This window comes from Isoptericola sp. NPDC057559 (assembly GCF_042801555.1).
In the GTDB taxonomy this organism is placed as follows: Bacteria; Actinomycetota; Actinomycetes; order Actinomycetales; family Cellulomonadaceae; genus Isoptericola.
Map to the genome: position 1 here is coordinate 1 of NZ_JBHVFQ010000009.1, position 57328 is coordinate 57328.

51 protein-coding genes, 5 tRNA genes and 1 pseudogene (1 of these 57 cut by a window edge) are annotated in these 57328 nt (G+C 74.8%); 38 read left to right on the forward strand and 19 right to left on the reverse strand.

The genetic code is table 11. The features are described 5' to 3' along the window. The 3 genes and pseudogenes from ACFU5J_RS10680 to ACFU5J_RS10690 form a co-directional block, all read left to right on the forward strand. Positions 1-95, forward strand: a pseudogene (locus tag ACFU5J_RS10680) (glucosamine-6-phosphate deaminase); the annotation flags it as partial. Between the two features lie 74 nt (positions 96-169). Continuing rightward, positions 170-487, forward strand: a complete 318-nt coding sequence (locus ACFU5J_RS10685) for a DUF3039 domain-containing protein (RefSeq protein WP_380244530.1) — start codon at positions 170-172, stop codon at positions 485-487. Between the two features lie 89 nt (positions 488-576). After that, positions 577-2358 carry a DEAD/DEAH box helicase gene (locus tag ACFU5J_RS10690; RefSeq protein WP_430575367.1) on the forward strand — a complete coding sequence of 594 codons (1782 nt, stop codon included), beginning with the start codon at positions 577-579 and terminating at the stop codon, positions 2356-2358. Between the two features lie 30 nt (positions 2359-2388). Here the strand turns inward: ACFU5J_RS10690 and ACFU5J_RS10695 are convergent, their stop codons facing one another. Next, a complete protein-coding gene (locus tag ACFU5J_RS10695) occupies positions 2389-3861 on the reverse strand; it encodes a nicotinate phosphoribosyltransferase (RefSeq protein ID WP_430574991.1) in 1473 nt (490 codons plus the stop codon). A 140-nt stretch (positions 3862-4001) separates the two neighbouring features. Here ACFU5J_RS10695 and clpS point away from each other — a divergent pair, with 140 nt between their 5' ends. The 5 genes from clpS (at position 4002) to ACFU5J_RS10720 (ending at position 7163) form a co-directional block, all read left to right on the forward strand. Then, positions 4002-4307: an ATP-dependent Clp protease adapter ClpS gene (clpS, locus tag ACFU5J_RS10700; RefSeq protein ID WP_430575368.1), complete on the forward strand. Its 306-nt coding sequence runs from the start codon at positions 4002-4004 to the stop codon at positions 4305-4307. Beyond that, on the forward strand, positions 4304-5032 hold the full coding sequence (locus ACFU5J_RS10705) for a DUF2017 family protein (RefSeq protein ID WP_430578707.1): 729 nt from the start codon (positions 4304-4306) through the stop codon (positions 5030-5032). The genes clpS and ACFU5J_RS10705 overlap by 4 nt, the downstream gene beginning before the upstream one ends. A 93-nt stretch (positions 5033-5125) precedes the next feature. Continuing rightward, complete coding sequence (gene murI, locus ACFU5J_RS10710; protein WP_430574993.1) at positions 5126-5929, forward strand: glutamate racemase; 804 nt, start codon at positions 5126-5128, stop codon at positions 5927-5929. Next, on the forward strand, positions 5926-6732 hold the full coding sequence (locus tag ACFU5J_RS10715) for an MBL fold metallo-hydrolase (protein WP_430574994.1): 807 nt from the start codon (positions 5926-5928) through the stop codon (positions 6730-6732). The genes murI and ACFU5J_RS10715 overlap by 4 nt, the downstream gene beginning before the upstream one ends. Positions 6733-6749: 17 nt before the next feature. Beyond that, positions 6750-7163 carry a DUF3054 domain-containing protein gene (locus ACFU5J_RS10720; RefSeq protein ID WP_430578708.1) on the forward strand — a complete coding sequence of 138 codons (414 nt, stop codon included), beginning with the start codon at positions 6750-6752 and terminating at the stop codon, positions 7161-7163. 65 nt (positions 7164-7228) lie between these two features. Here the strand turns inward: ACFU5J_RS10720 and rdgB are convergent, their stop codons facing one another. Then, positions 7229-7903 (reverse strand): RdgB/HAM1 family non-canonical purine NTP pyrophosphatase, encoded by a 675-nt coding sequence (gene rdgB, locus ACFU5J_RS10725; RefSeq protein WP_430574996.1) that lies wholly within the window; start codon positions 7901-7903, stop codon positions 7229-7231. A 2-nt stretch (positions 7904-7905) separates the two neighbouring features. Then, positions 7906-8661 carry a ribonuclease PH gene (gene rph, locus ACFU5J_RS10730; RefSeq protein WP_430574997.1) on the reverse strand — a complete coding sequence of 252 codons (756 nt, stop codon included), beginning with the start codon at positions 8659-8661 and terminating at the stop codon, positions 7906-7908. A 77-nt stretch (positions 8662-8738) separates the two neighbouring features. Here rph and ACFU5J_RS10735 point away from each other — a divergent pair, with 77 nt between their 5' ends. The 3 genes from ACFU5J_RS10735 to ACFU5J_RS10745 all read left to right on the forward strand — a co-directional run bounded on the left by ACFU5J_RS10735 (position 8739) and on the right by ACFU5J_RS10745 (position 14824). Then, a complete protein-coding gene (locus ACFU5J_RS10735; protein ID WP_430578709.1) occupies positions 8739-10421 on the forward strand; it encodes an ABC-F family ATP-binding cassette domain-containing protein in 1683 nt (560 codons plus the stop codon). Positions 10422-10529: 108 nt separating this feature from the next. Then, complete coding sequence (locus ACFU5J_RS10740; RefSeq protein WP_430578710.1) at positions 10530-12152, forward strand: glycoside hydrolase family 20 protein; 1623 nt, start codon at positions 10530-10532, stop codon at positions 12150-12152. A 404-nt stretch (positions 12153-12556) separates the two neighbouring features. Continuing rightward, complete coding sequence (locus ACFU5J_RS10745) at positions 12557-14824, forward strand: DEAD/DEAH box helicase (RefSeq protein WP_430578711.1); 2268 nt, start codon at positions 12557-12559, stop codon at positions 14822-14824. Positions 14825-14833: 9 nt separating this feature from the next. Here ACFU5J_RS10745 and ACFU5J_RS10750 read toward each other — a convergent pair whose 3' ends face one another. Both ACFU5J_RS10750 and ACFU5J_RS10755 read right to left on the reverse strand, forming a co-directional pair. Next, positions 14834-15484: a Pr6Pr family membrane protein gene (locus ACFU5J_RS10750; protein WP_430578712.1), complete on the reverse strand. Its 651-nt coding sequence runs from the start codon at positions 15482-15484 to the stop codon at positions 14834-14836. Continuing rightward, complete coding sequence (locus ACFU5J_RS10755) at positions 15481-16053, reverse strand: NUDIX hydrolase family protein (RefSeq protein ID WP_430575002.1); 573 nt, start codon at positions 16051-16053, stop codon at positions 15481-15483. Before ACFU5J_RS10755 ends, ACFU5J_RS10750 begins: the two co-directional genes overlap by 4 nt. A 123-nt stretch (positions 16054-16176) precedes the next feature. On the opposite strand from ACFU5J_RS10755, the gene trxA reads away from it, so the two are divergent. The 3 genes from trxA (at position 16177) to ACFU5J_RS10770 (ending at position 17448) form a co-directional block, all read left to right on the forward strand. Continuing rightward, entirely contained in the window at positions 16177-16554 is a 378-nt protein-coding gene (gene trxA / locus ACFU5J_RS10760) for a thioredoxin (RefSeq protein WP_430575003.1), read from the forward strand. Between the two features lie 103 nt (positions 16555-16657). Next, the gene (locus ACFU5J_RS10765) at positions 16658-17347 is read left to right on the forward strand and encodes an HNH endonuclease (protein WP_430578713.1); all 690 of its coding nucleotides are present in this window, start codon (positions 16658-16660) and stop codon (positions 17345-17347) included. 18 nt (positions 17348-17365) lie between these two features. After that, a tRNA-Leu gene (locus tag ACFU5J_RS10770) sits at positions 17366-17448 on the forward strand. Positions 17449-17463: 15 nt separating this feature from the next. Here ACFU5J_RS10770 and ACFU5J_RS10775 read toward each other — a convergent pair. Next, positions 17464-17970, reverse strand: coding sequence for a peroxiredoxin (locus tag ACFU5J_RS10775; protein ID WP_430578714.1), 507 nt, complete (start codon positions 17968-17970; stop codon positions 17464-17466). A 165-nt stretch (positions 17971-18135) separates the two neighbouring features. On the opposite strand from ACFU5J_RS10775, the gene ACFU5J_RS10780 reads away from it, so the two are divergent. The 10 genes from ACFU5J_RS10780 (at position 18136) to ACFU5J_RS10825 (ending at position 28944) form a co-directional block, all read left to right on the forward strand. Continuing rightward, positions 18136-18432 carry a GroES family chaperonin gene (locus ACFU5J_RS10780; RefSeq protein WP_380326038.1) on the forward strand — a complete coding sequence of 99 codons (297 nt, stop codon included), beginning with the start codon at positions 18136-18138 and terminating at the stop codon, positions 18430-18432. A 47-nt stretch (positions 18433-18479) separates the two neighbouring features. Next, positions 18480-19697, forward strand: a complete 1218-nt coding sequence (locus ACFU5J_RS10785; protein ID WP_430578715.1) for an acyl-CoA dehydrogenase family protein — start codon at positions 18480-18482, stop codon at positions 19695-19697. A gap of 103 nt (positions 19698-19800) precedes the next feature. Then, positions 19801-19876: transfer RNA gene (locus ACFU5J_RS10790), tRNA-Lys, on the forward strand. A 78-nt stretch (positions 19877-19954) separates the two neighbouring features. After that, positions 19955-20030: transfer RNA gene (locus tag ACFU5J_RS10795), tRNA-Lys, on the forward strand. 209 nt (positions 20031-20239) lie between these two features. Beyond that, positions 20240-24256 carry a metallophosphoesterase gene (locus ACFU5J_RS10800; RefSeq protein WP_430578716.1) on the forward strand — a complete coding sequence of 1339 codons (4017 nt, stop codon included), beginning with the start codon at positions 20240-20242 and terminating at the stop codon, positions 24254-24256. Next, entirely contained in the window at positions 24253-25497 is a 1245-nt protein-coding gene (locus ACFU5J_RS10805; protein ID WP_430578717.1) for a HupE/UreJ family protein, read from the forward strand. The genes ACFU5J_RS10800 and ACFU5J_RS10805 overlap by 4 nt, the downstream gene beginning before the upstream one ends. Positions 25498-25536: 39 nt before the next feature. Continuing rightward, positions 25537-25956 carry a pilus assembly protein CpaE gene (locus ACFU5J_RS10810; RefSeq protein WP_430575009.1) on the forward strand — a complete coding sequence of 140 codons (420 nt, stop codon included), beginning with the start codon at positions 25537-25539 and terminating at the stop codon, positions 25954-25956. 34 nt (positions 25957-25990) lie between these two features. Continuing rightward, complete coding sequence (gene trmB / locus ACFU5J_RS10815) at positions 25991-26791, forward strand: tRNA (guanosine(46)-N7)-methyltransferase TrmB (RefSeq protein WP_430578718.1); 801 nt, start codon at positions 25991-25993, stop codon at positions 26789-26791. A 147-nt stretch (positions 26792-26938) separates the two neighbouring features. Further along, positions 26939-27286 (forward strand): DUF485 domain-containing protein, encoded by a 348-nt coding sequence (locus tag ACFU5J_RS10820; RefSeq protein WP_430575011.1) that lies wholly within the window; start codon positions 26939-26941, stop codon positions 27284-27286. Between the two features lie 5 nt (positions 27287-27291). Continuing rightward, entirely contained in the window at positions 27292-28944 is a 1653-nt protein-coding gene (locus ACFU5J_RS10825; protein WP_430578793.1) for a cation acetate symporter, read from the forward strand. 87 nt (positions 28945-29031) lie between these two features. On the opposite strand, the gene ACFU5J_RS10830 is transcribed toward ACFU5J_RS10825, so the two are convergent. From ACFU5J_RS10830 to ACFU5J_RS10840, 3 genes are all read right to left on the reverse strand, one after another. Next, entirely contained in the window at positions 29032-30075 is a 1044-nt protein-coding gene (locus ACFU5J_RS10830; protein ID WP_430575012.1) for a glycine betaine ABC transporter substrate-binding protein, read from the reverse strand. 110 nt (positions 30076-30185) lie between these two features. After that, positions 30186-30899: an ABC transporter permease gene (locus ACFU5J_RS10835; protein ID WP_430575013.1), complete on the reverse strand. Its 714-nt coding sequence runs from the start codon at positions 30897-30899 to the stop codon at positions 30186-30188. Then, positions 30896-31579 (reverse strand): ABC transporter permease, encoded by a 684-nt coding sequence (locus ACFU5J_RS10840; protein ID WP_430575014.1) that lies wholly within the window; start codon positions 31577-31579, stop codon positions 30896-30898. Before ACFU5J_RS10840 ends, ACFU5J_RS10835 begins: the two co-directional genes overlap by 4 nt. A 96-nt stretch (positions 31580-31675) precedes the next feature. On the opposite strand from ACFU5J_RS10840, the gene ACFU5J_RS10845 reads away from it, so the two are divergent. Both ACFU5J_RS10845 and ACFU5J_RS10850 read left to right on the forward strand, forming a co-directional pair. Next, positions 31676-32749, forward strand: coding sequence for an ABC transporter ATP-binding protein (locus ACFU5J_RS10845; protein ID WP_430578719.1), 1074 nt, complete (start codon positions 31676-31678; stop codon positions 32747-32749). Positions 32750-32758: 9 nt separating this feature from the next. Continuing rightward, complete coding sequence (locus tag ACFU5J_RS10850) at positions 32759-33664, forward strand: RimK family alpha-L-glutamate ligase (protein WP_430578720.1); 906 nt, start codon at positions 32759-32761, stop codon at positions 33662-33664. A gap of 6 nt (positions 33665-33670) precedes the next feature. Here ACFU5J_RS10850 and ACFU5J_RS10855 read toward each other — a convergent pair whose 3' ends face one another. The 5 genes from ACFU5J_RS10855 to ACFU5J_RS10875 form a co-directional block, all read right to left on the reverse strand. Next, entirely contained in the window at positions 33671-34426 is a 756-nt protein-coding gene (locus ACFU5J_RS10855) for an ankyrin repeat domain-containing protein (RefSeq protein WP_430578721.1), read from the reverse strand. Further along, positions 34423-35721, reverse strand: a complete 1299-nt coding sequence (locus ACFU5J_RS10860; RefSeq protein ID WP_430578722.1) for an MFS transporter — start codon at positions 35719-35721, stop codon at positions 34423-34425. Before ACFU5J_RS10860 ends, ACFU5J_RS10855 begins: the two co-directional genes overlap by 4 nt. Positions 35722-35865: 144 nt before the next feature. Continuing rightward, positions 35866-35938, reverse strand: a tRNA-His gene (locus ACFU5J_RS10865). A gap of 56 nt (positions 35939-35994) precedes the next feature. After that, positions 35995-36633, reverse strand: a complete 639-nt coding sequence (gene orn / locus ACFU5J_RS10870) for an oligoribonuclease (protein ID WP_430575019.1) — start codon at positions 36631-36633, stop codon at positions 35995-35997. 157 nt (positions 36634-36790) lie between these two features. Further along, positions 36791-37126, reverse strand: a complete 336-nt coding sequence (locus tag ACFU5J_RS10875) for a hypothetical protein (protein ID WP_430575020.1) — start codon at positions 37124-37126, stop codon at positions 36791-36793. Between the two features lie 66 nt (positions 37127-37192). On the opposite strand from ACFU5J_RS10875, the gene ACFU5J_RS10880 reads away from it, so the two are divergent. From ACFU5J_RS10880 to ACFU5J_RS10920, 9 genes are all read left to right on the forward strand, one after another. Next, a tRNA-Arg gene (locus ACFU5J_RS10880) sits at positions 37193-37268 on the forward strand. Positions 37269-37374: 106 nt separating this feature from the next. Continuing rightward, positions 37375-39036 (forward strand): GTPase, encoded by a 1662-nt coding sequence (locus ACFU5J_RS10885; protein ID WP_430578723.1) that lies wholly within the window; start codon positions 37375-37377, stop codon positions 39034-39036. Then, positions 39033-40622, forward strand: coding sequence for a GTPase (locus tag ACFU5J_RS10890; RefSeq protein WP_430575022.1), 1590 nt, complete (start codon positions 39033-39035; stop codon positions 40620-40622). Before ACFU5J_RS10885 ends, ACFU5J_RS10890 begins: the two co-directional genes overlap by 4 nt. Positions 40623-40670: 48 nt before the next feature. After that, complete coding sequence (locus ACFU5J_RS10895) at positions 40671-41156, forward strand: single-stranded DNA-binding protein (RefSeq protein WP_430578724.1); 486 nt, start codon at positions 40671-40673, stop codon at positions 41154-41156. A gap of 129 nt (positions 41157-41285) precedes the next feature. Then, positions 41286-42968 (forward strand): energy-dependent translational throttle protein EttA, encoded by a 1683-nt coding sequence (ettA, locus tag ACFU5J_RS10900; RefSeq protein ID WP_430575024.1) that lies wholly within the window; start codon positions 41286-41288, stop codon positions 42966-42968. A 104-nt stretch (positions 42969-43072) separates the two neighbouring features. Next, entirely contained in the window at positions 43073-44041 is a 969-nt protein-coding gene (locus ACFU5J_RS10905) for a phosphotransferase (RefSeq protein ID WP_430578725.1), read from the forward strand. 101 nt (positions 44042-44142) lie between these two features. Then, on the forward strand, positions 44143-46152 hold the full coding sequence (locus ACFU5J_RS10910; RefSeq protein WP_430578726.1) for a dynamin family protein: 2010 nt from the start codon (positions 44143-44145) through the stop codon (positions 46150-46152). After that, positions 46149-47882: a GTPase gene (locus ACFU5J_RS10915; RefSeq protein ID WP_430578727.1), complete on the forward strand. Its 1734-nt coding sequence runs from the start codon at positions 46149-46151 to the stop codon at positions 47880-47882. The genes ACFU5J_RS10910 and ACFU5J_RS10915 overlap by 4 nt, the downstream gene beginning before the upstream one ends. Positions 47883-47932: 50 nt before the next feature. After that, positions 47933-48436, forward strand: a complete 504-nt coding sequence (locus tag ACFU5J_RS10920; protein WP_430578728.1) for an acyl-CoA thioesterase — start codon at positions 47933-47935, stop codon at positions 48434-48436. A gap of 15 nt (positions 48437-48451) precedes the next feature. Here the strand turns inward: ACFU5J_RS10920 and ACFU5J_RS10925 are convergent, their stop codons facing one another. The 3 genes from ACFU5J_RS10925 to ACFU5J_RS10935 form a co-directional block, all read right to left on the reverse strand. Continuing rightward, complete coding sequence (locus tag ACFU5J_RS10925) at positions 48452-49426, reverse strand: DNA topoisomerase IB (protein WP_430578729.1); 975 nt, start codon at positions 49424-49426, stop codon at positions 48452-48454. Positions 49427-49503: 77 nt separating this feature from the next. Beyond that, positions 49504-50427 carry an acyl-CoA thioesterase gene (locus ACFU5J_RS10930; protein ID WP_430575030.1) on the reverse strand — a complete coding sequence of 308 codons (924 nt, stop codon included), beginning with the start codon at positions 50425-50427 and terminating at the stop codon, positions 49504-49506. A gap of 13 nt (positions 50428-50440) precedes the next feature. Then, complete coding sequence (locus ACFU5J_RS10935; protein ID WP_430575031.1) at positions 50441-50848, reverse strand: globin; 408 nt, start codon at positions 50846-50848, stop codon at positions 50441-50443. Between the two features lie 103 nt (positions 50849-50951). Here ACFU5J_RS10935 and ACFU5J_RS10940 point away from each other — a divergent pair, with 103 nt between their 5' ends. After that, positions 50952-51200 carry a glucose PTS transporter subunit EIIB gene (locus tag ACFU5J_RS10940; protein ID WP_430575032.1) on the forward strand — a complete coding sequence of 83 codons (249 nt, stop codon included), beginning with the start codon at positions 50952-50954 and terminating at the stop codon, positions 51198-51200. Positions 51201-51241: 41 nt separating this feature from the next. On the opposite strand, the gene ACFU5J_RS10945 is transcribed toward ACFU5J_RS10940, so the two are convergent. Next, on the reverse strand, positions 51242-52303 hold the full coding sequence (locus tag ACFU5J_RS10945; RefSeq protein WP_430575033.1) for a mechanosensitive ion channel family protein: 1062 nt from the start codon (positions 52301-52303) through the stop codon (positions 51242-51244). A 255-nt stretch (positions 52304-52558) separates the two neighbouring features. Between ACFU5J_RS10945 and ACFU5J_RS10950 the strand changes: the two genes are divergently transcribed. Together ACFU5J_RS10950 and malQ are read left to right on the forward strand one after the other, a co-directional pair. Then, the gene (locus ACFU5J_RS10950; RefSeq protein WP_430578794.1) at positions 52559-52825 is read left to right on the forward strand and encodes a PT domain-containing protein; all 267 of its coding nucleotides are present in this window, start codon (positions 52559-52561) and stop codon (positions 52823-52825) included. Next, complete coding sequence (malQ, locus tag ACFU5J_RS10955; protein WP_430578795.1) at positions 52738-54858, forward strand: 4-alpha-glucanotransferase; 2121 nt, start codon at positions 52738-52740, stop codon at positions 54856-54858. Before ACFU5J_RS10950 ends, malQ begins: the two co-directional genes overlap by 88 nt. 68 nt (positions 54859-54926) lie before the next feature. Here malQ and pepN read toward each other — a convergent pair whose 3' ends face one another. Further along, on the reverse strand, positions 54927-57328 hold the 3' portion of the coding sequence (gene pepN, locus ACFU5J_RS10960; protein WP_430578730.1) for an aminopeptidase N. The gene runs 166 nt beyond the window's last position; 2402 of the gene's 2568 nt are visible here — the last part of the coding sequence; the start codon falls outside the window, past its right edge — the gene reads right to left on this strand; it ends in the stop codon at positions 54927-54929.

Consider the following 57328-nt stretch of genomic DNA (forward strand, 5'->3'; position numbering starts at 1 on the left):
CGGTGCTGGTCGACGACGCGGCGGCCTCGCGGCTGCAGCTGGGCGACTACTACCGCCAGACCTTCGCCTCCAAGCCGGACTGGCAGGGCCTGTGATCCGTACCCGGATCCGGGGCACGGGGGCGGTGGAGGACCGGGAGCGTCGGGGGGTGCGTCGTAGACTTCCCGGCATGAGCGATCCCCTCTCCACCCCGCCCGCCGACCCCTCGCAGGACACCGGGGCCGGCACCAGCGTGCTGGAGCGCCCGGACACCCGCGAGCAGGCGGCGGAGCCGGGCGACCACGAGCGCTTCGCGCACTACGTGCGCAAGGAGAAGATCATGGAGTCGGCCCTGTCGGGCAAGCCCGTGATCGCGCTCTGCGGCAAGGTGTGGGTGCCGGGCCGCGACCCGTCGAAGTTCCCGGTGTGCCCGGTCTGCAAGGAGATCTACGACGGTCTCCGCGACCCTCAGGACGGCGAGGGCGGCGAGGGCGACTCCGGCAAGTGAGCGCGCAGCCGCTGAACGAGCCCGAGTCCACCCCCGACCCCGACGGCTTCGACCTCTTCGCCGCCGCGGCGGAGCCGGCCGCGAAGCCGCTGCCGCAGTCGCCGTCGTCGGTCGCGGCCTCCCACCTCAGCCCGGCGTTCCCGCGCCGCGCCCCGTGGGGCACCGCGTCCAACCTCCGTGCCTGGCAGGCGGAGGCGCTGGAGCTGTACCGGCAGCGCGACCCGCGCGACTTCCTCGCGGTCGCGACGCCGGGCGCCGGCAAGACGACGTTCGCGCTGCGCATCGCCACCGAGATGCTCGAGGCGGGCCTGGTCCGTCGCGTGACGGTCGTCGCGCCCACCGAGCACCTCAAGCACCAGTGGGCGGACGCCGCCGCACGCGTGGGCATCCGGATCGACCCGTCGTTCAAGAACAGCCAGGGCCGGCACGGCTCGCACTATGACGGCGTCGCCCTCACGTACGCGCAGGTGGCGGCCAAGCCCGCGCTGCACCGCGCGCGCACGGAGGCCGCCCGCACCCTCGTCATCCTCGACGAGGTGCACCACGGCGGCGACGCCCTGAGCTGGGGCGACGCGGTGCGCGAGGCGTTCGAGGACGCCACGCGGCGCCTCGCGCTGACGGGCACGCCGTTCCGCTCGGACACCGCGCCGATCCCGTTCGTCACGTACGAGGAGGACCGCGACGGCGTCCGCCGCTCCAAGGCGGACTACACGTACGGCTACGGCGACGCGCTGCGCGACCACGTCGTGCGGCCGGTGCTGTTCATGACGTACTCGGGCAACATGCGCTGGCGCACCAAGGCGGGCGACGAGATCAGCGCCCGCCTCGGCGAGGCGATGACCAAGGACATGCACGCCCAGGCGTGGCGCACCGCGCTGGACCCGAACGGCGAGTGGATCCCGTCCGTCCTCGCGGGGGCGGACAAGCGGCTCACCGAGATGCGCCGCGTGGTGCCCGACGCGGGCGGCCTGGTCATCGCGACGGACCAGACCGACGCGCGCGCGTACGCCGGGCACCTCGCGCGCCTGACGGGGCAGAGCCCCACGGTGGTGCTGTCGGACGACGACGGCGCGAGCGCCCGGATCGACGAGTTCGCCCAGGGCGACTCGCGCTGGATGGTCGCCGTGCGCATGGTGTCCGAGGGCGTGGACGTGCCGCGGCTCGCCGTCGGCGTCTACGCCACGAGCACCTCCACGCCGCTGTTCTTCGCGCAGGCCGTCGGCCGCTTCGTGCGCGCCCGCAAGCGCGGCGAGACGGCGTCGGTGTTCCTGCCGAGCGTGCCGTTGCTGCTCGAGCTGGCCAACGGCATGGAGATCGAGCGGGACCACGCGCTGGACCGACCGAAGACGGCCGAGGAGCAGGGGATCGAGTACGACCCCGAGGCCGAGCTCCTCGCGGCCGCGAACCGGGAGGAGAAGGCGTCGGGGGAGCTCCTGGGCTCGTTCGAGGCGCTCGAGGCGCAGGCCTCCTTCGACCGCGTCCTGTTCGACGGCGGCGAGTTCGGCACGGGCGCGGACGTGGGCTCCGCGGAGGAGCTCGACTTCCTCGGGCTGCCCGGCCTGCTCGAGGCCGACCAGGTGACCACGCTGCTGCGCCAGCGGCAGGCGCAGCAGGTGCGCGGCCGCGGCGGGGCGACGGCCTCGGAGGCCGCGCTGGAGCAGTCGGAGGCCGAGCACCGGCGCGCCGCCGACCTGCGCAAGGAGCTGTCCAAGCTGGTGTCCGCGTGGGCGCGCAAGTCCAGCACCCCGCACGGCTCGGTGCACAACGAGCTGCGGCGCCGCTGCGGCGGCCCCGAGGTGCCGCTGGCCACGGCCGAGCAGCTCACGGCACGGGTCGAGATGGTGCGCGGCTGGTTCGTCGGCAAGAAGTAGCCGCGCCGCCCGCCCTGGGACGGCGCGAGGCTAGGACAGCGCGAGGCCCACGGTCGGGATGGCCGGGTCGCCGGCGGAGAGCCGGCGGCCCCCGCGCGGCAGCTCCGCACGGGCCTGCAGGTGGTGCTTGGCGGCGTTCTGCACGCCGTAGGCGCCGACCCAGCGGGAGTCGACGGCACCGTCCACGACCAGCGGCACCAGGAGGTTGCGCAGGTCGGCGCGCTCGCCGTCGTCGCCGGCCGCCGCGTGGTCCTCGGGCGACCACGCGACCACGAGGTCGTCGGGCCCGGTGACGAGCACCTCCTCGACGGCGCGGCCGTCGGGGCCGTACCGCCGGGCGGCGCCCTTGCGGCCGCCCTGGCTCGTCTTGAGGGTGGACGCCTTGGCCACCGGCTGCAGCACGCCCGACGCGTCGGCGCGGGCCACCAGCTTGTAGACCATGCCGCAGGTGGGCGCGCCCGACCCGGTGACGAGCGACGTGCCCACGCCGTACACGTCGACGGGCACGGCGGCGAGCCCCGCGATGGCGTGCTCGTCCAGGTCGGACGTCACGACGATCTTCGTGCCCGTGGCGCCCAGCTCGTCGAGCTGGCGCCGCACCTCGACCGCGAGCACGCCGAGGTCGCCGGAGTCGAGGCGCACGGCGCCCAGGGACGGGCCGGCGGCGGCGATGGCGTTCTCGACGCCGCGCCGCACGTCGTAGGTGTCGACCAGCAGGGTGGTGCCGCGGCCGAGCGACGCGACCTGGGAGTCGAAGGCCGACCGCTCGTCGTCGTGCAGCAGGGTGAACGCGTGCGCGGCGGTGCCGATCGTGTCGAGCCCGTACCGCATGCCCGCCTCGAGGTTCGACGTGCCGGTGAACCCGCCCACGACGGCGGAGCGCGCGGCCGCGACCGCGGCCTGCTCGTGCGCCCGGCGCGACCCCATCTCCAGCACCGGGCGGTCGACGGCGGCACTGGTCATGCGGGACGCGGCGGACGCGATGGCCGAGTCGTAGTTGAGGATCGACAGGACGAGCGTCTCCAGCAGCACGGCCTCCGCGAAGGTGCCCTCGACCTGCAGCACGGGCGAGCCGGGGAAGAAGATCTCGCCCTCGGCGTACCCCTGGACGGTGCCGGTGAACCGGTAGCCGCGCAGGAAGTCGAGGGTGCGGTCGTCCACGACGCCCGCCCGTTCGAGGTACGCGAGCTCCGCGTCGCCGAAGCGGAAGTGGGCGAGCGCCTCGAGGATGCGGCCGGTGCCCGCGAGCACGCCGTAGCGGCGGCCGGCCGGCAGACGCCGCGTGAACACCTCGAAGACGCAGTGCCGGTGCGCGGTGCCGTCGGCGAGCGCCGCCTGCAGCATCGTCAGCTCGTAGCGGTCCGTGAGGAGCGCGACCGACGAGCGGACGGACGGGAGGGGCGCGGCCGGGACCGAGTCCGGGACGGCAGGGACGGCGGGGGCGGCAGGCGACAGCGCGGCGCCGGGCGGCGGGGCGACGCCGCCCCGGGGCTCGTCGGTCATGGGGACACGGTAGGGCGCGGGACGTCATCCGGCTTGCCGGCGACCGTCTGACGGACGGTCGACGACCGCCCTGCGGCTGTGCTTAGGGTGAGACGGTGAACGGGCAGACGACGACGCGCGCGACGGCGGTCGCGACCGAGGTGCAGCGCGAGACCCGGGTCGAGGCGACGCCGGCCGTCGCGGACCCCTGGGTCACCATCGTGTGGAACGACCCGGTGAACCTCATGTCCTACGTGAGCTACGTCTTCGAGAGCTACTTCGGCTACCCGCCCGCGCGGGCGCAGAAGCTGATGCTGCAGGTGCACCAGGACGGCCGGGCCGTGGTGTCATCAGGGCCGCGCGAGCGCATGGAGGTGGACGTGCAGGCGATGCACGGGTTCGGTCTGTGGGCCACGCTGCGGCAGTCGGGCTCGCCGGACGGCGGGGCCGAGGGAGGCGCGGCGTGACGCCGTTCCGGTCCGCGCCGGCGGGCTACGTCGCGCGCTGGGACGACGTCGAACGGGAGGTGCTCGCGCGGGTCGCGCGCGACGTCGCGGAGCTCCTGGGCGCCGAGGCGGGCCTCGAGCCGGGCATCGAGGTCGGCGACGGCATCGCGTTCACGGGCGTGGCGCGCGTGCCGCAGGACCCGGCGGTGCTGCGGCTGCTGCCCGACGCCCACGAGGAGGACGCGGACGTCGCCGCCGAGTTCCGGCACCTCACCCAGACCGACCTCGCGGCGGGGAAGGTCGCACGCCTCGTGGCCTTCGCCGACGCCGTCGACGCCTCCGACGAGCTCTCGGACGACCCGCGGGTGGGGGCCGAGATCGTCGTGCCGCGCGAGTCCGCGCAGGACTTCGCCGGCGCGCTGACCGACCTTCGCCTCGTCCTCGCCGAGCGCCTCGGCCTGGTCGACGACGCCGACGTCGAGACGCTGCACGACGAGGTCTTCGCCGGCGTCGAGGACGAGGACGACGAGGGCTGGGCCGACGCGGACGACGAGCAGCGTGACGGGGGCGACGGGGGCGACGGGGGCGAGGACGACGGGTCCGAGGTCGCCGGCTGGGAGCGGGTCGGCCTGTCCGGCGCGGAGCGGCGGTACTGGGGCGGCGTCTTCGTCGCCGCCGGGTTCGCCCAGGAGTCGCTGGTGGAGGAGATGCTCGCGGACCTGCGGGCGGGGCGCCCGAGCGTGTGACCGCAGGTCGGGGCGCTGCTGTGGCGGGCGCCACGCCGTGTCGCCGCTCACTCCCCGCCGTCCTGACCGCCCGTCACGACTAGGCTGCCAGGCGTGAACGACGCCCCCATCGGGATCTTCGACAGCGGCGTCGGCGGGCTCACCGTCGCACGCTCCATCCTCGACCAGCTGCCCCATGAGCAGGTGCTCTACCTGGGCGACACGGCCAACAGCCCCTACGGGCCGAAGCCGCTCGCGGCCGTGCGCGCGATGGCGCTCGCCGTGATGGACCGGCTGGTCGACGAGGGCGTCAAGATGCTGGTCATCGCCTGCAACTCCGCCACCGCCGTCGCGCTGCCCGACGCGCGGGAGCGCTACACCGTGCGCCGGGGCATCCCCGTCGTCGAGGTGATCCGTCCCGCCGCCCGGCGCGCCGTCCTCGCGTCGAAGACCGGGCGCATCGGCGTCATCGGCACGAAGGCGACCGTGGACTCGCGCGCCTACGAGGACGCGTTCCACGTGGCCCCCGGGCTGGAGATCACCACCCAGGCGTGCCCCGACTTCGTGCCGCTGGTGGAGCGGGGGCAGACGTCCGGCCCCGAGGTGCTCGAGGTCGCCCACCGCTACCTCGACCCGGTCCGCGCCGCGGGCGTCGACACCCTCGTGCTCGGCTGCACGCACTACCCGCTGCTGGCCGGCGCCGTGTCGTACGTGATGGGCGAGGACGTCACCCTCGTGTCCAGCGCCGAGGAGACCGCCAAGGACGTGTACCGCAACCTGGTGCAGCACGACCTCGAGCGCTCGCCGGACGCCCCGCCGCCCGTGCACCGCTTCCTGTCCACCGGCGACCCCGAGCCGTTCGAGCAGCTCGCGCGCCGCTTCCTGGGGCCCGAGGTGGCCCTCGTGGAGGCCGCATGAGGCTCGTCACCCTCGGAGTCTCCGGATCGTTCCCTGGCCCCGGGTCGCCGGCGTCCACGTACCTCGTCCAGGCGCACGACGGCGAGCGGGAGTGGAACGTGGTGCTCGACCTCGGCAACGGGGGCCTGGGAGCGCTGCAGCGGCACGTGGACCCGCTCGACCTGGACGCCGTCGCGCTGTCCCACCTGCACCCCGACCACTGCGCGGACCTGTCCGGCCTGTACGTGTACCTGCGGTACCACCCGGAGCGGGGCGGCGCCCGCACGGGCGTCGGGCGCCGGCTGCCCGTCCTCGGACCGGCCGGCACCGCCGAGCGGGCGGCCGCGATGTACGGGCTCGGGCCGGGGGACTCGATGGACGGCGAGTACGACGTCCGCCCCTGGCAGCCGGGCACCGCCGTGCGCGTGGGCCCCTTCGAGCTGGAGCCGTTCGCCGTCTACCACCCGGTCGAGGCGTACGGGATCCGGGTGACCGGCCCGTCGAGCGTCCGCCCCGGCGAGCGGGTCACGCTGGCCTACTCGGGCGACACCGACGCCTGCGACGGCCTGGTCGAGGGGGCCCGCGGTGCCGACCTGTTCCTCGTCGAGGCCGCGTTCCAGGAGGGGCGCGACGACGGCGTCGAGCGCGGCATCCACCTCACCGGCCGTCGGGCCGGGGAGGCCGCTGCGGCCGCCGGCGTGCGCCGCCTGCTGCTCACGCACCTGCCGGTGTGGAACTCGCCCGAGGTCGCGGTCGCCGAGGCGCGCACCGCCTACGACGGCCCCGTGGAGGCCGCGGTGGCCGGCGGGGTGCACGAGCTGTGACGGGTAGCCTCGGCCCCGTGAGCGCCCCCAGCACCCCCGCCCCGACCGGCCCCGCCGTGCCCGCGACCCGCGCCGTGTGGCCGGCCGTCGTCTGCGACCTCGTGTGCGTCGTCGTGTTCACCGTGGTGGGCACCATGAGCCACGCGACCTCCGGCGACCTCGGTCACGTCGCCCTGGTGGGACTGCCGTTCCTCGTGGGCCTCGCCGTCGGCTGGCTCGCGGCTCGCGCGTGGCGCGCGCCGGCGCGGGTGTGGCCCACCGGCGTCGCCGTCTGGTTCGCGACCGTCGTGCTGGGGCTGGCCCTGCGGCCCGCCCTCGGCGTCGGCGGCGTCGAGGTGTCCTTCGCGGTCGTCACCGCGCTGTTCCTCGGCGCGACCCTGCTGGGCTGGCGCGCGATCGCATCGTTCGCCGCCCGCCGTCGCGCGTCCTGACGCCGCGGGGGCGCTCGTGGCCCGGTTCCAAGGCGGAACCGGGCCACGACCGCACCCGCCAACCGTCAGAGGGCGGCGGCGACCGCCGGGGCGAGGGCGCGGAAGGCCTTGCCGCGGTGGCTGATCGCGTTCTTCTCCGCCGGCTCGAGCTCGGACGACGTGCGCGTGCCGGGCGTGCCGTCGGCGGCCGGGGCCTGCTCGACGGGCACGTGGATCGGGTCGTAGCCGAAGCCGTTGCTCCCGCGCGGGGCGCGCACCAGCGTGCCGGGCATCTCGCCGAGGCACACCTCCTCGCGCCCGTCCGGGGTGACCAGCGCCGCCGCGCAGACGAACGCCGCCGCGCGGTGCTCGTCGTGCACGTCGCCCAGCTGGGCGAGGAGGAGCCGGAGGTTCGCCTCGTCGTCGCCGTGCCTGCCCGACCAGCGGGCGGAGAAGATGCCGGGCGCGCCGCCCATGACGTCGACGCTGAGGCCGGAGTCGTCCGCGACGGCGGGCAGGCCGGTCGCCGCGGCCAGCGCACGGGCCTTGATGAGCGCGTTCTCGACGAACGACACGCCGTCCTCGACCGGCTCGGGGGCGCCGACGTCGGCCGCCGACACCACGGCCTCGTCGGGCAGGGCGTCCAGGCCGGGCTGGTCGCGCAGGATGGCGCGCAGCTCCACGAGCTTGCCGCGGTTGTGCGTGGCCAGCACGAGGCGGGCGCCGGCGGGGACCGTCACGCCGGTGGTCGCGTCGGTCATCCTCACAGCTCCTGGGCCAGCGCGGCGCGCTGGATCTCGGTGAGGTCGGCCGTGCCGGCGACGGCGAGGTCGAGCAGGGCGTCGAGCTCGGCACGGTCGAACGGCGCGTGCTCGGCGGTGCCCTGCACCTCGACGAAGGTGCCGGCGCCCGTCGTCACGACGTTCATGTCCGTCTCGGCCCGCACGTCCTCGACGTAGGGCAGGTCGAGCATCGGGGTGCCGTCGATGATGCCGACGCTGACCGCCGCGACCGAGTCCGTGAGGACCTTCCTGCCGCCGGTGACGTGGCCGTGGCGGGTGCCCCACGCGACGGCGTCGGCCAGCGCCACGTACGCGCCGGTGATCGCCGCGGTGCGGGTGCCGCCGTCGGCCTGCAGCACGTCGCAGTCGAGCACGATCGTGTTCTCGCCGAGGGCGGTCACGTCGACGACGGCGCGCAGCGCGCGGCCGATGAGGCGGGAGATCTCGTGCGTGCGGCCGCCGATCTTGCCCTTGACCGACTCCCGCTGGCTGCGGTCGTTCGTGGCGCGGGGGAGCATCGCGTACTCGGCGGTGACCCAGCCCTCGCCGGACCCCTTCTTCCAGCGCGGCACGCCCTCGGTGAACGACGCGGTGCACAGCACGCGGGTCTTGCCGAACTCGACCAGCACGGAGCCCTCGGCGTTCTCGGTCCAGCCGCGGGTGATGGTCACCGGGCGGAGCTGGTCGGGCGTGCGGCCGTCGGCGCGCAGGGCGGCCTCGGAAGCGGGGGAAGTCATGCCGCCACCCTATGCGAGCGCCCGCCCGGCCCGTCCGGCGCCGTGGGCGGGTGCGGGGCGGCACGTAGGGTTGTCCGGTGCAGCTCACCGCCACGGACCTCGCGTTCGCCTACCCCGGCCGCCCGGTGCTCGACGGCGTGAGCCTGCGCGTGTCCGACGGCACCCGGCTCGGCGTGGTGGGGGAGAACGGCTCCGGCAAGTCGACGCTCCTGCACCTGCTCGCGGGGGACCTGCACCCGGCGCGCGGCGCGGTGCGCCGGCGCGGCACCGTCGCGCTGGTGGAGCAGGAGCTGGCCGCGGGGTCGGGGGAGACGGTCGGCGACCTGGTGCGCAGCACGCTCGCCGGGCTGCGCGCGCTCGCCGCGGAGATCGAGAAGGAGGCCGCGTCCTTCGACCACGAGACCGGGGACCTGCGCCGCCTGTCCGGGCTGCTCGCCCGTGCGGAGCACCTCGCCGCGTGGGACGCGGACCGGCGGGTCGACGTGGCGCTCACCCGCCTGGGCGCCGTGCGCGACCTCGACCGGCGCCTGGACACGCTGTCCGTCGGGCAGCGGTACCGGGTGCGTCTGGCGTGCCGGCTCGCGGAGCGCGCCGACCTGCTGCTGCTCGACGAGCCCACCAACCACCTCGACGACTCCGCGATCGAGTTCCTCACCGGAGAGCTGGTCGCGTGGCAGGGCGGCGTCGTCGTCGTGACGCACGACCGCGAGCTGCTGGACGACGTCGCCACCGCCATCCTCGACCTCGACCCGTCGATGGACGGCAAGCCGGTGCTCTACGGGCAGCCTGGCTACCTCGCCTACCGGTTCGCCAAGAACCAGGCGCTGCACCGGTGGCGGCAGCGCTACCGCGCCGAGCAGGAGCGCGCCCGGGTGCTGGCCGAGCGCCTCGACGCGTCCTACGAGGGGCTCTCCGACGAGTGGCGACCGGCCAAGGGGTCGCAGAAGCACCGCCGCGCCACCCGTGCCCGCATCCACGTCAAGGCCGCGGACCGCCTCGTGCAGCAGCTCGAGGCGGAGGCCGTCGAGGTGCCGGTGCCGCCGGCACGCCTCGCCTTCCCGGACCTGCCGTCCATGTCGCCCGGGTGGGACCCGGGCGACCCCCTCGTCGAGGTCCGCTCGCCCCGGGTGCTGGCCGACGACGGCGGCGTGCGGCTCGACCTGCCCGGCACGCGCGTGGTGGTGCCGCCGTCGGGCCGGCTGCTCGTCGTCGGTCCGAACGGCGCGGGCAAGTCGACCCTGCTGGCCGCGCTGGCCGGCCGGGTGGCGCTCGCGCGCGGCAGCCGGACCGTGACCCCCGGCGCACGCCTGGGCGTCGTGGCGCAGGAGACGGCGCTCGCGGGCCTGACGGCGGCCCCGGTCACGGCGCCGACGTCGTCGGCGGACGGCGAGGACGCGGGGCCGCCGTCGGGCTTCGACGCGTACGCGGCGGAGGCGCTGGAGCTGCTGAGCCGTGGCGAGCTCGACCCGGAGCACGTGGTGCCGGTGGCCGCCCTCGGGCTGCTCGGCGAGGAGGACCTGGAGCGCCCGCTCGCCGAGCTGTCGGCGGGGCAGCGGCGGCGGTTCGAGCTCGCGCGGGCCCTCCTGCACGCCCCTCATCTGCTGCTGCTCGACGAGCCCACGAACCATCTCTCGGTGGACCTCGTGGACGAGCTGACCCGGGCGCTGATCGCCACGCCCGCCGCCGTCGTCGTCGCGACCCACGACCGGCGCATGCGCGCCGACCTGGCGGACTGGCCGGTGCTCGACCTCGGCGCCTGATCGGCCGGGCCGACGCGCTGGCGGGCAAACGGGCACGCACAGGTCTAGACCACTGTGGGAATCTCTGACAGGGTGCGACGTGCATCAGTGTCGATCGAGAGGGTCAACATGTCAGCGCTGCCTGTTTCCCGTCCGTCGCGCCGCACCGTGCTCGCCGCCGGGGTCACGGTCCCCCTGCTCGCCGGGCTCGGCGTGCCGACGGCCTCCGCGAGCCCCGGGGCACGGGTCGTCCCCACGGCCCCGCCCCTGCTGCCGGCGCCCCAGCGATATAGCCCCGGGGGGCCGGGCCTGCCGATCGTCGCCGCCCGACGCATCGCGCTCGTCGGCGACGAGGCCGACATGCTGCGGTCCGAGGCCGCCCTGCTCGCGCGCGACCTCCGGCTCGCGGGACTGCTCGACCATCACCTGGAGGTCCTGACGACGGCCCGGCCGCGCCGGACCGACATCGTGCTCGAGGTCGCGGACCTCCCCGAGGTCCCGCATCCCGAGGGTTACGTGCTGAGCACTGGCCACGGGATCCGGATCTCGGCGCCGTCGCGCGCCGGGGTGTTCAGCGGAACGCGCACCCTGCTCCAACTGCTTCGCTCGGGAGGTCGCCCGGGCGGCGTCGTCGTCGACTGGCCGGAACTGGACGAGCGCGCCCTCATGCTCGACATCGGCCGCAAGTACTTCAGCCCGGACTGGATCAAGGCACTCATCAGCGAGATGGCCTACCTGAAGATGAACACGCTCCAGCTGCACATCTCGGAGGGGCTCGGGTTCGGCGTCGAGTCCGAGACCCACCCGGAGATCGCATCCCCGCAGCACCTCACCAAGGCCGAGGTCCGGGACATCCTCGACTTCGCGCGGGCGCACCACGTGCGCGTCCACCCGGACGTGGACAGCCCCGGCCACATGGACCACATCCTGGCGTTCCACCCGGAGCACCAGCTGGTGCTCCGCGACGGCACCCGGCACCCGGGGTACCTGGACATCAGCCGGCCGGGCGCGCGGGCGCTCGTGCGCGAGATCGTCGAGGAGATGTGCGAGCTCTTCGACGGCACGGTGTTCCACCTCGGCGGCGACGAGTACTTCCCCGCGCCGTGGCAGGGCACCGGGCCGGACGTGATTTCGGACGAGTCGGCCCCGCAGCTCGTCGACTATGCCCGGCAGGTCACGGGCAACCCGGCGGCGACGGCGCTCGACGCCTATGAGGCCTACCTCAACGAGCTCGCCGGGCTGGTCCGCGCGCACGGGTTCACGCCCCGCGTGTGGAACGACGACATCCGCCCGGGCGAAGGGGTGTCGCGGATCGACCCGCGCACGCAGGCGGACGTGTGGATCCGGTGGAACACGAGCAAGCCCACCGCGGCCGACTACGCGGCCGCGGGCCACGACCTGATCAACTCCAACGGTGACTACCTGTACTTCATCCTGACGTCGGAAGGGCTGGGCCAAGGGCCGTACAAGAACCCCCGGGGGATCTACGAGCGGTGGACTCCCCGGACCTTCATGGGCGCGGCTGGCAGCGCCGGTGACTTCGAGCTGCCGGCGGGGACGCCCGTGGTCGGCGCCCATCTCTCCGTGTGGTGCGACTCGCCCGACGCCATGACGCAGGAGGAGGTCGCGGAGCAGCTGCAGGAATGGCTCCAGGTCTTCGCCCAGCAGGTCTGGGGCTCGCCCCGGCCGGTGGAGTCCTTGGCCGAGCTGAGGTCGGTCGTGCTCTCGGCCGTCGGGACCGCCCCTGCCTGACCCCGGGCCCTGGCCCCGTACAGTCGCGTCCGCACCACGAACCTGTCCTCCGGGACGCACGCGCCCATCGTCGGTTCGCGGGCTGGGTCGCCGCGGCTCCGTGGGACATCCCCTCCTGAAGGACGTCGAGTACTGGGGCATGCTGCGCGACGACCCGAGCGCGATGGAGACCCTGTTCGCGGTCTTCGCCAACGTGCTCGAGCTCGATGACCAGGGCAAGCCGGTGAGCGAGAAGGACGCCGAGCGGCGGGCCGCGGGCGTGGCTCCACCGGTACTGCACCGGCCGGTTGCCCGAGGGCGAGGCGGATCGCGAGGCCTGGGAGGTTGCGCTCCACCGAGCGCGGCGCGTGCGGCACATCCCGGCCGGTCCCGCCCTCGCGGGCACGGTGCCCTACCCTCGGCCCGTGGCCACCGACCCGCTCGCCCCCGCCACCCCGGTCGCGCCGGGGCGGGAGGCGCGCGCCCTCGTCGACCGGCACGCGCGCATGGCCGGCGCGGCGCAGTCCGTGCTCGACCACCTCGACGGTGCGGTCGTCGCCGTCGCCGCGTGGGTGCACGACGACGAGCGCCGGCGGGTGCGCGAGGAGCTCGCCCGCATCGACAGCGCCCGCCTGGGCGAGATGACGGAGCGCAACCTGCGCCTGGCCGCCGTCCATGCGGCGGGGTACCTGACCGCCGCGGACCTGCTCGACGTCGAGGCGCGCGACCTCGCGGCCCTGCCCGGCGTGGGCGACACGACGGCGCGCGGCGTGGTGGCCGCCGTCGCGCAGCTCGCCGGCGCGGCCGCCGGCCTGCAGCCGCTGCGCATCGGGATCGACCGGGCCGGGCTGCCCACGCCCGACGGCGCCGAGCGGCTCCTGGCGCTCCTGCACCGGGTGATGCGGCTGCGGCCGCTCGTCGAGCCGCATCGCACCGCGCTCACCGACTACGCCTCGACCGTCGCGGCCGCGCTGCCGGCGGCACGCCGCGCCCGCCACGCCGCCCGGCTCTGGCTGGCCCTGCCCGGCACGCGCCGCGCGGCGGCCGCCGCCCTCGCCTCGCTGCAGGCGTGGGACGCCTCGCCCGTCCTCGCCGACCTGCCCGCGACGCTCGACGCGCTCGGCGCTGCCGTCCGGGAGCCCGACCCCGGCGTGCTCGACCTCGCCGCCGACTTCGAGCGGCGCTCCGCCGAGTACTACACGACCCTGGTCGGCATCGTGCCGCAGGCGCAGGACGCCCTCGCCGCGCGCGGCCTCCTGCCGCAGGCCCTCGTCGACCGGGTCGGCGCGCACCCGCTCGACCTCGGCGCGATGCGGGTGTCGTTGCGCGGGTACCAGGAGTTCGGCGCGCGGTTCGCGCTCAACCAGGGCAGGGCGCTCCTCGGCGACGAGATGGGGCTCGGCAAGACCGTTCAGGCGCTCGCGGTGATGGCGCACCTGGCGGCGTGCGGTGAGCGACGGTTCCTCGTGGTCTGCCCGGCGAGCCTGCTCGCGAACTGGGCGCGGGAGGTGGAGCACCGGACCACGCTCACGGCGCACCGCCTGCACGGGGAGGGGCGCGACGCCGCGATCGCGGCGTGGGCCGCCGAGGGCGGCGTGGGTCTCACCAGCTTCGAGGGGCTCCCGGCGGTGCCGACCGACGTGGGCGAGGTGGGCCTCGTCGTCGTCGACGAGGCGCACTACGTGAAGAACCCCCGCACCCGGCGGGCGCGGGCCGTGGGCCGCTGGGCGCGCCTCGTGTGGCGGGTGCTGTTCCTCACCGGGACGCCGATGGACAACAGGCTCGACGACTTCCTCGAGCTCGTGCGGGTGCTGCAGCCGGACCTGGTCGCGCAGCTCCCGGCGCACCTGGGGCTGCTCGGCCCGGACGCGTTCCGGCGCACCGTGGCGCCGGCCTACCTGCGTCGTAACCAGGAGGACGTGCTGGTCGAGCTCCCGGGGATCATCGCCGCCGACAGCTGGGTGGACCTGACCCGCGGCGACGACCGCGCCTATCGCGACGCCGTCGCCGCGGGCAACCTCATGGCGATGCGGCAGGCCGCGTGGTCGGCCGGCGCGCACGGCGACCCCGCCGCCTGCGCCAAGCTCTCGCGGCTGCTCGAGATCGTCGATGAGGCACGCGACGAGGGCCGCAGCGTCGTCGTCTTCTCCTACTTCCGGGCCGTGCTGGACACTGTGGCCGCGACCCTGGGCGCCCGCGGCGCGCGCGTGCACGGCCCGCTGACGGGCGACGTGCCGGTCGCCGACCGGCAGGGGGTGGTCGACGCGTTCGGCGCCGACGACGGCGGCGCCGTGCTGGTGGCCCAGATCTCCGTGGGCGGGACCGGGCTCAACCTGCAGGCGGCGAGCGTCGTGGTGCTGTGCGAGCCGCAGCTCACGCCCGCCGCCGAGGAGCAGGCGGTCGCGCGGCTGCACCGGATGGGCCAGGTGCGGTCGGTCCACGCCCACCGGCTGCTCGCGGAGGACGGCGTGGACGAGCGGGTCGTGCAGCTGCTGGCGGGCAAGCAGCAGGTGTTCGACGACTACGTCCGCACGTCGAGCGTGGCGGCCGCCGCGGTGGCCGCGGTGGACGTCACCGAGGGCTCGCTCGCGCGCGACGTCGTGGCCTGGGAGCAGGCGCGCCTCGGGTACGGGCCGTGGTGGGTGGGCCTGGGGGACGGGGAGGGCGTGGCGGGGCGGGCCGCCGGCGGCTGACGCCCAGGATCAGCCGGCCACGCGTGCGTCCGGCGCCGCGGGCAGCCGCCGGTCCGCCCAGCCCGCCAGGAGCGCGAGCAGCAGGAACATCGCCGCCACGAGGCCGGCGTTCACCAGCGCCCGGCCCAGGCCCAGCTCCCCGACGTCGAGGAACGGGTACGGGTACCAGCCGACGGCCGCGCCCCGCACGAACGTGTAACCGATCCACGCGAGCGGCCCCACCACCGACCAGGCGACGGTCCGGGCGTCCACCCGCGGCCGCGGCCCGGCGAGCAGCCACACGACGACCGCGAGCACGGGCGAGGCCATGTGCAGCAGCACGTTCGACAGCTGCCCGGCCTGCGTGAGGCCGGGCACGGTGCCCGCGAGCACCGTGTTGTAGACGACGCCCGTGACGACGATGCACAGCAGGGCGTCGAGGTGCACGACGCGCAGCAGGCGGCCGTCGCGGGCGGGGTCGAGGGCGAGCAGCACCGACACGACGCCGACGCCCACGTTGGACAGGATCGTGAAGTACGAGAACAGGCGGACCAGCCGCTCGGCCGTGGTGCCCGCCGCGCCCGGCCCGTCGACGAGGGCGATGACCAGCTCCATGAGGACGCCCCCGAGTGCCGGCAGGGCGACCAGCAGGTGCCCGGCCGACGCGGCCCGACGGCTCACGAGACGCGGCCCACCCAGGCCATCGCCTGCTTCACGATCGTGCCCTGCCCGTGGATCATCTCCGCCTGCACCGTGTCGCTGCAGGCCTCCTCGGGGGTGACCCACGCGAGGTCGAGCGCGTCCTGCTGCGGGCGGCAGTCGCCCGTCACCGGCACGACGTACGCCAGCGACACCGCGTGCTGGCGCGGGTCGTGGTAGGCGGTGATGCCCGGGGTGGGGAAGTACTCCGCCACCGTGAACGGCTGCGGCGACGCCGGGACCTGCGGCAGCGCCACCGGCCCCAGGTCCTTCTCGATGTGCCGCAGCAGCGCGTCGCGCACCCGCTCGTGGTAGAGCACGCGTCCGGAGACCAGCGCGCGCGTCATCGTGCCGAGCGGGGTGACGCGCAGCAGCAGCCCGACGGCGACCACGTCGCCCGAGTCGTCGACGCGCACCGGCACGGCGTCGACGTAGACGAGGGGCAGCTGCGCGCGCACGGCCGCGAGGTCCTCCGGCGTGAGCCAGCCGGCGGGCTGCGGCTCGTCGGGGTAGAACTCGTCGTCACCAGGGAACTCGGCCGTGTCCGTCACAGGTCGTTTCTACCAGCCCGCACCCCGCCCCACCCCGCCGCAGCGCGCGGGGACGGGTGCCCCGGGAATACTGAGGAGCGTCCCGGCGCTGTGCGCAGGAGACCCCCTGATGGAAGGACACCCATGGCCACCGTCGAGCTGACCGACGACACGTTCGAGAAGACCGTCACCGACAACGACATCGTGCTCGTCGACTTCTGGGCCGAGTGGTGCGGCCCGTGCAAGCAGTTCGGGCCGGTCTTCGAGGCGTCGTCCGAGGAGAACGCGGACGTCGTGCACGCGAAGATCGACACCGAGGCGCACCAGCGCATCGCCGCCGCCGCGGGCGTGAGCGCCATCCCGACGCTCATGGCGTTCCGCGAGGGCGTGCTCGTCTTCAACCAGGCCGGCGCGCTGCCCGCCCCCGCTCTCAAGCAGGTCGTCGAGGCCGTCAAGGGCCTCGACATGGACGAGGTGCGCTCGCAGATCGCCGCCGCGAACGACGGCGCCCCGCAGGCCTGATCGCCGCGACGCCGGCACCACGCACGACGGCCGCCCCGGGGCTTCCCGGGGCGGCCGTCGTGCGTGGTGCTCCATGTCGGGGGATCGAACTAGTGTTCGATGCATGGGTCGGCGCAGAACGTACACCGAGGAACTGCTCGCGGACGCAGCGGCGAACGCCACCTCCTACGCGGATGTCCTTCGGTATCTCGGCGTCCCGCTGCGCAGCGGCTCGTACAGTCACATCGCCAAGAGGATCAAAGAGTTTTGTATCGACACGAGCCACTTCACGCGCCAACGGCGTAAGTACACGGCTGAGGTGCTTTCGGCTGCGTCTGCGCAGTCCGACTCGGTCGCCGGCGTCCTTCGTCGCCTGGGGTTGACGCAGACCGGCGGCACTCATGCCCACATCAGCCGGATGCTGAAGAGACTGGAGATCGACACAAGCCATTTCCGCCGCGACCAGGGATCGCGGCGAGTCGGTAGCAGGTTGTCGGCGGCGGACGTCTTGGTCCGTGACCTGTCGGCGACGAGGAGGCGCCCGCCGCACCAGCTGCGCAGGGCGCTGCTCGAGGTCGGCCGGGCGTACGTCTGCGAGGGATGTGGGTGCGACGGTCAGTGGCGGGGCGCGCCGCTCACGCTGCACGTCGACCACATCAGCGGGGAGTTCCGGGACAATCGGGCGGAGAACCTACGCTTCCTGTGCCCCAACTGTCATGCGCAGACGCCGAACTTCGCAGGTCGGTCGCGAGGGCGGCACGGCCCGACGCGTGGTGTGGTCGGCCGCGCAGGCCCTGACGAGAATGCGGCCTAGCTACACTGGCGCCCGCTGGCCGGAGTGATGGAATTGGCAGACATGCGGCGTTTAGATCGCCGTGCCCTCAGGGCGTGCGGGTTCGACCCCCGTCTCCGGCACTCTCGCGAAGACCCTCAGTCGAGGCCGAGGGTCTTGCGCACCCGGGCGACGTGCCCGGTCGCCTTGACGTTGTACTGGGCCACGGCGACGGTGCCGTCGGGGTCGACGACGACGGTGGAGCGGATGACGCCCACGTACGTCTTGCCGTAGTTCTTCTTCTCGCCCCAGGCGCCCCACGCCTCGAGCGCGGTGTGCTCGGTGTCGGCGAGGAGGGGGAACGTCAGGGCGTCGCGCTCGGCGAACTTCGTGAGCTTGTCCACGCCGTCGGGGGAGACGCCGACGACCGCGTAGCCGGCGCCCTGCAGGGAGGCGAGCGAGTCGCGGAAGTCGCAGGCCTCGGTGGTGCAGCCCGGCGTCATGGCGGCCGGGTAGAAGTACACGACGACGCCCTTGCGGCCCGGCTCGGCGAGCGCGTCGGCCAGCGAGAAGGTGCCGGTGGTGTGGCCGGTGCCCGTCGCGTCGGGGAGGACGGCGGGCAGCTCGAGGGCGGGGGCGGCGTCGCCGACGGCGAGACGGGTCACGGGGGCTCCTTCGGGATGCGTGCTTGAGGCTGCGTGCGGTCGCCCGGCGACGGGTCGCGGGCGCGGGCTCGGCGTCGAGCCTAGACTCCCCGGTCGTCTAGCGTGGGGCCCGTGACCGACGCCACGCCCCGCACCACGCCCGACGGCAAGCCGCTGCCCATCCGCATGCTGCACGACCGGCTGCTGGTGCAGCCGGAGGTCGACTCGTCCGAGCGGCAGTCGACGGCGGGGCTCGTGATCCCCGCGACGGCGTCCGGGCCCAAGCGGCTCGCGTGGGCCCAGGTGGTGGCGAAGGGCGAGCACGTGCGCCAGGTGGCCGTGGGCGACCGCGTCCTCTACGACCCGGAGGACCGCGCCGAGGTGGACCTCGGCGGCACCGACTACGTGCTGCTGCGCGAGCGCGACGTGCACGGCGTCACCGAGACCGACGACGACTCGGGCGCGACCGGCCTCTACCTCTGACGGTCGCCGCCCCTGGCGTCCGTGCCCGCCGTCGCTACGGTGGGCCCATGACCGGCGACGACGCCCGACCCGCGGACCCTCTCGACCTGCTCGCGCTCGACGACGAGCTGAGCCCCGCGGAGCGCGCGACGCGCGACCGCGTGCGGGCGCTGGTGGACGAGCACGTCCGCCCGCACGTCGCGGGGTGGTTCGCGGACGGCGTCTTCCCGCGCGACCTGGTGCCCCGGCTCGCGGAGGCGGGCCTGCTCGGCATGCACCTGGAGGGCTACGGCTGCGCCGGCCGGTCGGCGGTCGAGTACGGGCTCGCGATGGCCGAGCTCGAGGCGGGCGACTCGGGGATCCGCACGTTCGTGTCGGTGCAGGGCTCGCTGGCGATGTCGGCGATCGCGAAGCACGGGTCGCCGGCACAGCGCGAGCGGTGGCTGCCGGGGATGGCGGCGGGGGAGACGATCGGCTGCTTCGCGCTCACCGAGCCCGCCGCCGGGTCCGACCCGGCGGCGATGCGGACCGCCGCGACCCGCGAGGGCGACGCGTGGGTGCTCTCCGGCCGCAAGCGCTGGATCGGGCTCGCGTCGATCGCGGACGTCGCCGTGGTGTGGGCGCGTGCGTCGGACCCGGCCGAGGGCGAGCACGGCGCGGAGGCGCGGCCGCGCGTCCGCGGGTTCCTGGTGCCGACCTCGACGCCCGGTTTCGTCGCGACCCCGATCGAGCCGAAGCTCTCCCTGCGGGCGTCCGTCCAGTGCGACGTCGTGCTCGACGACGTGCGCCTGCCGGCCGACGCGATCCTGCCGCTGCACCCGGGCCTGGCCGGGCCGTTCGCGTGCCTCGACGAGGCGCGGTACGGCATCGCGTGGGGCGCGACCGGGGCGGCCCGCGACTGCCTGGACTCTGCGCTGCGGCACGCGGGGGAGCGGGTCCAGTTCGGCCGGCCCCTGGCGGCCTTCCAGCTCACCCAGGCGAAGCTGGTGGACATGGCGCTCGAGGTCTCGCGGGGGCAGCTCCTCGCTCTGCGCCTGGGGCGGCTCAAGGACGCCGGGCGGCTGGAGCCGCACATGATCTCGGCGGGCAAGCTCGCCAACGTGCGGGGCGCGATCGAGGTGGCCCGGACCGCCCGCACGATCCTGGGCGGCGACGGGATCACCCTCGAGCACCCGCCGATGCGGCACGCCGCGAACCTCGAGTCGGTGCGCACGTACGAGGGCACCGACGAGGTGCACACGCTGATCCTCGGCCGGCACCTGACGGGCGTGCAGGCGTTCCGCTGAGCCGGCGCGCGCGCGACGGGCGGCTGTCGCCGAGGTCACAGACCTGACCGGGCACGACGGTTTCTCGACACGTGCTGACGGCTGGTAATGTTTCACACCGCCGGCGCCATTAGCTCAATTGGCAGAGCAGCTGACTCTTAATCAGCGGGTTCGGGGTTCGAGTCCCTGATGGCGCACCAGCAACGAGGTCCTCGCTCCGCGAGGGCCTCGTCGTGCGAGGACCGCCCGGGCGCGAGCCGTGGGCGTCCTCTGGCCACGCGCCATTAGCTCAATTGGCAGAGCAGCTGACTCTTAATCAGCGGGTTCGGGGTTCGAGTCCCTGATGGCGCACCACCCAGCCCCGTCCGGCATCGCCGGGCGGGGCTTCGTCGTCCCGTCCGCCTGTCGAGACCACGTCCAGACGTCGTCCAGAGTTCTCCCGGTCGCCCGCGGCACGCACCGGAAAGTTCACCCGGCCTGGGAAACCTGGTGCCCCGGGTGAGCCCGGGCTGCCTGGCGGGAGCGCCCTTCCCCTCATCGACGACAGGAAGGACGGCACGCTGATGCGGCCGAACCCCTCAGGACGCCTGCGCGCGTCCACCGTCGCCGCGTGCGTCGTGGCGGCGTCGCTGGCGATACCGAGCGCCGGCCTCGCGCCGGCGACGGCGACGCCCACGAGCCCGCCCGGGACCCCGGCCGCGAGCCGGACGGCGGACGCGACGGGCGACACCACCGACGGCCGGTTCCCCGGGTTCCCCGGCTGGCCCGACGCCCCCACGACGTCGGACGGCGCCGCGAAGCACGGCACGCCGGGCAAGCCGGGGAAGCCGGGCAAGCCCGGGACGGCGCCCACGCTGACGCCGAAGGACGGCGCCCACCTCTCGGGCACCACCCGGGTCGCGGCGGCCCCGACGACGGCGGGCGACCCGGTCGGGCGGATCACGGTGGACGGGGCGGACCTGCCCGGCGCCGCCGCGACGGCCGGCACGTCCGCGCTGACGTTCGACGTCGGCAGCAACTCCGCCGACGTCGCGTTCGGCAACTACCTCGTGGTCAACGGGCACCGCGTGGCGCAGGAGCGCACGTGGGTGTCGGAGCGCGTCGAGGTGCCGGTGCCCGACGAGTGGCTGGTGCAGGGCGCCAACACGGTCGAGATCCACGCCGGCGGGATCGACTCCTCGTGCGGCGTGAACTTCGACGACTTCGTGGTGTCGGAGGTGCAGCTCGAGCTGCTCGGTGAGACCGCCGTCGACACCGGCGACGCGTTCACCTACTCGATGGGCGACGGCTCCTGCGGCAGCAACACCTCCTACGTCAAGGAGGCGACGGTGACGTTCGAGGTCGCGGGCGTGCCGGGGGCCACCACGGGCCTCGCCGCGGACGTCGACACGACGGCCCTCGCGAACGGCGCGCACGAGATCGTCGCGACCACGCGGTCCGGCGCGAGCGCGACGCACACCGTACGGGTCAACAACTCCCCGGTCGGCGCGCCCGCGCTCTCGCCGGAGGACGGCACGCTGACGCGCGGCGTGCAGACGGTGACCGCCTCCGCGGCCGCGGACGGCGAGGGCGGCACGGCGTCGCTCACGGTGGACGGCGAGCCCGCCGCGGGTCCGCCGACCCTCGGCGACGGCGTCTCGGTGTTCTCGTTCGACGTCGGCACCAACTCGATCGAGACCCGCTACCAGAACCACCTGGTCGTCAACGGCACGCAGCTCGACCTGCGCGGCCCCGGTGGCCGTGACCTCGTCTCCGAGCGGGTCCAGGTGGGCGTCCCGAACCGCCTGCTGCACCCCGGGAGGAACACGATCGTGCTGGTCGCGGGCGACGTCTCCTCCTCGTGCGGCGCGAACCTCGACGACTTCACGGCGTCGGACCTCGCGCTGAGCGTCGCCGACGGCACGGTCACGCCCCCGGCCGACCTCCAGGCCACCTACGCCATGGGCGACGGCAGCTGCGGCTCCAGCACCTCCGCGCTGCCGAAGGTCGAGCTCGACTGGACGATCGACGCGGCCGGCGAGACGGCGTTCTCGGCGCTGGGCCACGGCGAGGCCACCGTGTCGTTCGCCGTCGGGTCCAACTCGCTCGACGGGTCCGCGAGCAACCTGCTGCGGATCAACGGCGTCGAGCGTCGCATCGACCAGACGATCGTGGGCGGCCGCGGGGAGATCACGTTCCCCAACGAGTGGCTGCTGCCCGGCTGGAACGAGGTCGACGTCGTCACCGGCGCGTTCGGGAACGACTGCAACCTGGACGACTTCACCATCTCCGACGTCGTCCTGACGCCGGCGTCGGGCACGGCGCAGCAGCAGAACGCCGCGGCGTCGTACGCGCTCGGCGACGGCACCTGCGGGTCCAACCTCAACTCCTTCCGCCAGGTTGACCTCCACTTCCTCGTGGACGCCCCGGCGCGCGGCCTGCGCGCCGACGTCGACACCGCGGACCTCGAGGACGGCGAGCACGAGCTCGCGGCGACGTCGACCACCGGCGAGCGGGCGACCCGCGTCCTCGAGACGGACAACACGGCGCCGAAGGTCGCGTCCTCGACGCCGGCCGCCGGTGCGAAGCTCACGAGCACCGTCCCGCTGGCGGTGGAGCTCACCGACCCCCGCGGCGTGGTCGGCGACCCGCAGGTGACGCTCGACGGCGAGGCCGTCGCGCTCGGCGCGCCCGTCGGGCCCGGCCTGCCCGCGGGCGAGCACACGCTGCGGGTGGCGACCTCCGACTCGCTCGGCAACAGCGCCACGCGCGAGATCACGTTCACGAGCGCCGGCGTCCCCGACGTCCCGTCCGACCTCGCCCCCGCCACCGGGACGACGGGCGCCGGGACCTCGGTGCAGCTCTCGGCGCGCGTGGCAGGCCCGGACGGCGGCAAGGTCACCGCGTCGTTCGCGCAGGCCGACGTGCTGCTGCCGGGCGAGGTGCGGCAGGGCACGGCGGACGCCGTGCCGACCGAGCTGAACCCGCGCGGGGCCACGAAGGCCTCCGCGAAGGGCCTGGCCGCCGGCGACGGGAAGACGCTCGCGTCCCCGCAGGCCGACCATGTTGCCTACCAGCGCTTCGACGTGCGGGTGAAGACCGCCGAGGAGCACCCCGTGGTGCGCTGGAGCGGCACCGCCGACCCGGCCCGCGAGGTCTCCCTGCTGGTGTGGGACGTGAAGGCGAAGGCCTGGGACACGATCGCGGCGTCCCGTGGCCAGGCCGAGGGGGACACCGTCCTGGTCGCGCCGGCCGGCCCCGAGCACCGCGACCGCGGCGTCGTGCACGTCATGGTCGCGGCCACGGACCCGTTCGCGGACGACCTCGACGCGGGCCCGGAGGGCTTCGCCGACCCGGCCGACTACGACTTCTCCATCGCGCACATGACCGACACCCAGTACCTGTCCGAGGGCGCGGTCGAGCCGGAGACCGCCGAGGAGCGGGCCGTCTGGGAGTCCGCGTACGCGGGCGTCACCGACTGGATCGCCGAGAACGCCGACGAGCGCAAGATCGCGTTCGTGTCGCACACCGGCGACCTCATCGAGAACAACATCCGCGAGCCGAAGGACGACGCCACGCGCGACGAGGTGACCGGCGAGTTCGAGGTCTCCTCCCGGCTGCAGGCGACAATCGACGGCATCCCCAACTCGGCCGTCGCGGGCAACCACGACAACTGGTCGGGGGCGGCCGGTGGCGCCGACACGTACAACCGGTACTTCGGTCCCGACCGCTACCAGGCCGCGGCCGAGTCGTGGGAGAACGCCGAGTACGGGTCGTGGCGCGAGGGCGACAACTCCAACCACTACGTCCTGTTCTCCGCCGGCGGCCTGGACTTCGTCGCCGTCGGCATGGGCTACGGCGTCACCCGCGAGGAGGCCGAGTGGGCCGACGGGATCTTCGAGCGGTACGCCGACCGCAACGGCATCCTCATGACCCACGCGTACCTCGAGGCCAGCACGCAGAAGGACGGCCGGGACGCGGGCTTCGCCGCGCCGGACGGCTCCCCGCTGTACAAGTACGTGGTCCAGCCGAACGACAACGTCTTCCTCGTGCTCGCCGGCCACGTGCACGGCGTCACGACCAACGTGAAGCCGCAGGTCGGGCAGATCGCGGACGGCGTCGTGGAGCTCCTCGCGGACTACCAGGCCTTCACCGTGCCCGCCCAGCGGGTCGGCCTCGCCGGCATCGGCGGCCACGACCCGGCCGAGCGGCTGCGCTTCGGGGCGTCGTACTTCCGGCTGCTGCAGTTCGACGTCGACCGGGCCGAGATGAACGTGGACACCTACTCGCCGTTCCTCGACGACTTCGGCGCCGACGAGTGGGACCCCGACGCCCGCTACGACTCCACCGCGGACAACATGGTGCTGCCGGTGGACCTCACCACCCGCACCACGTCGTTCGTCACGGACTCGCTGGCCGTGTACGCGCCGACGCGGGTGATCGGGCGCGAGACGGTGGCCTCCGGCGAGGTCGCGGCGGTGCGCTGGGACCGCCTCAAGAAGGACACCCAGTACGCCTGGATCGTCACGGCCACCACGCGCGGGGGCGGCGTCACCGCCGCCGAGCCGGCGATCCTCACCACCGGGGGCGGCAAGCGGTGACCCTCCGCACCCGGGCCAGGACGGCGTCGCGTCGCGGCGCCGTCCTGGCGGCCCTCGCCGTCCTCGGCCTCACCGGCCTCGCCGCCGTGGCGGCGGCCCCGACCGCCGCCGCGCACGACGCCACCACCGACGCGTACGCGCGGGTCACCGCCGGCGACGGCGCCGACGTGCACGTCGAGCTCGACCTCGAGTACGACCTGCTCATGAAGTCCGCCTGGCTCACGGCCGAGGCGTACGACGCGCGCGGCGCGGCCGCGCAGGACGCGCAGCTCGCGCAGCACGCCGACGAGGTCGCGGCCTACGTCACCGAGCGGTTCCAGGTGGCCGCCGGAGCCGACCGTTGCACCCCGGCGCTCGCGGGCGACCCGACGGTCGGCGACCGCGGCGGGACGCCGTACGCCACGGTCGTGCTCGACTACGCCTGCCCGGTCGGATCCGACGGGAGCGCGGAGACGCACACGCTGTTCAGCGCGCTGTTCCCCGACTCCGAGACCTTCGTGCACACCACCGAGACGATGGTCGCCCTCGACCTCGACGACGAGCAGGGGTCCGCCGTGCTCACGCCGTCGGAGCCGACCGTCACGACGGGGGAGCACCGGACGGCGCACCGGCTCGGCGCGTTCTTCGTGCTCGGGGCGGAGCACCTGCTGCTCGGCCCCGACCACCTGCTGTTCCTCCTGGCGCTCATCGTCGGGTCGCGGCGCCTGCGCGACGTCGTCCTGGTGGCGACCTCGTTCACCGTGGCGCACTCGGTGACGTTCCTGCTCGCGGCGACGGGCGCCGTGCGCGCGCCCGGCGCGCTGGTGGAGCCCGTCATCGCGATCTCCATCGCCGCGGTCGCCGCCGGGCACCTGTGGGCCCTGCGGCCCGGCGCACCCCCTCGGCTCGACACCCTGGGCGACGCGGCGCGCGAGCCGCGCGCACGGTGGCACGACCTGACGCGGGCGGACGTCACGCGTCTCGCCGTCGTCTTCGCCTTCGGCCTGGTGCACGGGCTCGGCTTCGCCGGCGCGCTGGGGCTCGACGAGCCGTGGTCGTGGGGGCTGCTCGGGTCGCTGCTCGTGTTCAACGTGGGCATCGAGGCGGTGCAGCTCGGGCTGATCGCCGTGGCGTTCCCGCTGCTCGTGCTGCTGCGGCGCCGCGCGCCCCGTACCGCGCGGTGGGTGACGGCGGCCGCGGCCGCCGCCGTCGCGGCCGTCGGGCTGTTCTGGTTCGTGGAGCGCGTGCTCGGGTCGGGCTGACGGCGCGCGCCGGGCCGCGAACGGGCGGACGATGTGTCGATGATCTCCACCGAGCTCGCGGCCCGGCTGCGCGACGCGGGGCTGGTCTGGCGCCCGGCCGACGGCGACCGGTTCCGGATCGACGCCCCTGAGCTGTCCACGGACGTCTTCACCGTCAGCACGATGACGATCCAGGCGCACGAGTACCCGACGGGCACGATCCTCGGGTTCAACGGCACCACCGAGTGGGCGCTCGACTCCGTGGCCATCGAGGACGCCCTCTGGCTCCCGCGCGAGGACCAGCTGCGCGACCTGCTGCGCTCGACCTTCCTCGGGCTGCGGCGCAGCACGCCCGACGGCGCGCGGGACCGGTACGAGGTCGACGTCGAGCTGCTGGGCGAGCAGCGGACCTTCGCCGACGACGACCCCGCGGAGGCGTACGGCGCGGCCCTGCTCGCCCTCGTGGAGCTCAGCTCCTGACCGGCCGGGGGCCCGCGCCGACTACCCTGGAGCCGTGCCCGATCCCGTGACCTCCGAGCCGACCGAGCCCTCGACCGACACCGTCGACCCGCGCTACCGCCGGCAGCCGGTCAGCTTCGTGCGGCGCAGCGCGCGCCTCACGGCCGCGCAGCGCAAGGCGTGGGACACCCGGCGCGACCGGTACCTCGTCGAGGTGCCCCGCGACCTCGCGGTGACGTCCGTCGACCCGGGGTGGCGGCTCGAGCCGGCGCAGGTCTTCGGCCGAACGGCGCCGCTGGTCGTGGAGGTCGGCTCCGGCCAGGGCGAGGCGATCGTGGCGGCCGCGGCCGCGCACCCCGAGCGCGACCACCTGGCCGTCGAGGTGTACACCCCGGGCCTCGCGCAGGCCATCGTGCGGGCCGGGCACGCCGGCGCCGACCCGGGGCGCGACGGCGGAGCGCCGGGCAACGAGCTCGGCAACCTCCGCCTCGCGCAGGCGAACGCGGCGGAGCTGCTCGCCACGGCCCTGCCCGAGGCGTCCGTCGGCGAGCTGTGGGTGTTCTTCCCCGACCCGTGGCACAAGTCCCGCCACCAGAAGCGCCGACTCGTCACCCCCGAGTTCGCCGGGCTGGCCGCGCGGGTGCTGCGCCCCGGCGGGGTGCTCCGCCTGGCCACGGACTGGGTGGAGTACGCAGACCAGATGGTCGAGGTGCTCGACGCCAGCGACGACTTCCGCAACGCGCACGGCCCCGGCGCCGCGGCGCCGCGCTTCGACGGGCGCGTGCTGACCGGCTTCGAGAAGAAGGGCACCGCGGCCGGCCGGGTCGTGACGGACCTGGAGTACGTGCGCCGCTGACGAGCCCGGCCCCGCGCGGGCGAGTTCTCGACGCGCCGTTTTGTGGCTTGCGCCACATGCGCCCCCTCTAGCAGGGTGTGCCTCGCGAAACGTTCTCGACCGGGGCAGCGTGGCCCCGGGCCGATCGCATGAGCCAACGGAGGCATCATGAGCGACCTGTCCACGGCGGAGCCGCCGCCAGGGGAGACCGAGTACCAGCGCGTGCAGCGGTCCGACGAGTTCCAGGGGCTGCGGCGCGCGTTCCGGAACTTCGTCTTCCCGATGACGGCGCTGTTCCTCGTCTGGTACTTCGTCTACGTCCTGCTCGCCAACTACGCCCACGACTTCATGAGCATCCGCCTGGGCGGGAGCAACATCACGGTCGGCCTGCTGTTCGGGCTCGGTCAGTTCGTCTCCACGTTCGCCATCACGATGCTCTACGCCCGCTGGGCCAACAAGAAGTTCGACGCGCGGGCCGACGCGCTGCGCCGTGAGATCGAGGAGGGCGAGCTGTGAGCGGCATCCTGTCCACGTCCGTCGCGGGTGTCACGGGCACCCCCGTCGTCTCCGCGGCCGAGACCACCGACGTCGGCAACCCCTGGGTGAACATCGGCATCTTCGCCGCGTTCGTGCTGGTCACGCTCGTGATCGTGTTCCGCGCGTCCCGGCAGAACAAGTCCGCCGCCGACTTCTACGCCGGCGGCCGCAACTTCACCGGGCCGCAGAACGGCACCGCGATCGCCGGCGACTACCTCTCGGCCGCGTCGTTCCTCGGCATCTGCGGCGCCATCGCGATCAACGGGTACGACGGCTTCCTCTACTCCATCGGCTTCCTCGTCGCGTGGCTCGTCGCCCTGCTGCTGGTCGCCGAGCTGCTGCGCAACACGGGCAAGTTCACGATGGCGGACGTGCTGTCCTTCCGGCTGCGCCAGCGGCCGGTCCGGATGGCCGCGGCGCTCGCCACCCTGCTCGTCGTCTTCTTCTACCTGCTCGCCCAGATGGCCGGCGCCGGCGGCCTCGTCGCCCTGCTGCTAGGCGTCGACAGCCGCGCCGGGCAGAGCCTCGTCATCGCCGTCGTCGGCGCGCTGATGATCCTCTACGTGCTGGTGGGCGGCATGAAGGGCACCACCTGGGTGCAGATCATCAAGGCGGTGCTGCTCATCGTGGGCGCCGCGATCATGACGTTCTGGGTGCTGGCCAAGTTCGGATTCAACCTCTCCGACGTGCTCGGGGGCGCCGTCCAGGCGGCCGGCGAGGGCGGCGAGGCGCTGCTCGAGCCCGGCAAGCAGTACGGCCTGTCCGGCACCACGAAGCTGAGCTTCCTGTCCCTGGCGCTGGCCCTGGTGCTCGGCACGGCGGGCCTGCCGCACGTGCTCATGCGCTTCTACACGGTGCCCACCGCCAAGGAGGCCCGCCGCTCGGTGGTCTGGGCGATCTGGCTGATCGGCATCTTCTACCTGTTCACGCTGGTGCTCGGGTACGGCGCCGGAGCGCTGGTCGGCCCCGACGCGATCCTCAACGCGCCGGGCGGCGTGAACTCCGCGGCGCCGCTGCTGGCCTTCGCCCTCGGCGGGGAGATCCTGCTCGGCCTGATCTCGGCGGTGGCGTTCGCGACGATCCTCGCGGTGGTGGCCGGGCTCACGATCACGGCGGCGGCGAGCTTCTCGCACGACATCTACGCCAACGTCATCAAGAGGGGGAACGTCAAGCCGGACTCGGAGGTGCGGATCGCGCGCTGGACGGTCGTGGTGATCGGCGTCATCGCCATCGTGGGCGGCGTCTTCGCCCAGAACCAGAACGTCGCGTTCCTCGTGGCGCTCGCGTTCGCGGTGGCGGCCTCGGCCAACCTGCCGACGATCGTGTTCTCGCTGTTCTGGAAGCGGTTCAACACCTCGGGCGCGCTGTGGAGCATCTACGGCGGCCTGGTCTCCTGCATCGTGCTCATCGTGCTGTCGCCCACGGTGTCGGGCGACGAGAAGGCGATGTTCCCGTCCGCGGACTTCGCGGTCTTCCCGCTGACGAACCCCGGCCTGGTGTCCATCCCGCTCGGCTTCCTGCTCGGGATCGTCGGCACGTTCCTGTCCAAGGAGAAGCCGCACCCGGAGAAGTTCGCCGAGATGGAGGTCCGGTCGCTCACCGGCGCCGGCGCCGAGAAGGCCGTCGCCAAGCACTGACCGAGCACCTGGGCCGCCGTCCCGGCGGCGACCACGACGAAGGGCCCCGAGGAGACCTCGGGGCCCTTCGTCGTGCCTCGGGGCGGGTCAGCCCGCCGACGTCGCGAGGGAGCCGTCGGAGCTGAACACCAGGCCGAGGGTGATCTCGCCCTTCTGCAGCGCCGCCTTGGTGAGCGGGCCGCCGGCGTCGAGCGAGCGGAACTCGGAGAACGTCAGGCCGTAGGTGTCCTCGAGACCCGGCTGGCAGAAGGGGCGCTCCGTGCACTCCGGGCCGGCGCCGAGCACCAGCCCCCCGCACGCGGCGGCGAGGTCGCTCAGCGTGGTGAGGTCGTGCGCCTCCGCGAACCCCTGGGTGACGGCGAACGCGTTCTGGTCCTGGGCTGGCGAGGGCTTGCCGAACGCGAGGCCGGCCTGCTTGCCGAGGTCGGTCAGCGCCGCGACCGTGGAGTCCAGGTCGCCGGAGGCGAGCGGCTTCGCGTCCGCGCCGTTGAGGTCCTTGTTGAGGAACTCGGTGAGCGTGCCCGTGTACTCGGGCACCATCTGGATCTGGTCGCCCTTCAGCAGCGCGGGCAGGTACGTCTCGCGGTTGCCGATGGTGGTGACGGTGGCGTCGTAGCCGGCGCTCTTGAGCACGTCGGCGTAGATGTTGCCCAGGGTGGCGCTCTCGGCGAAGTCGGCCGCGCCGATCGCGACCGTCACGCCCTTGCCGGCCGAGTCGTCCTCGGCGGCGATCCCGGCGTCCTGCACGAACTGGGCCGCGACGTCCTCGGACGTCTTGCGGTCGATGTCGACCGCCTTGTTCAGCCCGATGAGCGTGTCCGTGTCGAGCGCGGCGGACACCGTGTCGAGCAGCGGGATCAGGTCGGGGGCCTGCGCGGCGAGGTCGGCGTTCACCGCCGGGATGATGTTGTCGACGGTCTGCAGCTTCTTGTCGTCCTCGAGCACCACGAGCGCGTCGCCGGGGACGGCCTCGCAGGTGGCGGCGGCGGCGGAGCCCGTCGCGGAGGACGTCGACCCGCCGCCCCCGGCCGATCCGGGGGAGCCGCAGGCGGCGAGCAGACCCGTCGCGCCGACGACGGCGGCCAGGGCGGCCGTCGTGCGTCGCAGGGTGGTCGTGCGGTGGGAGGTCATCGTGCTCTCCGTCCGTGGGGGACAAGCGTGGGATTCGGGTGAACCGCCCTATTCGACCTCGGAGGTCCCGGCGGGGCAACCGGTTTGCCGGGCAGACGATGCGTGGGCCGCTACCGGCGGGCGGCGGCGCGCAGGGGCGCGGGGGTGACGACGCGCTGCACGACGGCGAAGATGCCGTCGAGCACGAGGGCGAGGGCCGCGACGAGGAGGCCGCCGGCGAGCACCTGCCCGTACCGCTGCGTGCCCATGCCGAGCGCGATGATCTGGCCGAGCCCGCCGCCGCCGGCGAGCGCGGCCAGCGGCACGGTGGCGCTGACCTGCACGACGGCGGTGCGCACCCCCGCCGCCACCAGCCCCGTGGCCAGCGGCAGCTCGACGCGGGTGAGCACCTGGCGGCCCGGCATGCCCAGGCCGACCGCGGCGTCGCGCGCCGAGGCGTCCGCGCCGCGCACGCCCTCGTACGTGTTGACCAGCAGCACCGGGACCGCGAAGAGCGCGGCGGCCACCACCGTGGCGCCGTCGCCGAACAGGCCCGCCGTGGCGAGCAGCAGGATGATGCCGAGCGTCGGGACGGCGCGGCTGGCGTTGGTCAGCCACACGGTGACGCCGCCGCCCCGGCGTCGGTGACCCAGCGCCGCACCGACGGGCAGGGCGACCACCGCGGCGACGAGCACGGACGCCGCCGTGAGGGCCAGGTGCTCACGGCCCAGCTCGAGGATGCCGCCGGGCCCCGTCCAGCTCAGCGGGTCGTTGAGGTAGGCGATCGCCTCGCCGACGACGCCGTTGCCCTCCGCCACGACGACGGGTGCCGCCGCGCCGGTCATGCGGCCCTCCCGCGCAACCAGGGCGTGAGCGCCCGGCCGGCGGCCCACAGCACGAGGTCGAGGACGAGGGCGAGCAGGACGCAGGCAAGGGTCGCCGTCATGATCTCCGCGCGGTAGAAGTTGTTGCGGAAGCCCTGGAACATCAGCTGCCCGAGCCCGCCGTAGCCCACGACCACGCCCACCGTCACCAGCGCGACGGTGGTGACGGTGGCCAGCCGCAGCCCGGCCACGATGCTCGGCAGGGCGTTGGGCAGCCGGACCCGCGCCAGCACCTGGAGCGGGCCGTGCCCGACGCCCCGCGCGGCGTCCACGGCCGCCGGGTCGACGCCGTCGAGCCCGGTCACCGTGTTCCGCAGGATGACGAGCAGCGCGTACAGGACGAGGCCGAGCAGCACCGGCTGCCGGCCGATCCCCATGATCGGCGCGAGGATCGCGAACAGGGCGAGCGAGGGCACCGTGTACAGGATGGCGGCCGTCCCGAGCAGCGGCCCCGCGAGCCAGCGGACCCGCGAGGCGAGCAGCCCGAGCGGCACCGCGACGAGCGCGGCGATCGCGACCGCCTCGATCGTGAGCAGCGCGTGCTCGCTGGTGCGCGCCCACAGGACGTCGGCGTTCTCGGTCACGTACGACCAGGAGAACCACGGGTTGTCCGCAGCGGTGGTGGCAGCGCTGGTGACCATGGGCTCGACCGTAGCGGCAGCCTCCGACGCCGGGCCGGGCGACGCCCCGGCGCGCCGCAGGCCGGCGTGTGGGAAGCCCTCGATAGCCTCGCAGCCATGCCCGCCCCTGCCACCGCTCCCGCCCGGCTGTCCGCCGGCATCGAGCTCGACGCCGTCCGCAAGGCCTACCCGGACGGCTCCGTCGCGGTCGACGGCCTGAGCCTGACCGTCGAGCCGGGGGAGGTGCTGGCGCTGGTCGGCCCGTCGGGCTGCGGCAAGTCGACCACCCTGCGGATGATCAACCGGCTCGTCGAGCTGACGTCGGGGCGCGTCCTCGTGGACGGCGAGGACGTCACGCAGGTCGACGCCGTGGCGCTGCGCCGCCGCACCGGCTACGTCATCCAGGACGTGGGCCTGCTGCCGCACCGCACCGTCGAGGCCAACGTGGCCACCGTCCCGCGCCTGCTCGGCTGGGACCGGTCGCGGGTCCGCTCCCGCGTCGCCGAGGTGCTCGACCTCGTCGGGCTGCCCGCCGGGCAGTACGGCCGCCGCTACCCGCACCAGCTCTCGGGCGGCGAGCGGCAGCGGGTGGGCGTGGCCCGGGCGCTCGCCACGGACCCGCCCGTGCTGCTCATGGACGAGCCGTTCGGCGCCGTCGACCCCGAGCGGCGCCGGGACCTGCAGACCCAGGTGGCGCGGATCCTGGGCGAGGTGGGCACCACCGTCGTGCTCGTCACCCACGACGTCGACGAGGCGGTCCGCCTGGGCGACCGGGTCGCGGTGCTGTCCAAGGGCGGGCACCTCGAGCAGGTCGCCTCGCCGCTGACCGTCCTCGCGCACCCGGCCACCGACCGCGTCCGCGACTTCGTCGGCGCCGGCGCGCACCAGCGGATGCTGGCGCTCGCCCGGGTGCGGCGCGAGGACCTGGAGGACGCGTCCCTCGTCGTGCAGCCCGCGCCCCCGGCGGTCCCGCTCGGTGCCAGCCTCGCCGACGCGTTCGAGGGGGTGGCGGCCCTGCCGACCTCGTCCCAGGGCCGGGTCCCCGTGACCGACGACGACGGGGCGGTGGTCGGCTCGCTGACCGCCGCGGGGATCCTCGGGGGGCTGCGCCGCGCGGCCGACGCCGCCGCGCCCGCCGCGCCCGCCACGCCGGCGGCGAGCACCGCGCACCGCGACCAGGCGGAGAACTAGGCTCGGCGCGTGACCTCGACGCGCATCGGCCTCGCCACCTGCTCCGCCCTGCCCCGGCTCGACAGCGACGACCGGCCGCTCCTCGACGCGCTCACCGAGCGCGGCGCCGTGGCCGAGGCCGTCGTGTGGGACGACCCGGACGTCGACTGGTCGGTCTACGACCTCGTCGTCGTCCGCTCCACCTGGGACTACTCGCCCCGGCGCGACGAGTTCCTCGCCTGGGCCGACCGGGTGCCGCGCCTGGAGAACCCGGCCGACGTCCTGCGCTGGAACACGGACAAGGGCTACCTGCGCACCCTCGAGGACGCGGGCGTGCCCGTCATCCCGACGATCTGGCTCGACCCCGACCGGCACCTGTCCAAGCGCGCGGTCCACACGCGCATGCCCGCCTTCGGCGACTTCGTGGTCAAGCCCGTGGTGAGCGCGGGCGCGCAGGACGCGGGCCGCTACCAGCCGGTGTCCGCGCAGTCGCGGGCGCTCGCGATCAAGCACGCGACGGACCTGCTCGACGCCGGCCGCGCCGTGATGATCCAGCCCTACGTGACGTCGGTGGACACCGCGGGGGAGACCGGCCTCGTGTTCGTCGACGGCGAGCTGCGGCACGCGGTGCGCAAGCACGCGCTGCTCACGGGGCCCGCCCAGCCGTCGGACGGGCAGTTCGCCACCGAGCGGATGTCGCCCGCCACCGCGACCGCGGACCAGGTCGACGCCGCCGAGAAGGCCCTCGCGGTGGCGCGGGAGAACGTGGGCGGCGAGCGCCCGTTCCTCTACGCGCGCGTCGACCTCGTGACGGGCGACGACGGCACGCCCATGGTCATCGAGCTCGAGCTCACCGAGCCGTCGCTGTGGATGCAGCACTCCGGCACGGCCGCGACCCTGGACGCCTTCGCCGCGGCGATCCTCGCCCGGGCCTGAGGGCGGTCAGCGGGCGCGGTCGAGCTCGGCGACGATCGCGTCGTGGCCGCGTGAGCCGGCGAGGTCGCGGGGCAGCACGCCCTGCCCGTCGCGCACCGTGGGGTCGGCGCCGGCCTCGAGCAGGAGGCGCACGACGGCGACCTGGTCGGCCGACCCGTCGCCGAGCACGATCGCCTCGTGCAGAGCCGTCCACGCCAGGTCGTTGACGTGGTCGACGGGCACGCCGGCGTCGAGCAGGAGGCGCACCGTCGAGACGTGCCCGTGCTCGCTGGCCGGGATCAGCGCGGTGCCGCCGTACCGGTTGGTGCTCGTCACGTCGGCGCCGTGCGCGATCGTCAGCCGGAGGATGTCGTCGAGGCCCTCCGCGCCCGCGTAGAGGAACGCGGAGTCGGCCATGGCGTCCTTCGCGTCGGGGTCGGCGCCGGCCTCCAGCAGCGCGCGCACGACGTCGACGGCGCCCTGGCGCGTGGCGGTCACGAGGGCCGGGCGGTCGTCGCCGTCGCGGGCGTCGGGGTCGGCGCCGTCGCGCAGCGCGGCCGCCACGGCGTCGGCGTCGTCCCGCCCGACGGCGCGCAGGAGCGCGGGGGTCGCGGCGCCGGGCGCGGCGGACGAGGAACCGGACGGCGAGCTGGGCACGATGGCCTCCTGCGGGGTGGGGGAGTCGGGAGAGGGCGCCGCGCACGCGGCGAGTGAGGCAGCGAGCACCCCGGCGACGACGGCCGCCACGGCGGCGGGGGCGCGGCGTCGTGCTCGGGCCGTCACGCGGCCTCCTCGGTCGCGGCACCGGGGGTCCCGTCGTCGGCCCGGCCGAGGCGCAGCAGGTCGGGCACGGCGAGCATGAGGACCACGAGGGTGACGACGAGCGCGATCGCGGCGCCCAGCGCGGTGTGCTGCACCCCGACGCGCTCGGCGACGGCGCCGATCACCAGGGTGGCGGCGGGCATGACGCCGATCGCGAGTTCCTGCAGGCCCAGCGCGCGCCCGTGCACCGCGGGCTCGGTGGTCATGAGCAGCAGGGTGGTCTGCAGCACGCCGAAGGCGGCGCTGGCCAGGCCGATGACGACCATCAGCGCGAACGCCGTCGCGGGCTCGGTGGCGAGCGAGAACGCCACCCAGGCCAGGCCCCACACGGTGGTGCCGATCACGAACAGGGCGCCCTTGAAGCGGAAGTCGCCGAGCGCGGCGATGACGAGCGACCCGATCAGCCCGCCCACGCCCGCGCAGGTGAGCAGCGCGCCCAGGCCGGCGGCGTCGAGCCCGAACGACTCGGCGGCGAAGACGGGCATGAACGACTGGTAGACGGGCCACAGGAAGACGTTGGCCGCCAGGGTGACCAGCAGGACGGCGACCGCGAGCCGGTGGCCGGCGATGGCGCGGAAGCCGCTCGTGACCATGCGCAGCACCGACGTCGACGCGTGCCCGCCCGCCCCGGTGCGCGTGCGGAGCCGGCGCAGCGGCAGCAACAGCAGCAGTGACGCGACGTACCAGGCGGTCGAGACCCAGAGCGCGGCGGGGGCGCCGATCGCGGCGATCATGGCGCCGCCCAGCGCCGGGCCGATCACCTGCGTCATGTTCATCGCCATGGAGTTGAGCGCGTTGGCGTTGGAGAGGTTCTCCCGGCCGACGAGATCGAGCACGAGCGACATCCGGGCGGGCTGGGAGGGCGACTGGGCGATGCCTATCGCGAACCCGCCCACGACCAGGGCCCAGTAGGGGAGCAGGTCGGCGGACGCCAGCGCGGCGACCACGGCGACCGCGCCGGTGGCCCAGACGCAGGCGACGAGGAGCAGGCGGACCCGGTCGTAGCGGTCGGCGAGGGCGCCCGCGACGGGCCCGAGGAGCATCGGGGCGAGGCGCGCCGCCGTGTACACGGCGACGAGCAGCTCGGAGTGCGTGAGCTCGAACGCGAGCCAGCCGAGCACGAGCGTCTGGGTCCACACCCCGCCGAAGAAGAACAGGTTCGACGCCCACAGGAGCTGGAAGGGGCGGTTGCCGCGCAGGGAGGAGAACGCGGCGGCGGGGCCGGTCGTGCGGGCGGGGGCGGCCTGCTGAGCCACGGCGGGAGGGTCTCCTTCGGTCGCGCGGGGACCGCGTCCGCGGCCGCCTCGATGGTATACCGGAACGACCGAAGGGCCCGTCGGCGTCGCGCAGGCCGCCGCTGGGCAAAAGAAAAAGCGCCCTGTCTCCAGGGCGCTTCTCAGGGTGGCTAACCGGGCTTGAACCGGCGACCTCCTGGACCACAACCAGGCGCTCTACCGACTGAGCTATAGCCACCATGGCCGGACGCGAGCGACCGGCCGACCAGAACTATACCTGCTCCGCGGGGCTGGTCAGGACTTCGCGGTCCGTCGGGTGACCGACGTCTCCTTGATCCGCTCGGCGACGGCCCGCGCGGTCTTCGTGTCCGGGCCGGGCTGCGGCACGAGCAGGGCCTCGCGGTAGTAGCGCAGCTCGTCGATGCTCTCGAGGATGTCCGCGAGGGCCCGGTGGCCGCCCTCCTTCTTGGGGGAGGCGAAGTAGACGCGCGGGTACCAACGGCGGGCGAGCTCCTTGATCGACGACACGTCGACGATCCGGTAGTGCAGGTGCCCCACCAGCTCGGGCATGTCCCGGTCGAGGAACATCTTGTCCGTGCCCACGGAGTTGCCGGCCAGCGGGGCCTTGCCCGGGTCCGGCACCCACTCGCGGACGTAGTCGAGCACGGCCTGCTCGGCCTCGGCGAGCGTCATGCCGGCGGGCAGCTCCTCGAGGAGGCCCGACGTGGTGTGCATGTCGCGCACGAAGTCGTTCATCTGCTCGAGCGCGGCCGCGGGCGGCGCGACGACGACGTCGACCCCCTCGCCGAGCACGTTCAGCTCGGAGTCGGTGACCACGGCGGCGACCTCGACGAGCGCATCGGCGCGCAGGTCCAGGCCGGTCATCTCGCAGTCGATCCAGACGATGCGTTCGTTCGGGTTCGCGGGGCTCACGAGGGCCAGCCTACGGTCCGCGCGCCCGTGAGCGGCCGGGGAGCACGACGAGGGCCCCGGTGCTCCGGACGGTTCGAGGGGAACGGTCCGGGCCTCGGGGCCCTCGTGGTCGCGACGTCGGCGCGCCTGCGGCGTGGCGACGGTCGCGCGTCGGGTGTCATGCGGTCAGCCAGTCGAACAGCCACCGGGTGACGCTGGTGTGCTGCTGGCGGGCGTGCGAGGTCCGCAGCTGCTTGTGCTGCTGGCGGAGTCGGAGGATGGTGCGGTGGCGCTCGGCCTCCTCGAGGCGTTCGCGCTGGATCGCCTGCACGAGAAGCAGGTTGTCCGTGGAATACATGGTGATGGTGTCCTTCGTGACGTGGGTCGTCGGTCCGGGCCAGGGACCACCCCCGCGACCGGTGTCCGACCGGCCGCGCGTCACCGCGGTGCAGGAAGAAGTCTGCCGGGAAGCCTTCGTGCAGCGCACGGCTTTTTCCCAGGTGAGCCGGGTCACGGCGTCTGCGCGGACTCGTCGGCGGGCACGGTCGCTGTCGACCGGGGCCTTATACGATGGGCCCGCGCCTCCATAGCTCAATGGATAGAGCAACGGCCTTCTAATCCGTAGGTTGCAGGTTCGAGTCCTGCTGGGGGCACCAGTCAGATCGTCAGGGGCGGTGGCCGGGACGCGTGCCGCGCGAAGGATCGCCCTGCCGTGCGGCGCGCGCGTTTGGCACGACCGGCCCCAGCGGGAAGGATGTGCCCGTGACACCTTCCCTGGAAACCCGCGCCTCGCGCCGCGCCGCGAGCAGGAAGGACGCCGGGGCCGGCGAGGAGATCGGCGTCACCGTCCACGACGTGGCCCGCGACCTGCGCCGCGACGTCGCGGCCGTCGAGCTGCCCCTGCCGATCGACGGGGCCGAGGACGCCGCGGCCTCGCGCGACCGCCTGCTGGCGCAGCTCGACGAGCACCTGCTGCCGCGGCTGAAGGAGCTGTCGTCCCCGGCCGTCGTCGTGGTGGCCGGGTCCACCGGGGCGGGCAAGTCCACCCTGTACAACTCGCTGCTCGGCGAGCCGGTCTCCGAGGCCGGGGTGCTGCGGCCCACCACCCGCGAGCCGGTGCTCGCGCACCACCCCCTCGACGCCGACGTGATGGCGACGGGCCCGGTGACGGACCTGTCCCGCGTCGTGCAGCACGAGGGCGTCCCGCGGGGCACCGCGCTCCTCGACGCCCCCGACCTGGACTCCTTCGTCCAGCAGAACCGGTCGACGGCGCAGCAGCTGCTCGAGGCCGCCGACCTGTGGCTGTTCGTCACGACCGCCGCCCGGTACGGCGACGCCCTGCCGTGGCAGGCGCTGGCCCGCGCGACCGAGCGCGGCGCGTCCGTGGCGATGGTGCTCAACCGGGTGCCGAAGGAGACGCTGACCACGGTGCGCGGCGACCTAATGCAGCGCCTGCGCGAGCACGGCATGACCGACGTGCCGCTGTTCGTGATCCCGGACGTCGGTCCGCACGAGGGCCTGCTCGACCCCGCGGTCGTGCAGCCGGTGCGGCGCTGGCTCACCATGCTCGCCGGGCCGGACCGCTCGCGGGCGGTCGTCGTGCGGACGCTCAAGGGTGCGCTGGGGGCGCTGCCCGGCTGGGTCACGTCCCTCGCGGACGCGCTGGACGCCCAGCAGGACGCCGTGCACGTCCTGCGCCGCCGCGTCACCGAGGAGATCCCCGCGGCCGAGCAGCTCGCCCGTGACGCCGTCGCCGCGGGCGTCGTGGCCGGGGCGTCGGTCGAGGCTCGGTGGCGCGAGCTCTCCGGCACGGCGGGCGTCGACCGCGTCAAGGTGCGCGGCGACCGGGCGCGCAGCACGCGCAGGGCCGGCCGCGCCCGCGAGGCCGCGCTCGACGGCCTGCGGTCCGACGTCGTCGACGCCGCCGCGCGCACCCTCGCCGCCTCCGGGGCCCGCGTGGAGGAGCGGCTGCGCGCCGTGCTCGCCGGACCGGGAGCGCCCGCCGGTGGCGAGGCCGTGGCGCCCGACGGCGCGGCGCGCACGGCCGCCCGCGAGGCGGACGTGCCCGGCCGCGTGGCGGGGTGGTCCGAGCGCGCGGACGCCGTCGTCGCCGAGCTCGTGGGCGGCACCCAGACGCCGCGGGTCGAGTCCGCCGTGAAGGCGTTCGGGCCGCGCGGCCTGGCGACGCTGCTCCTGGCCTCCGCCGCCGGCAGCGACGACGCCGCACGCCTCCTGGACCGCGTCCTCGGGGACGCGGCGAACGACCCGGTCACCGCCCTGCGCGAGGACCTCGGCGACCGCGCGGCCGCCGTCGTCGACGCCGAGGTGGAGGCCGTGCTGGACGACCTCGCGCCGTCCGAACCCGCCGACGACGCGGCCGCGGGGCTGCGCGTGCGACTCGCCGAGCTCAGGAGGCTGACATGACCGAGAGCCCGACCCACGACGCGACCCTGCGCGCCCGCACCGAGGACCTGGCCAAGGCGCTCGAGATCGCCGGCCCCCGTCTCGACGACACGACGTCCAAGCGCGTCACGGCCGCGGTCGAGGGCGTGCGCCAGCGCCTCGCGCTCGGCGTCGACCACACGGTGGTGGCGTTCGCCGGGGGCACGGGCTCGGGCAAGTCGAGCCTGTTCAACAAGGTGTCGCGGCTGAGCTTCGCCGACGTGGGCGTGAAGCGCCCCACGACGGCCCGCGTCACCGCGTGCTCCTGGTCCGACGACGCCGAGGCGCTGCTCGACTGGGTGGGGGTGGACCGCGAGCGGCGGATCACGCAGGGCGGCGAGCTCGACGGCGAGGACGAGGAGAAGCTGGCCGGGCTGGTGCTGCTCGACCTGCCCGACCACGACTCCGTCGAGCCGGCGCACCGCGAGGTCGTGGACCGGGTGCTGCCGCTGGTCGACCTGCTCGTCTGGGTGGTGGACCCGCAGAAGTACGCGGACGACGCCCTGCACTCCGGCTACCTGCGCGAGGCCGTGGGCTCCGAGTCCTCCATGGTCGTGCTGCTCAACCAGGTCGACACCGTGCCCGACGCGCAGCGCGAGAACCTGCTGAAGGACCTCGCGCGCCTGCTCGAGGACGACGGGCTGCGCGGCGTGTACGTGCAGGGCGTCTCGGCGCGCACGGGCGAGGGGATCGACCGCGTCCGGGTGCTCCTGGAGGAGGCGTGCGCGCGCCGGTCGGTGGCGGCCGGGCGAGCGGCGGCCGAGCTCGACGCGGCGGCCCGCCTGCTGCTGGCGCAGACGCCGGCCGAGGTGCCGTGGCAGATGGGCCCGGCCGTGGAGCGCGAGCTCGACGCGCTGGTCGCCGCGACGGGCCTGGACGCCGTCGCGACCCAGGTGGGCAACGCCGTGCGCAACGGCTACGGGCGCCCGGAGGTGCCGCCGCCGGACCGCGACGCGGTGGCGCTGTCGCGGGCCCGCTGGCTCACCCGGGCGGGCGCGTCGCTGCGCCCGGGCTGGCAGCGCTCGCTCGCGGCCTCGGTGGCGGGGGCCGACCAGCTGCGGACCTCGGTGGCGGGGGCGCTGCGGGGCGTCGCGCTCGACACCCGTGGCCCGTCGTCGGCGCGGACGCTGCGCCGCACGTCGTGGGCGCTCGGTGGGGTCGCGGTGGTGGCCGCCGTCGTGGCGGTGCTCGCGCTCACCGGCGTGCTCGACCTCGGCTCCCCCTGGGGTGGTGTGGCGCTCGGCGGCGCGGTCGTGCTGGCGGTGGCCGCCGTCGCGGTGGCGTTCGCCGCGACCGCCGCCCGGCGGACCCTGGCCCGCAAGCGGGAGCAGGCGGTGGCCTCGGCCGGCCGCGCGGCGCTCGAGCGCGTGCTCTCGGAGGGGCTCGGGGAGCCCACGCAGCGACTGCTGGTCGAGCACCGCCGGGTGCGCGAGCTGGCCCAGGCGGCGACCGAGCTCCCGACGTCGCGGCCGCTCACCGGGTCCCTGAGGCTGCCCACAGGCGGCGAGCTGGCGCCGTCGTCCACAGATGCACCCCGGAAGGGCGCCCACCGGGCCTCGCGCGACTGATCCTGGGCGCACGCCGGCGACCGTCGGCGCCGAGCCCAGGAGGAGCGCATGAACGAGGTCAGCATCACGGTCAACGGGTTCGTCGGGACCAAGCCGACGCTCCACCGGTCGCCGAACGGCGTGGAGTGGACCACGTTCCGCGTGGCGAGCACGCGCCGCGTGCGGGACGCGCAGAGCGGGGACTGGTCGGACGGCCAGACCCTGTGGTTCACCGTCAAGTCCTTCCGGACCGGCGCCCGGAACGTCGCCGAGTCGCTCGGCCAGGGCGACCCGGTGGTGGTCGCGGGCCGGCTCTCCACCGAGGAGTGGACCGACAAGGACGGCAACGAGCGCTGGCAGCTCGTCGTCGACGCGCACGCCGTCGGTCCGGACGTCACGCGCGGGCTGGCCCGGTTCACGCGCGTCGTCGACCGGACCGCGGCGGACGAGACCCCGGGCCAGCCGGCCAACGAGGCCGACGCGGCCGACGCGGCCGACGCGGCGGGCCCGGTCCGGTCGGAGCACGAGGAGGATCCGGTCCCGGTCGGCGTGTGAGCGCCCCGGTCGCGTAGGCTGGTGGACCGGCCGCCATGCCGGTCCTCCAGCGTGCTCCGCTGGAGCCTCGAACCTCTCGGACCCGACCTCTCGGGTTCCCCGCGCGATCGAACGGTGGAAGCAGAGCCAGTGGCTGAGTTCATCTACTCCATGTACAAGGCGCGCAAGGCGCACGGCGACAAGGTCATCCTCGACGACGTCTCGCTGAACTTCCTGCCCGGCGCCAAGATCGGCGTCGTCGGCCCCAACGGCGCCGGGAAGTCGACGATCCTCAAGATCATGGCGGGCCTCGAGCAGCCGTCGAACGGCGAGGCGCGCCTCTCCCCGGGGTACACGGTCGGCATCCTCATGCAGGAGCCGCCCCTCAACGAGGACAAGACGGTGCTCGGCAACGTCGAGGAGGCCGTCGGCCCCCTCAAGGCGAAGATCGACCGCTTCAACGAGATCTCTGCCCTCATGGCGGAGCCGGACGCCGACTTCGACACGCTGCTCGCGGAGATGGGCACGCTGCAGGAGGACATCGACGCCGCCGACGCGTGGGACCTCGACTCCCAGCTCGAGCAGGCGATGGACGCCCTGCGCTGCCCGCCGCCGGACGCCGACGTCAAGGTGCTCTCCGGTGGCGAGCGCCGCCGCGTCGCGCTGTGCAAGCTGCTCCTGGAGAAGCCGGACCTGCTGCTGCTCGACGAGCCCACCAACCACCTCGACGCCGAGTCGGTGCTGTGGCTCGAGCAGCACCTGGCGACCTACCCGGGCGCCGTCCTCGCCGTCACGCACGACCGGTACTTCCTCGACCACGTCGCGGAGTGGATCTGCGAGGTCGACCGCGGCCGGCTCTACCCGTACGAGGGCAACTACTCCACCTACCTGGAGAAGAAGCAGGCCCGCCTCGAGGTGCAGGGCAAGAAGGACGCCAAGCTCGCCAAGCGCCTCAAGGACGAGCTCGACTGGGTGCGCTCCAACGCGAAGGGCCGCCAGACGAAGTCCAAGGCGCGCCTGGCCCGCTACGAGGAGATGGCCGCGGAGGCGGAGCGGACGCGGAAGCTCGACTTCGAGGAGATCCAGATCCCGGCGGGTCCCCGCCTGGGCAGCGTGGTCCTCGAGGCGTCGAACCTGCAGAAGGGCTTCGACGGGCGCCAGCTCATCGACGGCCTCAGCTTCACGCTGCCGCGCAACGGCATCGTCGGCGTCATCGGCCCCAACGGCGTCGGCAAGACCACGCTGTTCAAGACGATCGTGGGCCTCGAGCCGCTCGACGGCGGCGACCTCAAGGTCGGCGAGACGGTGAAGATCTCCTACGTCGACCAGTCGCGCGGCGGCATCGACCCGAAGAAGACCCTGTGGGAGGTCGTCTCCGACGGGCTCGACTTCATCAAGGTCGGCAACGTCGAGATCCCGTCCCGCGCCTACGTGGCGTCGTTCGGCTTCAAGGGCCCGGACCAGCAGAAGCCCGCGGGCGTGCTGTCCGGCGGTGAGCGCAACCGCCTCAACCTCGCCCTGACCCTCAAGCAGGGCGGCAACCTGCTGCTGCTCGACGAGCCGACGAACGACCTGGACGTCGAGACCCTCGGCTCCCTGGAGAACGCGCTGCTCGAGTTCCCCGGCTGCGCCGTCGTGGTCTCCCACGACCGGTGGTTCCTCGACCGGGTCGCGACCCACATCCTCGCGTACGAGGGCACGGAGGAGGACCCGGCGAACTGGTACTGGTTCGAGGGCAACTTCGCCTCGTACGAGGAGAACAAGGTCGAGCGCCTGGGCGCCGACGCCGCGCGCCCGCACCGCGTGACGTACCGCAAGCTCACGCGCGACTGACCGCGCCCCTGGACGCCCCCGGCACCCGTGCGGTGCCGGGGGCGCCCTGCGTCGGGGTACCAATGCCTGGGGCGAACGGACTGTCGACGGGGGATACTCCAGCGATGACCGCCACCCCGACCCGCACCCGCCCGACCTGGACCGATCTGCCGGCGCGCGTGCGAGCCGCGGTCGAGGGCCGGCTGGGTGCCTCGGTGACGGGGTGGACCAGCCACGACGGCGGCTACTCCCAGGGGCTGGCGTCCACGCTCCGCACCGCGGGCGGGCCGGTGTTCGTCAAGGCGGTGAGCGCCGAGCACCCGTTCACGGTCGGCATGTACCGCGAGGAGGCGCGCCGCGCCGCGCTGCTGCCCGACGGTGTGCCCACGCCCCGGTTCCTGTGGGCGGTGGACGCCGCGGGCGACACCGACGACGAGGCCTGGGTGGCGCTCGCGTTCGAGACGCTGCCGTCGCGGACCCCGCGCATGCCGTGGGTCGCGGAGGACCTGCGCGCCGTCCTCGACCTCGCCGCCGGCGTGGCCGAGCACGACGTGGCCCCGGGACTGCTCCCGGACTACGAGACGGAGCTGCCGACGGGCCGGACGGAACGGCTCGCGGCCGAGCGCCCCCACGGGCTCGCGTCCTACGACCCGTGGCTCACGACGCACCTGGACCGGCTCGCGACGATCGAGCAGGACGCACCCGCCGCGGTGACGGGCGACGTGCTGGTGCACGGCGACCTGCGCGGCGACAACGCGCTGCTCGTCGACGCGCTCGAGAGCGCGGGGGGCACCCGCGCGCTGGCCGTGGACTGGCCGAACGCCGCCCGTGGCGCGGCGTTCTGCGACCTCGTGGGCATGCTGCCCGCGGTCCGGCTCGAGGGCGGCCCGACGCCGGAGGAGGCGCTCGCCCTCCGCCCGCTGCCGGCGGGGACCGAGGAGGGCGCGGTCACGGCCTACCTCGTCGCGCTCATGGGCTACTTCGTGCACTCGTCGCTGCAGCCGCCGCCCCCGGGCATCCCGCACGTGCGCGCGTTCCAGCGTGCGCAGGGCCAGGTGTGCGTCGCCTGGCTGCGCCGCCGGCTGGGCGACTGATCGCCGCACCCTCCGCGAGATCCGGTGGGCCCGTGCCCGGGGAGGACGCATCGTCACAGGTCAACCCTGCGCGGATCGCTGCGGGTGGGCACACTGGGCACATGACCGACCCGGACCCGACGCCCGACCCTGCACCGCGGGAGGGGGCGACCGCCCGGGAGCTCGTGGACGCGCTGGAGGTGCTGCGCGCGCGCCTGGGTGCCCTGCGCCTGCCGCTGGAGACGCCCGGGGTCGCGGCGGCGCGCACGGACCTGCACCAGGCGGTCGACCAGCTCGACGACTACCTGCTGCCGCGGCTGCGCGCAGAGCGGGCGCCGCTGCTGGTGGTCGTCGGCGGGTCCACCGGTGCGGGGAAGTCGACGCTGGTCAACTCCCTGCTGGGCGAGCCGGTCTCGGCGCCCGGCGTCCTCCGGCCGACCACCCGCGCCCCCGTGCTGGTGCACCACCCCCTCGACGCGCGGTGGTTCACCACCGACCGGGTGCTGCCGGGCCTGGCCCGCGTGACCTCCTCGGGCGCCGGGCCGCGCGGCGAGGCCGCCCCCGCGGAGGGCGGCGACCGGTCGGCGGAAGGCGCGGCCGCGCTGCGCCTGGTCGCGAGCGACGCGCTGCCCCAGGGCCTGGCGCTGCTGGACGCGCCGGACATCGACTCCGTGGAGGTCGCCAACCGCGAGCTGTCCGCGCAGCTGCTGGGTGCGGCCGACCTCTGGCTCTTCGTCACGACGGCCGCCCGCTACGCCGACGCCGTGCCGTGGGACCTGCTGGGGCAGGCCGCCCGCCGTCGCGCGCAGGTCGCGATCGTGCTCGACCGGGTGGACCCGGGGGCGGAGGTCGTGGCCGACGACCTGCGCCGCATGGTCGCCGAGCACGGGCTCGAGGGCGCGCGCGTCTTCGTCCTCGGCGAGGCGGCGGAGCAGGGGCCGGACGCCCTCGTCGACGGCCTGCTGCCGGAGGCGGCGGTCGCGGAGGTCGCGACCTGGCTCTCCGGGCTGGGCGGCGACCCCGAGGCGCGGGCCCGCGTCATCGCGGCCACCCGGGACGGCGTCGTGGACGACCTGGTGCGCCGCGCCGTCGCGCTCGCCGAGACGGCCGACGGGCAGGAGGTGGCCGACGCGCGCCTGCGGGACGCCGCGCGCCGCTACCACGCGGAGGCGCTGGCGCAGGTGGAGGCGGCGACGTCGGACGGCGCGCTGCTGCGCGGCGAGGTCCTGGCCCGCTGGCAGGACTTCGTCGGCACGGGGGAGTTCTTCCGCGCGGTCGAGGCGGGGGTCGGGCGGGCGCGCGACGCGCTGGTGCGGTTCTTCCGCGGGCGGCCGAAGGAGGGCCCGCAGGTGGAGCAGGCCATCGCGACCGGCCTGGAGTCGGTGATCCTCGACGCCGCGGAGCAGGCCGCCGAGCGCACCTACACGGCCTGGCGAGGTGACGCCGCGGGAGCGGCGCTCCTGGACGGCCTCGACCTGGCGCGGGTGCCGGCGGCGCTGCGCACCGAGGTCGCCGTGCAGATCCGGGGCTGGCAGGAGGACGTGCTGGAGCTGGTGCGGGAGCAGGGGGAGTCACGGCGCGGCACGGCCCGCGCGGTGTCGTTCGGCGTCAACGCGCTCGGCGTCAGCCTCATGGTGATCGTCTTCGCGTCCACCGCGGGGCTCACCGGCGCCGAGATCGGCATCGCGGGCGGTACCGCCGTCGTGGCGCAGAAGCTGCTCGAGGCCGTGTTCGGCGACGAGGCGGTGCGGCGCCTCGCCGCGCAGGCGAAGGAGCGCCTGCAGGCCCGCGTCGAGGCGGTGCTGCGCGGGCAGGCGGCGCGCTACACGGCGCAGCTCGACGCGCTCGGCACGCAGGAGACGGGCGCGGCCGGGGTGCGCGACGCCGCCCACCGGGTGGCCGCCACCGCGCGCACCGAGCGCGCGGCCCGCACCGTCCCGGACGAGGGGGCGACACGCCCGTGGAGCGGGGGGCTGCTGCGCGGGGCCGGGACGCTGCGCCCGCCCGAGGCGCCCGACCGGGCCGCGGAGGCCGACGACGCCGGCGAGGCGCTTGGCGACGACTCCGGGCGCCGCGGGGGCTGGTGGTCGCGCTGGCGCGCCCGCGACCGGCGCGAGGAGGGGGACGCGTGAGCCGGATCGACCTGGCGGACCGTACCGCCGCCCTCGAGACGGCCGTGGCGGCCGCGAGCGGCCGCCTGGACCGCGCGCTGCTCGACGACGCGCGCGCCGTCGTCACACGCGCCCGCGAACGGGGCGGCCTGTCCGCGGAGCACACGGTCGTCGCGCTCGCGGGCGCCACCGGCTCCGGCAAGTCCAGCGTGCTCAACGCGGTCGCCGGCGAGGAGATCGCGACCGTCGGCGTGCGGCGCCCCACGACCTCCCACCCGGTGGCTGCCGTGTGGGGCGACGGTGCCGGTCCGCTGCTGGACTGGCTCGAGGTGCGGCGGCGGCAGGAGATGGCGCTCCCCGAGGACGACGACGACGGCCCGGCGCGGCCGCCGCGCCGGGGGATCGCCCGGCTGCGCGGGCGGCGGGTGCCCGCCGGGATCTCGACGGGCCTCGTGCTGCTGGACCTGCCGGACCACGACTCGGTGGTCGTGGAGCACCGTGTGCGCGCGGAGCGGCTGGTGGAGCGGGCGGACCTGCTGGTGTGGGTCGTGGACCCGCAGAAGTACGCCGACGCCGCGCTGCACGAGGGCTACCTGCGGCCGCTGGCGGGCCGGTCGGAGGTGGTGGTGGTCGTGCTCAACCAGACCGACCGGCTGTCCGCCGCGGAGACCGACGCCATGCTCGCCGACCTGCGTCGCCTGGTCGCCGCGGACGGCCTCGACGGCGCCCGCGTGCTGGCGGTGTCCGCGGCCACGGGGCAGGGGATGGACCAGCTCAAGGGGCTGCTCGCCGAGGCCGCGGCGCGCCGGGAGGCCGCGACCGCGCGGCTCGCCGCGGACGCCCGGGCGGCGGCCCGGGCCATCGCCGACGCGTGCGGCACCGGGCCGGCGCCCCGCGCCGGCGAGCGGGCGGCGGGCACGCTCGTCGACGCGCTCGAGGCCGCCGCGGGCGTGCCCACGGTGGCGGACGCCGTGGCAGCGGCGCACCGGCGCGACGCCCACCTCGTCACGGGGTGGCCCGTGACCCGGTGGGTGTCCCGCCTGAGGCGCGACCCGCTGCGTCGCCTCGGCCTCCGCCGCGGGGGAGAGGGCGGTGCGCGCGAGGCCGGCGGCCCCGGGCGGGGAGCACCCGAGCGGCCGGACCTGGTGCGCAGCTCGCTGCCCACGGCCCGGCCCGCGGTGCGCGCCGCCGCCGCGTCGGCGGTCCGGCGCTACGTCGACGAGGTGACGGACGGGGCCCCGGACGCCTGGGTGCTCGTCGCGCGGGCGCGGGCGCAGGACGGGATCGACCGGCTGCCGGGCGACCTGGACCAGGCGGTGGTCGGGACGCAGCTGGAGGCCGCGCGCCGGCCGCGCTGGTGGGCCGTCGCGGGCTTCGTCCAGTGGCTGCTGCTCGCGGCCGCCGTCGCGGGCCTCCTGTGGCTCGCCGCGGCCGCGGCGATCGAGTACTTCCGCCTGCCGCCGCTGATCCTGCCCGTCCTCACCGTGGACCTCACGGGTTCCGGGGGCGGGGTGCTGGAGGTCCCCTGGCCCACGCTCCTCGCGATCGGCGGGCTCCTGCTGGGCCTGCTGCTCGCCCTGGTCGCGCGGGGGGTCGCCGCGGCGGGGGCTCGGCGCCGGGCCACCCGGGTGCGGCGCCGGCTGCGTGAGTCGGTGACGGGTGTCGCGGACCACCTGGTGCGGGTGCCGGTGGGCGACGAGCTCGGCGCCCTCGCCCGCTGCCGTGCCGCCGCGGCGATCGCCGCGGGCTGACGACCGCGCCGATTCCTGGACGGGCCCGCCGTCGTGCGACGATGCGAGCCATGACCCGTCTGCACGTTCCCGTCCCGCTGCGCTGGTCCGACCTCGACGCGTACCAGCACGTCAACAACGTCGCGATGTTCGGCCTCCTGGAGGACGCCCGCATCACCGCGTTCTGGCGCCACGCGGACGCCGCGGACGGCGAGGAGTGGCCCACCGCCATCCTGGACACCGGCCCGCACGCGACGTCGCACACTTTCGTCGCCGGACAGCAGATCGAGTACCTGCGGCCGCTGGGCTTTACGCGCACCCCGGTGCGCGTGGAGATGTGGATCGGCGCCATCGGCGGGGCCAGCCTGGAGGTCTGCTACGAGGTGCACGACGGCGCGCCCGGCGGCTTCCCGCGCACGGCCCCGGCGTCCGGCGCCGCCCCGTACGTCAAGGCCGTCACGACGATCGTCGTCGTGGACGCGGCCAGCGGGAAGCCCCGCCGCGTGACCGAGGACGAGCGCGCCGCGTGGGAGCCGTTCCTCGAGGAGCCCGTGGCGTTCCGCCGCCGCGGCTGACCCGCGTCGGCCAGGTCAGCCCAGCAGGTCCAGGACGGCGCTCTCGGCGCTCGCGCGCGTCCGGGTCGGGCCGATCGTCTCGCCGTGCTCCCACAGGTCGAACAGGCGCGGGTCGATGTACGACGAGCGGGCGACCGCGGGCGTGTTGCCGAGCTCGTCGGCCACGTCGCCGACGATCCCGCGGATCACGCGTGCCCGGCCGCGTCCGGACGGGGGCGGCGCGCCGACCTCGGCCAGCGCCCGCGCGGTGAGCACGGTGGCGTGCCAGGTGCGGAAGTCCTTCGGCGTCGCGTCCGCGCCGAGGCGCTCCTTGACGTCGCCCTGCACGTCCGCGCTGGAGACGTCGTGCCAGCTGCCGGTGTCGTCCCGCCAGGCGAGCAGGTCGACGCCGCCGCGGCGCCGCTTGAGCGTCGTGACGAGGCGGGCCACCGTCGGGTCCTCCACGAGGGCGTCGCGCAGCTGCCCCGACTTGGCGGGGTAGCGGAAGTGCACGGTGCCGTCGCGCCGCACGGTGGCGTGCTCCTTGCGGATCGTCGCGAGGCCGTAGCTGCCGTGCCGAGCGGCGTAGACCTCGCCGCCCGCGCGGAAGTACGCGTCGTCGAGCAGCCGGAACGCGAGCGCGAGCACCGTCCGGCGGCCGAGGCCGGGCCGGGAGAGGTCACGGGTCACCCGGCCCCGGGCGGCCGGCAGCCGGCGCCCGATGTCGAGCACGTGGTCGTGCTTGCGCCGGGACCGCCGCTCCTGCCACTCCTCGTGGTACAGGTACTGCCCGCGTCCGGCGTCGTCCCGGCCGAACGCCTGCAGGTGGCCGTCGGGGTGGCGGCAGATCCACACGTCGGTCCAGGCCGGCGGGATCGCCAGGCGCGTGCAGCGCGCCACCTCGGCCGCGTCGTCGAGGGGCGCTCCCGCGACGTCGAGGAACACCCAGCCGTCACCCTTCGCGCGGCGCGAGTAGCCGGGCGAGGACGCGGACACACGGCGCAGTCGCACGCGCACAGTGTGCGCCGCGGCCGTGGTCCCCGCACCGCCGCCGTGGCGGCCGCGATCAGGCCGCGATCAGGCCGCGATCAGGAGGGCAGCCGGATCATGCCCTCCTGCGCGATGCTCGCCACGAGCCGCCCCTCGCGGTCGTAGACGCGCGCCAGGCCGAGGCCGCGCCCGCCCTGGGCGCCGGGGGACTCCTGCACGTACAGCAGCCAGTCGTCGGCGCGCGCGTCGCGGTGGAACCACATCGCGTGGTCGAGGCTCGCCATCGGCACGGTGCCGCCCACGTCGGTCCACGACTTCCCGGCCTGGCGCAGCACGGGTTCCAGCATCACCTGGTCGCAGGCGAACGCGAGGAGCGCGCGGTGCAGCAGCCGGTCGTCGGAGGCGATCGCGTGCCGGGCGCGGACCCACACCTGCTGGGTGGGCTTGGGGTCCGGGTCGGGGCCGAGGTACAGCGAGCCGCCCACGTGCCGCAGGTCGAACGCCGACTCGTGGGACCAGAACTTCGCGGCAGGGTGGTCGATGCCGTCGAGCATCTCGATCGCGGACGGGACGTCCTCGGGCGGCGGCACGTCGCCAGGCGCGGGCTCCGAGGCCTCGTAGCCCGGCTGGTCCACCTGGAACGACACCGTGAGCGACAGGATCGGCTTGTTGTGCTGGATGGCGTGCGAGCGGCGCGCGCTGAACGACCGCCCGTCGCGCAGCCGCTCGACGGCGAAGTCGATCGGGGTGTCCAGCGTGCCCTCGCGCAGGAAGTACGCGTGCAGCGAGTGCGGCAGGCGGTCGTCGTCGACGGTGCGCCCGCAGGCGAGCAGCGCCTGCGCCAGCACCTGGCCGCCGTACACGCGCCGGGCGGGGCCGGGCACGCTGTCGCCGCGCCACAGGTCGTCCTCGCCGCGCGGGCCCCAGCCGTCGACCTCGCTCAGGTCGAGCGCGGACAGGAGGCGGTCCAGGGCGTCGGGGATGGCGCCGGAGGCGGTGGCGGTGGTCGTCGTCTCGCTCACGCTCGCTCCTCGTTCACTCGTCGAAGGTGTTGATCATGCTGTGGGCCGCGCGCTCCAGGTAGTCCCAGAGCTGGGACTCGTGGATCGGCGCCAGGCCGAGCGAGTCGACGGCGGTGCGCATGTGCCGCAGCCAGCGGTCGCGGGCGTCGGGGTTGACCTTGAACGGCGCGTGCCGCATGCGCAGCCGCGGGTGGCCGCGCTGCTGGCTGTAGGTCGTCGGGCCGCCCCAGTACTGCTCGAGGAACAGGGTGAGCCGCACCTTCGCGGGCCCGAGGTCCTCCTCCGGGTACATGGGACGCAGCACCTCGTCGTCGGCGACGCCCTCGTAGAACACGTCGACGAGGCGCTCGAAGGTGGTGTGCCCGCCGACGGCGTCGTAGAACGACTCCGGAGGGGCCGCGGGTGAAGTCTGGTCCGTCACCGGGCCATCCTCCCAGACGCGAGGACGCCGCTTCTCCCGTCCTGGCGCCCGGCGCGTTAGGCTGGTCACGGACCTGCAACGACGCAATCCACGGGAGGCCCCTATGACCATCGCCTCGAACAAGGCTGACGACATCCTCGCGGCGCTCGGCGGCAGCCGGAACGTCGTCGAGCTCGAGCCGTGCATCACCCGGTTGCGGGTCGAGGTGAGCGACCCGGACCTCGTGGACGAGCCGGGGCTCAAGGCGTCGGGGGCGTTCGGCGTGGTGCGCTCGGGCCGCGTGGTGCAGGTGATCGTGGGGCCGGAGGCCGACGACCTCGCGGCCCAGATGGACCCGCTGCTCGTCTCCTGACCCCACCGGGCCCGCCCGGCGACGCCGATGCGGCGCGCCGGTCAGGCGTCGCCGTCGGCGGCCTTCTCCAGCGCGGGCAGCTCCGGCTCGTCCAGCCGCGGGAGCACCCCCGCCTCGCGCAGCTGCTCCTGCGCGAGGCGGCGCAGCTCGCGCGAGACCTCCCACTGGTCTCCGGGGCGGGTCTGCGCGTGCAGCGTGAACGTCAGGGTGGCGTCGTTGACGGCGTCGACGCCGCGCACGGACGGGACCTCGAGCAGCACGGACGAGAGCACCGGGTCGGACTGCAGGGCGTCCGCGGCCCGGCCGAGCGCCGCGCGGACCAGGTCGACGTCGGAGCCGACGGGGACCCGCACCTCGGCGACGGCCCGCGACCACTGCTGCGTCATGTTCCCGGCGCGCAGGATCTCGCCGTTGCGCACGTACCAGAGGGTGCCGTCGAAGGCGCGCACCTGCGTGACGCGCAGCTGCACCTCCTCGACGGTGCCGACGGCGCCCGACCCGAGGTCGACCGTGTCGCCGACGCCGAACTGGTCCTCGACCAGCAGGAAGATGCCGGAGATGAAGTCCTTCACGAGCGCCTGGGCGCCGAAACCGATCGCGATACCGACGACCCCGGCGGACGCGATCAGGGGGGCGACGTTGACGCCCACCGACTGCAGGATCATCAGCAGCATGATCGTGCCGACCACGATGTTGGCGGACGACCGCAGCACGGAGCCGACGGTGCGGGCCCGCTGCGCCCGCCGCTGCTTGGCCAGCGGGTTGGCCATGGCCAGCGCGTCCTCCACGAAGGGGGCGCGGTTGAGGTACCGGCGCCACGCCGCCGAGGGCGAGGGACCCTCGGTGGTCTTCGTCCCCGCCCCCGTGGCGATGCTCTCGGTGACGTGCCCGATCACACGGCGCAGCAGCGCCAGGACGATGCCGCCGATCACCAGGATGACGAGGATCTGCAGCGGCCAGCCGGTGAACCACTCCCAGAACTTGGACCCGGCGTCGGCCGCGGCCTTCGCGCCCTCGTCGAGGATGGAGGTCTCGCTGGGGTCGGGGCTCGGGCTCACCGCCGCAGGGGCAGCGGTCCGGAGGGAGAGGATCGCGGGAGTCACCCGACCACGGTAGCGAGGGCCGCCGTCGTGACGAAACGCCCGCCGGCCCCGGGCGCCGCAGCGTGGGCGGACGGCCTGGTCGCGCGGGGGATGGCAGGATCGTTCCCGTGAGCAAGGACAAGCCGACCACGGACGAGACGCCCGACGACGCGCGCGCCCAAGCGCCCGAGGCGGCGGCCGAGTCCTCGTCCGGGTCGCCGTCGTCGCCCGCCGCCACGAAGGAGCGCGAGGAGCCCGCCGTGCAGGACGCGGACCATTCCGACGAGAAGGCCGACGAGAAGGCCGACGAGAAGGCCGACGAGAAGGCCGACGAGAAGGCCGACGAGAAGGCCGACGAGAAGGCCGACGAGAAGCTGGCCGAGGAGCCCGCGGACCAGCCGTCGGCGGAGGCGCCCGCCGCCGGAGGCGCGCGTGCGGACGAGCCGGACGACGCCCTGCGCGAGCTGGCCGCGGCGTACGGCGTGCTCACCGAGCACCACGGCTTCGGCGGGGACGTGGTCCGCGCCCCGGCGTCGACGCTGATCTCCGTCCTCGGCGCCCTGGGCGTCCCGGCGGACTCGCCGCAGCAGGTGACGCACAGCCTGCAGCGCGCGCAGGACGACGCGTGGCGCACGGTGCTCCCGCACACCGTCGTCGTGCGCCAGGGCGACGGCGCGCACGTGCCGGTGCACGTCACGGACGGCGCGGCGGTCCACGTGTGGCTCGAGGTGGACGGCGCGGAGCCGGCGGCCCGCGACCACGCGGTGCGCCCGCGCCGCGACCTGGAGCAGCTCGACGTCTTCGTCGAGCCCCGCACGGTCGACGGCCGTCGGGTGGGGCGCGCGACGTTCGCCCTGCCCGCCGACCTGCCCCTCGGCTGGCACGCTCTGTACGCGCTCGCCGAGGGCCACGAGACCCGCACCACCGTGGTCGTCACGCCCGGCCGGCTGGAGCTGCCGGCGGGCCTGGACGACGACCAGTGGTGGGGCTTCCTCGTCCAGCTGTACTCGGTGCGCTCGAGCACGTCGTGGGGCGTGGGCGACCTCGCCGACCTCGCGGACCTGGCATGGCTGACGGCGCACCGGGGCGGGGCCGACTTCGTGGGCGTGAACCCGCTGTCGGCCACCGAGCCGGTGACCCCGCTGACCCCGTCGCCGTACCTGCCGACGAGCCGCCGCTTCCTCAGCCCGCTCTACGTGCGCGTGGAGGACATCCCGGAGACGGCCTACCTGTCCGCGGCGGACCGTTCCCTCGTGGAGTGGGCCGCCGACCCGGTGCGCGACCTCGTCGCCGACCCGGGCGCGCTCGACCGCGACGCGGTGTGGGAGGCCAAGAAGGCGGCCCTCGAGGTCGTGTTCACGGCCCCGCGCCGCGCGGCCCGGCAGGCGGCGTACGAGGAGTTCGTCGCCGAGGAGGGGACGGGCCTGCGCGACTTCGCCACCTGGTGCGCCATCGTCGAGCACCTGGGCTCGCGGCCCCGGCCCGACGAGCTGGGCGACCCGGCCTCGCCGGCCGTCGCGGCGCTGCGCGAGCGGCTGTCCGAGCGGGTCGAGTTCTACGTCTGGCTCCAGTGGGTGGCCGACGAGCAGAAGCAGACCGCCCAGCGCGTGGCGCGCGAGGCCGGGATGCGGATCGGGATCATGCACGACCTCGCCGTCGGCGCGCACCCGCAGGGCGCGGACGCCTGGGCGCACCGCGACGTGCTGGCGCGCGACGTCTCCGTCGGCGCACCCCCCGACATGTACAACCAGCAGGGCCAGTCCTGGTCGCAGCCGCCGTGGAACCCGCGTGCGCTCGCGAAGGCCGGCTACGCCCCCTACCGGGACATGCTGCGCACCGTGCTGCGGCACGCGGGTGCCCTGCGGGTGGACCACGTGATCGGCCTGTTCCGCCAGTGGTGGGTGCCCGCCGGTGCCGCGCCGTCCGACGGCACCTACGTGCGCTTCGACCACGAGGCGCTGGTCGGGATCCTGTGCCTGGAGGCGCGTCGCGCGGGAGCCGTCGTCGTGGGGGAGGACCTCGGCGTCTTCGAGCCGTGGGTGCGCGACCAGCTCGCCGCGCGCGGGGTCCTGGGCACCTCGGTGCTGTGGTTCGAGAAGGAGGACGGGCGGCCGCTGGAGCCGGAGAGGTACCGGCGCGCGTCGCTCGCCACCGTCGGCACGCACGACATGCCGCCCGCGGCCGGCTACCTCGCCGGGGAGCACGTCGACCTGCGGGAGCGCCTCGGGCTCCTCGCCGACGACGCGCAGGAGCTGCGCAGCCTCGCCCGCACGGAGCGGGACTCCGTCGTGCTGGCCCTCGCCATGCGGGGCCTGGTCTCGGACCACCCGTCCGAGCGGGAGATCGTCGAGGGCCTGCACCGCTACCTGCGCCGGTCCCCGGCGGCCCTGGTGGGCGTGCAGCTCACCGACGCCGTCGGCGAGCGCCGGACGCAGAACCAGCCCGGCACCGACCAGGAGTACCCGAACTGGAAGGTGCCGCTGGCCGACGGCTCCGGCAACGTCGTGCTGGTGGACGACCTCTTCGAGAACGCGCGCCTGCGCTCCCTCGTCCAGGCGGTCCGCACCGCGCGGTAGCGCCGCCCGGAGGCACGGAACCCCGCCCGGTCACGCGACCGGGCGGGGTTCCGTCTGTCAGGGCGTCGTCAGCGGGCGTCGACGGCCTGCGCGGCGAGCGCGCGCTCGGTGCCGGCGAGCTGCTCGACCACCATGCGGCGCAGGGCGGCCGGGGCGTCCGCGTGGGCGTCCAGCCAGCCGCGGACGGCGTCGCGCAGCGCGGCCGACGCGAGCGGCGCCGGGTAGAGGCCCTCGATGAGCTCCTCCGCGATGTGGTAGCTGCGCGTGGTCCAGATCGGCAGCAGCGCGTCGACCCAGCGGGCGGCGAACGGCTCCAGCACGGCCGGGTCCGTCACGTGCACGAAGCCCGCGGCCGTGGAGCGGATGATCGCGTTCGGCACGTCCGTCCGGTCGACGATCGACGCGAACGCGGCCTCCTTGCCCTCGACCGTCGGCCGGGCGGCGCGCGCCCGGGCGGCGGCCTGGCGGCCGGTCGCGGTGTCGTCCTGCGCGAGGGCGGCGTCGATCTCCGCGTCCTCGGCCGCGCCGAGCAGCACGAGGCTCTCGAGCAGCTCCCACCGCAGGTCGGTGTCCACCTCGAGGCCGCCGAGGGCGACGGACCCGTCGAGCAGCCCGCGCAGCGGCGCCGCGTGCTCGGAGGTCGACGCCAGCGCCGCGAAGAACTTCACGAGCTGCAGCTGCAGGTCGGAGCCCGCCTCGGCGTCCTGCGCGAGCGCCCAGAGGCGGTCGCCGATGCGCGCCAGGGTCGCGGCGCGGCGCTCCGGCGCCACGTAGGACCGGGCGGCCAGGCCGAGCTGGTTCATCGTGGTGCGGACCGTCGTCGACTCCGTCTCGGCGGCGATGTTGCCGAGCACCAGGTCGACGTACGACGACGCGGGCGTCTCGCCGTCGCGCACCGCGTCCCAGACCGAGCCCCAGACGAGGGAGCGGGCCAGCGGGTCGCTGATGTGCGACAGGTGCTCGACGGCCACCGCGAGGGACTCGTCGTCGAGGCGGATCTTGGCGTACGCGAGGTCGTCGTCGTTGAGGAGCACGAGCGCGGGGCGCTCGCGGCCCACGAGCCCCGGCACCTCGGTGCGCTCGCCGTCGACGTCGATGACGACCTGGTGGGTGCGCACCAGCGCGCCGTCGACCAGGTCGTAGCAGCCGATGCCGAGGCGGTGCGGGCGGATGGTCGGGTAGTCGGCGGGCGCCGACTGCAGCACCGCGAAGCCGCTGATGCGGCCCTCGGCGTCGACCTCGATCTCCGGGCGGAGCGTGTTGACGCCCGCCGTCTCCAGCCACGCCTTCGACCAGGCGGCGAGGTCGCGGCCGCTCGTGGCCTCGAGCTCGACGAGGAGGTCGCGCAGCTCGGTGTTGGACCACGCGTGCTTGCGGAAGTACGCGGAGACGCCGGAGAGGAACTCCTCGCGGCCGACCCACGCGGCGAGCTGCTTGAGGACCGACGCGCCCTTGGCGTAGGTGATGCCGTCGAAGTTGACCTGCACGTCCTCGAGGTCGCGGATCTCCGCGACGATCGGGTGGGTGGAGGGCAGCTGGTCCTGGCGGTAGGCCCAGGTCTTCTCCATGGCGGAGAAGGTGGTCCAGGCAGCCTCCCACTCGGTGGCCTCGGCGGTGGCGAGCGTGGACGCGTACTCGGCGAACGACTCGTTCAGCCAGAGGTCGTTCCACCACTTCATCGTGACGAGGTCGCCGAACCACATGTGGGCCAGCTCGTGCAGGATCGTCACGACCCGGCGCTCGCGGATCGCGTCGGTGACCTGGGAGCGGAAGACGTAGGACTCGGTGAAGGTCACGCAGCCCGGGTTCTCCATCGCGCCCATGTTGTACTCGGGCACGAAGAGCTGGTCGTACTTGTCGAACGGGTACGGCACGCCGAAGGTCGACTCGTAGAACGCGAAGCCCTTGCGGGTGGTCTCCATGATGTAGTCGGCGTCGAGGTGCTCGGCCAGCGACGAGCGGCAGAACACGCCCAGCGGGATCGTGCGGCCGTCCGACGACGTGAGCTCGCCGCGCTGCACGGCGTAGGGGCCGGCGACGAGGGCCACCAGGTAGGACGAGATGCGCGGCGTCGGCTCGAACGCCCACGTCGCGGTCGGGACGTCGGCGTCCGTCGCGTGCGTGGCGTCGGCCGGCTCCGGCGTCGGCTGGTTCGACACGACCTCCCAGGCGGCGGGGGCGGTGACGGTGACCTGGAACGGCGCCTTGAGGTCGGGCTGCTCGAAGGTGGCGAAGACGCGGCGGGCGTCCGGCACCTCGAACTGGGTGTACAGGTAGACCTCGCCGTCGACCGGGTCGACGAAGCGGTGCAGGCCCTCGCCCGTGTTCGTGTAGGCGCAGTCGGCGACGACGCGCAGCTCGTTCTGCGCGGCGAGGTCGGCGAGCGCGATGCGCGAGTCGGCGAACACCTCGGCCGGGTCCAGCGCGCGGCCGTTGAGCACGACCTCGCGCACGGACGGCGCGACCAGGT

Coding starts and splice junctions, on each gene's coding strand:
- ACFU5J_RS10765 (WP_430578713.1), top strand. CDS start 16,658: ATGGGTCGGCGCAGAACGTACACCGAGGAACTGCTCGCGGACGCAGCG.
- ACFU5J_RS10845 (WP_430578719.1), top strand. CDS start 31,676: ATGCCCGCCCCTGCCACCGCTCCCGCCCGGCTGTCCGCCGGCATCGAG.
- ACFU5J_RS10905 (WP_430578725.1), top strand. CDS start 43,073: ATGACCGCCACCCCGACCCGCACCCGCCCGACCTGGACCGATCTGCCG.
- ACFU5J_RS10810 (WP_430575009.1), top strand. CDS start 25,537: ATGATCTCCACCGAGCTCGCGGCCCGGCTGCGCGACGCGGGGCTGGTC.
- rph (WP_430574997.1), bottom strand. CDS start 8,661: ATGACTTCCCCCGCTTCCGAGGCCGCCCTGCGCGCCGACGGCCGCACG.
- ACFU5J_RS10910 (WP_430578726.1), top strand. CDS start 44,143: ATGACCGACCCGGACCCGACGCCCGACCCTGCACCGCGGGAGGGGGCG.
- ACFU5J_RS10695 (WP_430574991.1), bottom strand. CDS start 3,861: ATGACCGACGAGCCCCGGGGCGGCGTCGCCCCGCCGCCCGGCGCCGCG.
- ACFU5J_RS10685 (WP_380244530.1), top strand. CDS start 170: ATGAGCGATCCCCTCTCCACCCCGCCCGCCGACCCCTCGCAGGACACC.
- trxA (WP_430575003.1), top strand. CDS start 16,177: ATGGCCACCGTCGAGCTGACCGACGACACGTTCGAGAAGACCGTCACC.
- ACFU5J_RS10895 (WP_430578724.1), top strand. CDS start 40,671: ATGAACGAGGTCAGCATCACGGTCAACGGGTTCGTCGGGACCAAGCCG.
- ACFU5J_RS10940 (WP_430575032.1), top strand. CDS start 50,952: ATGACCATCGCCTCGAACAAGGCTGACGACATCCTCGCGGCGCTCGGC.
- ACFU5J_RS10920 (WP_430578728.1), top strand. CDS start 47,933: ATGACCCGTCTGCACGTTCCCGTCCCGCTGCGCTGGTCCGACCTCGAC.
- ACFU5J_RS10890 (WP_430575022.1), top strand. CDS start 39,033: ATGACCGAGAGCCCGACCCACGACGCGACCCTGCGCGCCCGCACCGAG.
- ACFU5J_RS10800 (WP_430578716.1), top strand. CDS start 20,240: ATGCGGCCGAACCCCTCAGGACGCCTGCGCGCGTCCACCGTCGCCGCG.
- ACFU5J_RS10780 (WP_380326038.1), top strand. CDS start 18,136: ATGCTGCACGACCGGCTGCTGGTGCAGCCGGAGGTCGACTCGTCCGAG.
- rdgB (WP_430574996.1), bottom strand. CDS start 7,903: ATGACCGACGCGACCACCGGCGTGACGGTCCCCGCCGGCGCCCGCCTC.
- ACFU5J_RS10820 (WP_430575011.1), top strand. CDS start 26,939: ATGAGCGACCTGTCCACGGCGGAGCCGCCGCCAGGGGAGACCGAGTAC.
- ACFU5J_RS10740 (WP_430578710.1), top strand. CDS start 10,530: ATGTCAGCGCTGCCTGTTTCCCGTCCGTCGCGCCGCACCGTGCTCGCC.
- ACFU5J_RS10715 (WP_430574994.1), top strand. CDS start 5,926: ATGAGGCTCGTCACCCTCGGAGTCTCCGGATCGTTCCCTGGCCCCGGG.
- ACFU5J_RS10830 (WP_430575012.1), bottom strand. CDS start 30,075: ATGACCTCCCACCGCACGACCACCCTGCGACGCACGACGGCCGCCCTG.
- ACFU5J_RS10835 (WP_430575013.1), bottom strand. CDS start 30,899: ATGACCGGCGCGGCGGCACCCGTCGTCGTGGCGGAGGGCAACGGCGTC.
- ACFU5J_RS10785 (WP_430578715.1), top strand. CDS start 18,480: ATGACCGGCGACGACGCCCGACCCGCGGACCCTCTCGACCTGCTCGCG.
- ACFU5J_RS10840 (WP_430575014.1), bottom strand. CDS start 31,579: ATGGTCACCAGCGCTGCCACCACCGCTGCGGACAACCCGTGGTTCTCC.